Here is a 45,858-nt window from a genome sequence, read left to right on the forward strand (position 1 = left end):
AGCGACCGGGCCAGCGGATGGCCAACTACTGGCACGGGGAGTTTCCGTATCTACCCGACACCGGCTACGGCACGACCGCCGCCGTCGGAAGTTTCGCGGCCAACGGCTACGGGCTGTTCGACATGGCCGGCAATGTCTGGGAGTGGACAACCGATTGGTACGGCGGCGAGACCCGCTCGACCCAGCCATGCTGTGCGGCAGACAGCTACGACCCGCGACAGCCCCAGTTTCGAGTTCCGCGCAAGGTCATCAAGGGCGGATCGTTTCTGTGCGCCGACAGCTACTGCCTGCGCTACCGGCCCGCCGCCCGTCGGCCGCAGATGGTCGATACGGGCATGAGCCATATCGGATTTCGCTGCGTATCGCCGACGGCACCTGTGAGAATGTCAGGGTGAAAGACGGAGGCACGCACTACGCCCGCAACGGCTCTGTCCGGTTGGCGTATCGCGTGCTCGGCGACGGCGACACCACGCTGGTGTGGAATCCCGGCTGGTTCAGCAATGTCGATCTGTGGACCGATCCGGGCCTTCCCTTCGTTTCGTTCGTCGAGGCACTCGCGCGAGGAACGAGGCTCGTGCTGTGGGACAAACGCGGCACCGGGCTGTCAGATCCGGTGACACATGTGCCGCCGCTCGACGAGCGGATGGATGACCTGCATGCCGTGCTGGACGCGGTCGGTGTCGAAACCGCTGCCTTCTACGGAGTGTCCGAAGGCGGCCCGATGAGCATCCTGTTCGCCGCAACGTATCCGGAGCGGGTCCAGTCGTTGGCGCTGTACGGCACGATGACGCGCTTCAGCCCCGAGATGCCGAATCACCCGTGGGGATGGAATGCAGAGCAGACCCGGGCGATGAGCGAGGCGATCGAATCCGACTGGGGCGAAGGCGCACTGGCGGATATGTTCTTCGGACCGATCGCACAGGTGCCCGGCTTCAAGGAGATATACGGGCGCGCACAGCGGGCGAGCGCCAGCCCCACGATGACCCTGATGCTGCTTCAGGCACTCGTCGAAAGCGACGTCGGTGGCGTAGTCGGTTCGGTTCACGCGCCGACGCTGGTCATGGGCAGGACGGGCGACGGGATCGCGCCCATTGACGGGCAACGGGCCCTGGCCGCGGCACTGCCCAACGCGCAGTTCCTCGAGATATCGCCCGGCCCACACGCACTCCTGGACGACGAACTCGCCGCGGCGGTCGTCAACTTCGCGTGCGGCAAGCCCGTCGAAGACGCCGGAGAGCGCTTTCTGTCGACGGTGTTGTTCACCGACATCGTCAGTTCGACCGAACAGCTCGTCGCCCAGGGAGACGCCAACTGGCGCCATCAGCTCGACGCGCACGACAAGCTTGTCGACTGGATGCTGGAGAAGTACGGCGGCCGCTGCGTCAAGCACACGGGCGACGGCATCTTCGCGCTTTTCGACGGCCCCACCAAGGCGGCACGGTGCGGCCTCGACATGGTTCCGGCGTTGGCCGCCAGGGGTATTCGGATCCGGGTCGGCGTGCACACCGGGGAATGCGAGCGGCGCGGCGACGAGTGGAGCGGCCTGGCAGTGCACGTCGGCGCGCGCATCGGCGGCATGGCAGGCGTCGATGAAGTGCTCGCCAGCCGAACCGTCCGCGACCTGTCGGCCGGATCGGGCCTGCGTTTCGACACCATGGGGGCGCACCGGCTCAAGGGGCTCGCCGAGGACGTCGAGGTCTTCCGGGTGACCGCGCCCTCAGGCCGGTAGTCGCTACGACCCTTCGGCGGCCTTTTTGATCGCGGCGAGCGTGGCCCGGATGCCGGTTCTGGCGGCATCGTGGCGCTGCTCGATCTGCGCCTCGGCATCTGCGCCGTAGCGCTCGTGAAACCCGGCGACGCCTGCAGGCAGCAATTCCCACCTTTCGGTCAGCCGGGTGCCTACGCCCTCAGGCTCGAACGCATACTCCCAGTGCACCCAGCCGTTGTTGACCTGCCACGCGAACTTGCGGCCGGGCTCGGCGGCCACCACCTGGCTTCGCGTCTCCCACGTCCGTTCCGGGGTCTCGTTGCGGCCGGTGAACCACGCGCCCACTTGCGGGCCGCCACCGTCGTCCCACCAACAGGCCTTACAAATCGGGCTCCACTCGCCCATCCTGGTCACGTCGGACACCAGCGCGTACAGGTGATCCGGCGGCACCGCCACAGAAATCGAATCCGACAACGTCAACTCGGTCACGAGTCGAGTGTGCCACCACGCGGCTATTGCACTTTCGACGCCCGAGTGTGAAGTTAGAACACGTTCCACTGCCGTCGAAAGGCCAACGGGATGAGCAACAGTAGTGACCGGATCGCCGTCGTCATCGGCGCGGCGTCCGGAATCGGGTTGGCTGCCGCGCACGCCCTCGCCGCCGACGGCTGCCGAGTGACTCTCGCGGACCGAAACGTCGACGGTGCACGCGCGCAAGCTGGCGAACTCGGGGATCCGCACACCGCCGCCGAGGTCGACGTCACCGACGAGGCATCGGTGCAGCGGCTCTTCGACGAGATCGGGCCGCTCGACGTCGTCGTCAACTGCGCGGGCTTCGGCAGCCTCGGGCTGATCACCGACCTGGCGGTCGAGGAGTTCCGCGCCGTCATCGACGTCTGCCTCAGCGGCGCCTTCATCGTCGCCAAGCACGCGGGGCAGAAGCTCCGCGAAGGCGGCTCTCTGGTGTCCATCAGCTCGCTCAACGGACGGCAGGCGGCCGTGGGCATGAGCGCCTACTGCTCGGCCAAGGCCGGCCTGTCGATGCTCACCCAGGTCGCGGCGCTGGAGATGGGCCCGCGCGGCATCCGCGTCAACGCGATCTCCCCCGGTTTCGTCGACACCCCGCTCACAGAAGGGTCCTATCTGGTCCCGGGCCTCGTCGAGGACTACCTCGAGAACACCGCGCTCGGCCGTGCGGGTAAGCCCGAGGAGATCGCCGATGCGGTGGTCTTCCTCTGCTCGCCGAAATCATCGTGGCTGACCGGCGAGGTGCTCGACCTCAACGGCGGCGCCCACCTCAAGCGCTACCCCGACGTTCTCCGACATGTGATGAAACTGGCGGAGGCGTAGTGAGTTTCGCCGGTAAGCAAGCGATCGTCACCGGTGCCGGATCCGGCATCGGGGCGGCTCTGTGTCGAGCGCTGGCAGCGGCCGGCGCCGACGTGGTGTGCACCGACATCGACGGCGAAGCCGCCGGGCGCACGGCCTCGGGGCTCGGCGACCGGGCCCTGGCGGCCCGCCTCGACGTCACCGACGCCGCAGCGGTACAGGCGACCGTCGACGACGTCGTCGCCCGCACCGGCCGCCTCGACCTGATGTTCAACAACGCGGGCATCGTCTGGGGCGGCGACACCGAACTGCTGACCCTCGACCAGTGGAACGCGATCATCGACGTCAACGTGCGAGGCGTCGTGCACGGCGTCGCCGCCGCCTACCCGCAGATGATCAAGCAGGGCCACGGTCACATCGTCAACACGGCGTCGATGGCCGGGCTCACCGCGGCAGGCCAGATCACCAGCTATGTGACGACCAAGCACGCGATCGTCGGACTGTCGCTGGCCCTGCGCTCGGAGGCCGCCGCCCACGGCGTCGGCGTGATGGTCGTCTGCCCGTCCGCGATCGAGACCCCGCTTCTGGAGAAGGGCGCCATCGGCGGATTCGACGGCCGCAACTACTTCCTGCAGGGCCGCGCCGGGAAGGCCGCCTATCCCGCTGACCGCCTGGCGGACGACACGTTGAAGGCGATCGAACGCAACAAAGCGGTACTGGTGAAACCGCGCAGCGCGCACGGCCAATGGTTGTTCGCGCGCCTCGCGCCGGGGTTGATGCAGCGTGCGTCGATTCACTTCATCGCAAGCCAGCGCGCCCACCAGGCGGGGGTGCGCTCCGGCTTTCGCTGATCAAAGAAGGTTTCACGCGGCCCGGACTGGTTACGGTATGCCGGTGGCCGCCATGAAGACCGAGTTCACGCTGACACAGCGGCGTGCCCTGGCGGTCGCGACGGTGATCGCCATCCTGTTCGGCGCCTACTTCCTGCGCAAGTACTTCATCCTCATAGTGGTCGCCGCGGTGGTCGTCTACTTGTTCAACCCGCTGTACGACCGCCTCACCAAGCGGATGGGTACCGGGCTATCGGCGACGCTCACCCTGCTGGCGGTGTTCGCAAGCGTCATCGTGCCGGTCGGCCTCATCGGGTTGCTCGCCGTCGCCCAGATCACCGAGATGGTCCGCAGCGTCGCGGCGTGGGTCGAACGGACCGACCTGTCGACCCTCGGCAACAGGACGTTGAACGGCGTCAACGAAATGCTGAAACGGGTGCCGTTCGCCGACGTCACGGTGACACCGGAGATGATCAGGAAGGCGATGACGACCGTCGCCCAGAACGTCGGAGAATATCTGCTGCACCTGCTGCAGGGTGCTGCGGGCGGTCTTGTCGGCGGCATCACCGCGGCGATCCTGTTCATCTACGTGTTCATCTCACTGCTGACGAACAAGGATGCGGTGCAACGGTTGATCCGCCAACTCAACCCACTCGGCGAGGAAGTCACCGACCTGTACCTCGCGAAAATGGGCGCGATGGTGGGTGGCACGGTCAGGGGACAGTTCATCATCGCCGTCTGCCAGGGCGTCGCGGGTGCGATCTCGATCTACATCGCAGGCTTCCACGACGGCTTCTTCATCTTCGCCGTCGTCTTGAGTGCGCTGTCGGTGATACCGCTGGGCAGCGGCATCATCACGATTCCCTTCGGCGTTGGAATGATGTTGTTCGGCAATGTATTCGGCGGCCTCTTCGTCGTGCTGTTCCACATCATCGTGGTGACGAACATCGACAACGTCCTGCGACCGATACTCGTGCCGCGGGAGGCCCGCCTCGACTCGGCGCTCATGCTGCTGTCGGTGTTCGCCGGAATCGCGATGTTCGGTGCGTTCGGCATCGTCATCGGCCCGGTGCTGATGATCGTGATCGTGACGACCATCAGCGTCTACCTCGCCGTGTACAAGGGCGTACCGCTGGAACAGCAGGAGGACGACGACACCGAACGGTCCAAGAAAAAGAAGAGCGTGCTGCAACGCTTGACGCGCAGGGCCAGGAAGTCCGCACCGGAGGCGCCCGAACCCGAAGCAGAGGCGCCCGAAAAGGACTCGGCCTCTAAGTCAGCCTCTGCCTGAGGAATTCGACGACGCGCTTGCGCGCCTCGTAGGCGGGATGCCCCTCCACCTCGCGCAGCTCGAGCGTCAGCACCGAATGCGCCGTCTTGCCGAACCCGTGCTTGTTGCCCTTCTTCGAGTCCAGCTCGATGACCTCGAAGCCATCGCCAAGCCGCTGCTTGAGCGTCTTGAAGCGCGCGCCGGGCGACAAGGCGTCCTCACTGAACCGCAATCCGAGTGCGCACAGCCCCTCATCGGCGACTCGCCGTTCGACGATCTTCAACTCGGCTTCCGACAACCCCGGATCGCGTTTCTGCCTTGATGTCACCGCTATCGGCAGCGACGGCTGGCTGAGCACCGGGGCCAGCACACTGTCGTCCACCGCGGCCGCAAGCGCGAAGCCCCCGCTCCAGCACTCGCCGATCACCCCGACGCCCTTCCCCGGTGTCTTTTCGTTGAGGTCGCGGGCCAGCGCCCGCAGATAGTGGGCCACGGGCCGGTCGGCATTGGTGGCGAACGCCGCGAATTCCTTTGCCACACAACCCCGTAGCATCACCGGGACCATGCCTGGCCGCATCCCCGGTGCACCCGGTGTGCCGTACAGCGAGGGGCATGCGACGGTGAACCCGTTGTCCACCAAATGATTACCGAGCGCAAGCACGCCAGGATGGATGCCGGGCATCTCCGGTATCAGCACCACGCCGGGGCCCTCGCCCTTGCGGTACACGTCGTGGGTGTAGCCGGCGGCGCTGAAGGGGGCCGCTGTCCACCCGGTCAGATCGGCCTCCGGCGCAGTCCCGCCGGCGACATTGGGCTCCGGTGCCGTCATCGTGTCTCCTAGTTCGCGGCCAGTGGCGGCTGTTTCTGCACCGCCGCCGACAGCGTACGGTACTCATCGGTACCGCCGGCGCCTCTGATCGCAACCTGCGCCGGTCCGGTCGGCCCCGTCAGCCGGGTCGTCCACACCGGTTCGGCACCGTCCCCGCCGTCGTAGACCACCCACCGCACGCCGTCGACATCCTGGGTTTCGGTCGGCGCCATGTCGGGATCGATGGAGCCGACCAGCTTCTCCTCGTCGGCATTGCTCTGTATCAGCGCCATGTACAGCCCGGTCGGCGTCAGGTACCCGACGGTCGACGACACCGCACGACCCGGCTGCCCGGACGGCTCCGTACGGCCGGCCTCGATCCCTGCGCGGCTACCGGAGTTGGCGCGCCAGCCGTCGGGGAGCGTTGGTACCCGGACCGGGATCCGCAACGCGTCGGCGTCGGCCCGCAGCGCCGCGGGCGCGTCGTAGTCGGGCACAGGTCCAGGCGCTGGACCGCCGGGTGCAAACGAGCACATCCCGACGATCCCCGCGAGGACAACGCACGCCACGACCAGCGGCACGAGGGACCAGAACATGTCCCGGCCGTCCTGCAGCAACCGCGGCTTCGCGGGCCTGGGCGCGGGTTGCGGCTCGGAGGTCACAAGGGCCAGTATCCCAGCTCCCACAGACCGACCCGCCAATGGGAGAATCGCAACCATGAGTCCAGCACGTGGCGAAGCCCCCGACCGCAACCTTGCCCTCGAGCTCGTTCGAGTCACTGAGGCAGGAGCGATGGCGGCAGGTCGCTGGGTCGGCCGCGGCGACAAGGAGGGCGGCGACGGCGCCGCCGTCGACGCCATGCGCGAGCTCGTCAACTCGGTTTCCATGCGGGGCGTGGTGGTGATCGGCGAAGGCGAGAAGGACAACGCGCCGATGCTCTACAACGGCGAAGAGGTCGGCAACGGCGACGGACCGCCGTGCGACTTCGCCGTCGACCCGATCGACGGGACGACGCTGATGGCCAAGGGCATCTCCAACGCAATCTCGGTGCTGGCGGTTTCCGAGCGCGGCACCATGTACGACCCGTCGGCTGTGTTCTACATGAACAAGATCGCCGTCGGCCCGGACGCCGTCGACGTCATCGACATCACCGTGCCGATCGGCGAGAACATTCGCCGTGTCGCCAAGGCCAAGAGCGTCTCGGTCTCCGACCTGACCGTGTGCATCCTGGACCGCCCCCGGCACAGGCAGCTGATCGCAGACGTTCGTGAGGCGGGCGCCCGATGCCGGTTGATCTCCGACGGCGACGTCGCAGGCGCGATCTCGGCGTGCAGGCCGAACACCAGCACCGATCTGCTCGTCGGGATCGGCGGCACGCCGGAGGGCATAATCGCCGCCGCCGCCATCCGGTGTATGGGCGGAGCGATCCAGGGCCAGCTCGCGCCAAAGGATGACGACGAACGGCAGAAGGCCATCGACCGCGGCTACGACCTGGATCAGATACTGCACACCGAGAATCTGGTGTCGGGAGAGAACGTATTCTTCTGCGCGACCGGCGTCACCGACGGTGACCTCCTCAAGGGCGTCCACTACTACGGCGGCGGCTGCACAACTCAGTCGATCGTCATGCGCAGCAAGTCGGGCACGGTGCGGATGATCGAGGCCTACCACCGGCTCTCGAAGCTCAACGAATACTCCGCCATCGATTTCACCGGCGACAGCAACGCCTACCAACCGCTGCCGTAACTCAGTCATACCGAAGCAAAGGACACATTTGTGAGCGTCGACTCAGCTCGTTCCGAAGACGTCGAGTACCGCATCGAGCACGACACCATGGGCGAGGTCCGGGTGCCCGTCAACGCGCTGTGGCGTGCGCAGACGCAACGCGCGGTGGAGAACTTCCCGATCTCGGGCCGAGGTCTGGAGCGCACGCAGATTCGCGCGCTCGGCCTGCTCAAGGGCGCCTGCGCACAGGTGAACAAGGACCTCGGGCTGCTCGACGCGGAGAAGGCCGACGCGATCATCGCCGCCGCCGCCGAAATCGCCGACGGTCAACACGACGATCAGTTCCCCATCGACGTGTTCCAAACCGGCTCTGGCACAAGCTCGAACATGAACACCAACGAGGTGATCGCCGGCATCGCAGCGCGCAACGGCGTGTCGGTGCACCCCAACGACGACGTGAACATGTCGCAGTCGTCCAATGACACCTTCCCAACGGCGACGCATATTGCCGCCACCGAAGCCGCTGTGCGCCATCTGATTCCGGCGCTCGAGGTGCTGCATGAGTCGCTTGCGGGCAAGGCCCGGCAGTGGCGTGTCGTGGTGAAGTCCGGTCGCACGCACCTGATGGACGCCGTGCCGGTCACGTTGGGCCAGGAGTTCAGCGGCTACGCGCGCCAGGTCGAGGCAGGCATCGAGCGGGTGAAGGCGACGTTGCCGCGCCTCGGCGAGCTCGCCATCGGCGGTACTGCCGTCGGCACCGGGCTGAACGCGCCCGAGGACTTCGACGAGCGGGTGGTCGCCGTGCTGAAAGAGGATACCGGGCTGGCCGAATTGCGGGTTGCGACAAATCATTTCGAGGCGCAGGCGGCGCGCGACGGGCTCGTCGAGGCGTCCGGTGCGCTGCGCACGATCGCCGTTTCGCTGACCAAGATCGCCAATGACATTCGGTGGATGGGCTCGGGTCCGCTGACCGGTCTCGGCGAGATTCACCTGCCGGATCTTCAGCCGGGCAGCTCGATCATGCCCGGCAAGGTCAACCCGGTCCTGCCCGAAGCCGTCACGCAGGTGGCCGCGCAGGTGATCGGCAACGACGCGGCGATCGCGTGGGGTGGCGGCAACGGTGCGTTCGAGCTCAACGTGTACATCCCGATGATGGCGCGCAACACGCTCGAATCGTTCAAGATCCTGACCAACGTGGCCACCCTGTTCGCCAAGCGTTGCATCGACGGCCTGGTCGCCAACGAGGAGCGGCTGCGCGAGCTGGCCGAGTCGTCGCCGTCGATCGTGACCCCGCTGAACTCCGCGATCGGCTACGAGGAGGCCGCAGCGGTGGCCAAGCAGGCGCTCAAGGAGAAGAAGACCATCCGGCAGACGGTGATCGATCGCGGGCTGATCGGCGACAAGCTGTCCGAGGAGGAACTCGACAAGCGGCTGGATGTGTTGGCGATGGCCAAGGTGAAAGACGGGGACTAACGTCCCGCAAGCCCGAGACCACCGCACAACACCAGAACGGCCAGGACGAACGCGGTCTGAGAGTGCATCGCGCGCGTCAGGCGCCGTTGTTGGGTCCGCCGGAGTTGGCGCCGGGGATGTCGGTGATCGGGACGTTCGGCATCGGCGGCGGCGACGGCGTGTTCGGCAGCGACGGGATCTCGTCGGCGGCGATGTCGCGAAGGTCGTTGGCGGGCGGCCCGTTATCCCGTGCGCCGTATGTGCTTCCCGGCTCACGCGGGCCGAGCAGCTGGCTGACCGTCACCAGGTGGTAGCCATTGGCCTTGAGCACGGGGATGAACTGGTACACGAGATCGACTGTGCTGGAGTACGTGTCATGGAACAGCACGACTGAGCCGGGCTTGATCTGCGTCATCAGCATGTAGCGCGTCGCCGCGATGTTGGAGTCGTTGATCCAGTCGAAAGGGATGACGTCCCAGTTGATGTCGGCCAAACCCTGCTTCTTCGCCTCCGCGAGAACCTGGTCGCTGATCACACCGCCTGCGGTGCGGACCAGTTTCGGTCGCCTGCCCGTCGCCGCCTCGATGGCGCCGCTGGCCTTGCTGAACTGTGCGGGCACGTCCTCGGGCGGAATGGTGGTCATGTTTGGGTGTTCCCAGGTATGGCTGCCGATTTCCATGCCCGCGTCCGCGATGCGCTTTGCGCCTTCGGGATTGGCGGCCACCTTGTTGCCGATCAGGAAGAACGTCGCCTTCGCGTCGTTGTCCTGCAATATCTGCAAGAGCCGGTCGGTGTAGGGCCCTGGCCCGTCGTCGAACGTCAGCGCGACGCACTTGACCTGCGCGCAGTCCACGTCGTCGGCGGTTTCGCGTTTGGCGTGGCCGGTCACCAGCGAGACCACGACGATGGCGACAGCGGCGACGACGCCGAGCACCACGAGGCCGTACTGCCAGGCCCGGCTGTCGCGTCTCTTCGGCACGGCCGCAGCTTACCGGCCGCTGCTGAGTGATTTCGGCGCGCTGCCGTGCGCTGAGCGTCGATTGGCGCGCCGAAATCGCTTGGTTAGGGCAGCGCGCCGGGGCTGATCTCCTCCAGCATCTCGGTCACCAGCGCGGCGATCGGCGAACGCTCGCTGCGCAACAGGGTGATGTGGGCGAACAGCGGGTGGCCCTTGAGCTTCTCGATCACCGCCGCGACACCGTCGTGTCGACCGACGCGCAGGTTGTCGCGCTGGGCCACGTCGTGGGTGAGCACCACCCGCGAGCCGGCGCCGAGCCGGGACAGCACCGTCAACAACACGTTGCGCTCCAGCGACTGCGCCTCGTCGACGATCACGAAGGAGTCGTGCAGTGAGCGGCCACGAATGTGCGTGAGCGGCAACACCTCGAGCATTCCGCGCGACAGCACTTCTTCGAGCACAGCGGGGCTGGCCAACCCCTCGAGGGTGTCGAAGACGGCCTGCGCCCACGGCCCCATCTTCTCGCTCTCGCTGCCCGGCAGGTAGCCGAGTTCCTGGCCGCCGACCGCGTACAGGGGCCGGAACACGACCACCTTGCGCTGGGTGCGCCGTTCCAGCACGGCTTCCAAACCCGCACACAGTGCCAGCGCTGACTTGCCGGTGCCCGCCTTGCCACCGAGGGACACGATGCCGACCGACTCGTCGAGCAGCAGGTCGAGTCCGACTCGCTGTTCGGCGGAGCGGCCGCGCAGCCCGAATACCTCACGGTCACCGCGGACCAGCTGCACCCGCTTGTCGGGGTTGACCCGGCCCAATGCGTGAGAGTTCGCGCCGAGCAACCGGATTCCCGTGTGGCACGGCAGATCTCGTGCCGCTTCCAGATCGATCTCGCCTTCGGCGAACAGCGCGTCGATCTCTTCGCCTGCCACGTCCAGCTCGGCCATCCCGGTCCAGCCCGACGTGACGACGTCCTGAGCGTGATACTCGTCGGCGGGCAGACCGACCGCACCGGCCTTGACGCGCAGCGGTATGTCCTTGCTCACCAACGTGACCCGCTTGCCTTCGGCCGCGAGATTGGCCGCACACGTCAGGATTCGCGAGTCATTGGTATCGGTCCGGAAGCCCGCGGGCAACACCGACGGATCGCTGTGGTTCAGCTCGACGTGCAGCGTCCCGCCCTGGGTACCGACGGGAATCGGCTGATCGAGCCGGCCGTGCTCGAGCCTGAGGTCGTCGAACAGACGCAGCGACTGGCGGGCGAACCAACCTAACTCGTGATGATGGCGTTTAGCCTCCAGCTCGCTGATGACGACCAGCGGGACGACCACTTCGTGCTCGGCGAACCGTGTACAGGCCCAGGGGTCGGACAGCAACACGGATGTGTCGAGAACGTAAGTCCGGACGGAGGAATCGGTCACGTAGCGCTCCTCGAGCCCGCGCGGTCCCGCACGAACATCTCGGCGGACACTGCGGCACCAGGGCCGGGACCGGCCCTTTCGAGTCGAGTCGATCGGTACCGCCCGGATAGCAGAGCATGTCGCTAGCCATCGCAAACGACGCTACTCCCGAGAATGCAAGCGTGGCGCGCAGGCGCGCCGGGTTAACCGCCCAGCAACTTAGGCGTTGATCAATGGACGCAATCGGGGCTCGTCGGCGAGGCCCCACGCGGTGACCCGGTCAGAGATCACCTGGCGCAGCGTGGCGTCGTCGAAGATGCCCGCGTCGGCGATGTTGCGCACCTTGTCCTGGTACGCGTCGATGTCTGCGCCGACGACTTCGAGCTCGGCTGCCCGGCGCGCGACGGCCTCGATCACCTCGTCGCGGTTGATGCCAAGGAGGTGCGCGACGAGGTTTCCGAAGAACTCCTCGTGCCGCTCTTCGTCCCGGGCGATCCGGCCGATGAGCCCGTTCAGCACCGGCTCGTTGATCTGCGATTCGAGGTTGCGGCAGAAGACCGCGTACGCACGTTCGTAGAACGCCATGAACACCAGCCGCTCGACCTGGCTGTAGGTGTCGGCGCGGTAGCCCTTCATGACGTGCTCGACCCGAACGTCTTCGTTTGCCGCCGGATCGATCTCCCGGGTGACGACGAGGTAGTTGCGCAACGCGATCGCGTGCAGGTGCTCCTCGGCCGTCCACCGGCCCAGCCAGCGGCCCCACTTCTCCTCGAGAATGAAGCTGAAGACGAACTCGCGGTGGTACGCGGCGAGGTTGTCCTTCTGGATGAGCAGGATCTCCAGCGCATCGGTGATGTGCTTGGGCAGCGTGACCTGAGACGGGTCCCAGTCATGTCCACCGAGAAACGCGAAATTCTGGCCCTGCTCGAACGGGACGTAGTCGTGCGCAAACCAGATGTCCTCGGACTCCAAATGCCGATTCAGGTTCTCGTCGACCACCGGCTCGAGCTCGAGGATCAGCGCATTAGGGACAGGTTTCTGTGCCATGAAAGTAACTGTAACCCACGTTTACACCTTTTCGAAATCGGGTGAACGCGTCACGTATTACAGCGTCAGACCTGGATACAGGGGGTTCGCGGCCAGCATTTCGGCGGCCGCGGAGTGCACCCGGTCGGCGGTGCCGTCGGCCAACTTGTACTTGGCCTTCGACGGCCCCGTCGACGCGGCCGCGGCCTCGGTGTTGGTCAGCACATCGACGATCAGCTCAGCCACCCGGTCGAACTCGGCGGCACCAAAGCCGCGCGTCGTCAGCGCAGGGGTGCCGAGCCGGATGCCGCTGGAGTACCAGGCACCGTTCGGGTCGTTGGGGATCGAGTTGCGGTTGGTGACGACGCCGGAGTCCAGCAGGGCGGACTCCGCCTGCCGACCCGTCACCCCGAACGACTGCACGTCGAGCAGCACGATGTGGTTGTCGGTGCCGCCGGTGACAAGCGTCGCGCCGCGCTTCAGGAAGCCCTCGGCGAGCGCCTTGGCGTTGTCGGCGACCCGCTGCGCATACGTCTGGAACGACGGCTGGCGCGCCTCGGCGAGCGCAACGGCCTTGGCCGCCATCACGTGCGAGAGCGGACCGCCAAGCACCATCGGGCAGCCCTTGTCGACGGCGGCGGCGTATTCCGGTGTGCACAGCACCAGCCCGCCACGCGGGCCGCGCAGCGACTTGTGCGTGGTGCTGGTGGTGACGTGGGCGTGCGGCACCGGGTCCTCGTCGCCGGTGAACACCTTGCCCGCGACCAGGCCCGCGAAATGGGCCATGTCCACCATCAGCGTGGCGCCCACCTCGCCGGCGATTTCGCGCAGCTTGGCGAAGTTGACCCGCCGCGGATATGCCGAATAGCCGCCGACCAGAACCAGGGGCTTGAATTCGCGAGCGGCCTGCGCAAGCGCGTCATAGTCCAGCAGACCGGTCGTCGGGTCGGTGCCGTAGCTGCGCTGGTGGAACATCTTGCCGCTGATGTTGGGCCGGAAGCCGTGCGTGAGGTGCCCGCCTGCGTCCAGCGACATACCCATCAGCCGCTGGTTCCCCAGCTTCATCCGCAGCTGCTCCCAGTCGGCCTCGGAGAGGTCGTTGACGTTCTTGACCCCCGCGTCGGCCAGGCCCGGGGCTTCGACCCGGGTGGCCAGAATCGCCCAGTACGCGACGAGGTTGGCGTCGATGCCGGAGTGCGGCTGAACGTAGGCGTGCGGCGAACCGAACAGCGCAGCGGCGTGCTCGGCGGCCACCGTCTCGACGGTGTCGACGTTCTGGCAGCCGGCGTAGAAGCGGTGCCCGATCGTGCCTTCGGCGTACTTGTCGGAAAGCCAGGTGCCCATGGTCAGCAACACCGCGGGTGACGCGTAGTTCTCGCTGGCGATCAGCTTGAGCGAATCCCGTTGGTCGGCAAGCTCTTTGCGCGTCGCGGCGGCGATGCGCGGTTCGACCGATTCGATGATCTGCAGGATGTCCCGGTAGGCGGCGCTTGCGGTGTCGGCGTACTCGGCGCCGGGCGCTGGGGCAGTGGTGGTGACGGGGTCGGCAACCATGCCTGTCAGCCTACGTCCCTCGGGATTCGCCTCGACCGTGCGGTTTCTTAGGCTGCACGGCGTGTCCTGCACGAATCCGCACCCTCGGCTCAGGCGGCCCGCAGGGCGGACGGGATCAGTGGCTCGTCGAGCAGCCTGCCGAACCGCTCGGTGAGGGTGACGTCGGCGGGCCGGTCGTCCAGCCAGGTCCGCAGAAGTCGGTAGCCCTCGACGTAGGTGCTGGTATAGGCCCGCCACAGCGGTGACGACAGAAACCGCAGCGTCTGCCTGGCCCGCTCGTCGCTGACCAGCAGCCAGCGCTTGAGGAATGCCGCCACCTCGTCGACGTCACGATGTTCGTCGTGCAACATCAGCGCGGCGTCCTGCCGGACATCGGCCAGCGCCGCGGTTGCCTCCGAGACGGTCGCCGCGCGTTCCCCGTCGAAGCGAAGACCCAGATCGGCGTAGATCTCGCCGGCCCAGTCGCCCCAATGTGAACCGATCGCGGCATGGAGCGCCAGGTCGGCGAGTCCCTCGGCCATCAGGCACTGCGGGGTGTTGACCAGAAACAGCGTCTGCTCTGCGTGGCCGCGCCTGGCCACCAGCCCGGCCTCCTTGCGGCAGTGCTCGGTGTGGTGGCCCGGATAGGACTCGTGGGCGACCAGCCGGGGAAGGTTCGACATCTGCTGGCGCAGATCGGCGTTCACCGCGACGGTCGAGCGGTAGTCGCCGAGGTAGTAGTTGAATCCCGACCACGGCTTGTCGGTCACGACTTCGTAGTTGATGGTTTCGCGCTCGGGCAGCGAGAACTCGGCCCGCACCCGGTCGCGCAGCGCGCTGGAGAACGCATGGATGCACTCCTCGAGGCGCTCCGGCGGAATCTCCTCCGCGCTGCGGTAGGCCGCCATCCGCTCGGCCAGTGGGCCCGTGCCGCCGATCGCCTCGTCGAGTCGGGCGTGCGCGTCGGCATAGCGGTCCGGATCGCCCTTGCTGATCTGCACGTCGAAGTAGGCCTCGACCTCGTCGACGAACCCGACGGGTTGCCCGGCGAACTTCCTGCCGGCACACGACAGCGCACGCAGATGGGCGCCGAGATAGTCGGCGCGGGCGTCGTCGAAGCCCGCCGCGCCGTCGGTGCGCGGCACGCCTGGAAGCTCCGCGAGCAGTCGGTCGGCCTGTTTGGCCAGGTCAGCTGGGTCGGGTGCCGGTTCGGACGCGACGGCCTCCCGCAGCGCGGGGTCGCCGGTGAAGGAGTCGACGTAGCCTTCCTCGATCCGGTCGAACCGCAGGCCGAGCAGCAGATATTCGCGGATGAGGGTGCCGGAATCCATAGCGACCACGCTAACTGCAAGACTTAACCCATGCCGCGGCTGAGCGAGCCGAGCCCCTACGTGGAGTTCGACCGGAGTCAATGGCAGGCGCTGCGCATGTCCACGCCGCTGAAGCTGGCCGAAAACGAGCTCGTCAAGCTGCGCGGTCTCGGCGAGAAAGTCGACCTGCTCGAGGTCGAAGAGGTCTACCTACCGCTGGCCCGACTGATCCACCTTCAGGTCGCGGCGCGCCAGCGACTGTTCGCCGCCACCGCAGAGTTCCTCGGCGAGCCGCAACAGAATCCCGACCGCCCGGTGCCGTTCATCATCGGCGTCGCGGGCAGCGTGGCGGTGGGAAAGTCGACGACCGCCCGTGTGCTGCAGGCACTGCTGGCCCGCTGGGAGCACCATCCCCGGGTCGACCTCGTCACCACCGACGGCTTCCTGTACTCGAATGAGGAACTGACTCGCCGAAACCTGATGCATCGCAAGGGTTTCCCCGAGAGCTACGACCGCAGGGCGCTGATGCGCTTCGTCACCGCGGTGAAGTCGGGCTCCGACTACGCCTGTGCTCCGGTGTATTCGCATCTGCTCTACGACATCGTGCCCCGCGAGAAGCAGATCATCCGGCATCCGGACATCCTGATTCTGGAAGGGCTCAACGTGCTGCAAACTGGTCCGGCGCTGATGGTTTCGGATCTGTTCGACTTCTCCGTCTACGTCGATGCCCGCATCGAGGACATCGAGCAGTGGTATATCTCCCGGTTCCTGTCGATGCGGGCGGGCGCGTTCGCCGACCCCGCTTCGCACTTTCACCACTACTCCACCCTGACCGACGAGCAGGCGGTCTTCGCAGCAAGCGATATCTGGAATTCGATCAACCAACCGAACCTGATCGACAACATTCTGCCGACCCGGCCGCGCGCCACCCTGGTGCTGCGCAAGGACGCCGACCACTCCATCAATCGGCTGCGACTGCGCAAGCTCTAGACGCGAGCAGACGCAAAAGTCCCCGAACACTCGGCGTGTCGGGGACTTTTACGTTCCCCTACCTGCGGTGTGGGCCCAGCTCGGCAGAAGAGTGTCAGGCCTTCATGCGTCGCACACCCTGGTACTGCAGTTCGGCGAACACCAACGTGTAGACGCCGGTCGCAAGCGTCAGCACCACGCCGAGCGTCGTCAGCGGCATCCAGTCCGCCAGCACAAGCGCGACGGCGGCGACTGTGTAGACCACATTGGCGATCGCCACGGCGATGCCAGGCTTGCGCACCGACGGCAGCTGGGCGAGCGCAAGCACCACAACGCCGTAGGCGATGAAGAAGGCACTCATCGAGTATTCGAAAGCCTTTGTGGTGCCCGAAATTTCAGCAAGCCAGCTGGCGAGCGGAATCCCGGCGATACCGGCGAGCCCGGTCAGCACCGCGTCGGCGCGCATTGCGAAGCGCAGCAGCGAGTCCGTCGACTCCCTGAATCGGGGGGTGGTGATGGCGGTCATCTTCGATCCTTTCTTCGTGGGTTTACCTTCAACCGGTGCCGGAGTCGACGCCGCAACCTCTGTCAGCGGCGACTCCGGACCGGGTTCGAAGGAAGTCACGCCAGACGGCGCACTCCGAGGTATTGGGCGTAGGCGAAGGCCAGCGTGGCGACGGTGAACGCGATCGTCGACGCCACGCCGAGGCCGGTCAGCGGCAGCCATCCCGCGATGAGCACGGCGGCCACGAGGACGGCGAAGGCGATGTTCCCGACGAGGACACCGACGCCGACGCGGCGGACGCCCCGCGCACCGGCGGCGACATACAGCGCGAGCCCGTATCCGACGAGCGCGGCACCCGCGATCCATTCCGATGTGGCGGACAGACCGGAGAGCCGCGACAGCGGATCGGCGGCCATCGCGATGAACAACCCGAGCGCCCCGCACAAGGTGGCGTCGGCGCGGAGGGCGAAACGCAACAGAAAGTCCGTGCTTTCCCGGACGGACCGGGTTGTGATGGCGGTCATGGCACTGATGTTGCGCAGAACGCACTGCCAGATCGACACCAGACGCTGCCAGCTACTGCCAACCGCAGGTCAGCGGTCTTGTGCCGTCACCAGATTGCCGCGCAGATCGGCGGCGATCAGCCGGGCGGCGGCGTTCTGCCAGTTGTGCAGCGACCGCTGCGGCACCTCGGTGACGAACCACTGCCAGGCCTGGCGGGCGACGGGATCCAGCCCGGCCGCGGTTGCGTTCTGCGCATATGCCCGCACACCGACGACGTACGGGAAGTACAGCGCGTTGTAGTGGCGCCACTGCTCGGTGGTGCCGAAGTCGCCGCCGTCGCGTGGCTTGAGCCGGGCAATCCGGTCGGCCAGCAGAGCCTTGAGCTCGTTGGCGCGTTCCAGCGGTTGGTCGGGCGCGCCGCGGGCGGCCAGCCGTTCGTCGATGTCCGGCAGTGCGGTCAGCGGGCTGGCGACGAGCTTGGACAGGTCGCCGTAGTGGCCGAGCGCGCGGCGGGTGAGCCGGACGAAGGTCTCGTCGTCGACATCGGAGAGCGGGTTCGCCGACCGCAACGGCAGCGCCGCCTCGGTGCGGCGCAACGTCGCGCGATCGGCGCGTAGACCCGGTGAGCGGGAGAACGCCAGCCGGTCGAGCAGGCCGGCCAGTGGATCGGCAAGCACATTGATCGATATCGCGATCGCGACGCTGGTGAACAACAGCACGGTCAGCGCCGTCTGCTCACCGGTCAACGTCATACCGACCAACGCCTGCCCGCCGAACAGGACCACCACCACACCCGTCGCGACGAACGAGCGCAGCATGTCGCCGCGCAACGCCTGACCCTCGTCGAACGCATCCCACATCGCGACCGCGACGCCGAGCAGCACGACGTCGCATCCCGTCGACGCGAGGGCCAGCCAGCTGGGCACCAGGCCGAGCGGGATGACGAGTATCGCGTTCCCGAGCGCGAAGAACAGCGTCGCGACCACGACATAGCCCACGACCGGCCGCGGCTGCCACGGTCCGAATACCGCCCGAAGCATCGCGCCCAGCGACGACAGCGAGATGACGGCGAACATCACCCAATGGCCCAGCCGCACGGGCCCGTCGACATTGCCTGCCATCGCCGCGCCGACGAACGCCGCCACGCCCACCGCGGCGATCAGGGCGATTTCACCTGCGCGGCCGCGCCACGTGTCCGACGGCCGCGACAACTCCAGGAGCACCGCGAACCAGGCGATGCCCGGGACCGCGACCAGATAGATCTCGATGCTGCTGAGCACGTGCAATCCGCTGACCACCCGCACGGCGTCGAGCGCCACCACCGCCGCGAAACTTGTGAGGCCGACCGCGGCAAGCACGAGCACCGGCTTACGGGGATCACGGGTCAGCAGGTACAGGCCCAGCCACCAGCTGAGCGAGAAGACCAACGCCGACAGCGCCGCCATAGCTCAAGTGTGGCAGACGGGCCGAGCTCAGCGGCCGTAGCGACGGTGCCGCGCGGTGTAGTCGCGCAGCGCGCGCAGGAAGTCCACCCGGCGGAACTCCGGCCAGTAGGCCTCCGTGAACCACATCTCCGAGTACGCGCTCTGCCACAGCAGAAAACCCGACAGCCGCTGCTCCCCCGACGTGCGAATCACCAGATCGGGGTCGGGCTGACCGGAGGTGTAGAGGTTCTCCGAGATGGCCTCGGCGGTGACGCCCTCGATCAGCTGGTCACCAGACGCGCCGTTGGCCAGTTCCTTGCCGAGCAGCGCCCGCACCGCGTCCACGATCTCCTGGCGTCCGCCGTAGCCGACGGCGACGTTCACATGGAAGTCGCCGTGCCCATTGGTCGACTCCACCGCGTCGCGAAGCCGCCGCGCCTGCTCCTCGCCAAGCAGTTCGAGATCACCGACCGTCCGCACGCTCCACTTGTTCGCCGGGGCGCAGATCTCCTCCACCACGTCGGTGATGATCTCGATCAGCGAGGACAGCTCATCCGGTTCGCGCTGCAAGTTCTCCGTCGAGAGCAGGTAGACGGTGGCCATCTCGATACCCGCCTCCTGACACCAGCGCAGCATCTCGGCAATCTTGTCGGCACCCACCCGATAGCCGTAACTGACGTCATCGTGACCAGCATCACGGGCCCATCGCCGGTTGCCGTCGCATAGAACCGCGATATGGCGGGGCAGTTCGGATTTCGAGGCCTCGAGACCTTGCCGCAGCCGCATCTCGTAGAGCCGGTACATCGGCTCCTTGAGACGAGCGGGAATGATCTCCACGAAAATTAACAGTACTGTGGCGATCGAGAATCACCGAGAGGCAATGGGGGTGACGTGACCGCCTCGATCGACACAGAAGAACCGGATCGCACCCGTCGTGCCGGTGACGGCGCCGAGGACTTTCCCGAGGCGGTCGTCGACAGGGTCGCGCACGCGATCGGCAGGCCGAGAGCGCGCGGCTGGATCCATGTGTACGCGGCCGTGGTCGCGCTCATCGCAGGCGCCACGCTGGTGTCGGTGTCCTGGGCGATGGTCGGCACCAGGGCCGGGCTTGCGACCCTGCTCTACACGTTCACCATCGTGGCGATGTTCGCCGTCAGCGGCACCTACCACCGGGTGACCTGGCGGTCGGCCACCGCGCGCAAGTGGATGAAACGGGCCGACCACTCGATGATCTTCGTCTTCATCGCGGGCAGCTACACGCCGTTCGCACTGTTGGCGCTGCCGTCGAACCAGGGCATGGTGTTGTTCTGGATCGTCTGGGCGGGCGCCATCGCGGGCGTGCTGCTCAAGATGTTCTGGCCGTCGGCGCCGCGCTGGCTCGGCGTGCCGCTCTACATCCTGCTGGGCTGGGTGGCGGCCTGGTTTGTGGGGCCGATCATGCACGGCGCGGGCGTCGCGGCCCTTGTCCTGCTTATCGTCGGCGGCGCGCTCTACAGCATCGGCGGTGTGCTGTACGCCCTGAAGTGGCCCAATCCATGGCCCACGACGTTCGGGCACCACGAGTTCTTCCACGCATGCACGGCCGTGGCCGCGCTCCTGCACTACATCGCGATGTGGTTCGCCGTCTTCAGCAGCTAATCACTCGCTAAGCGGACTTCAGGTTTTCCGGGCCCCAGTAGGCCTTCATCGACGCGATCTTGCCGTCGTCGTTGAACGTCATCGTGCTGATGATCTCGATCTTCATTCGATTGTCGCCGACCTCGATGGTGAGCGCCCAGTAGAACGCCGCCTCCTGCCCGAGCGCCCGAAGCGTGAACATCTCGGTCTCGTTGTTCCCCGCCGGGATCTTCGAATAGAAGCCGCGAATCGCCTCGCGGCCGATGTGCACCTCGCCGCCGACCGGATCCTCGACGGTGCCGTCCACCGCATACAGCTCGACGATGTCGTCGACCTTGCCCTTGGCGGTGAGCTCGAGGTAGCGGTTGACGGTCTTGGCGTTGTCTTCGGGGCTCGACATGCGCCGAAGGCTACACGGGCACCCCCAACGCGGACGCGAGATCCCCGGCGGTAGTGACCGGCAGATCGCACACCCGGCCGCGGCACACGTAGGCGGCGTCGGCGCCACCAACGAGGTCCCGGTCGATCAGCAGCTCCGAGGAGTTCACCGGGCCACCGACCACGACCGCACCACCAGGCGCCAGACCGCGGGCCGCGCGCAGCAGCGCCGAGCCGGAACCCTGTGTCGCGACGGCGATTTGGATCGGGCCACGCACGGCTGCTTCGGCCACGGCCAACCAGTGTCCGGCCGAGCGCGGTAACCGTGCCAGCACCGGTGTCGCTGTCGACAACGCCTCCGCGGCGGCCGACGCGTACCGATCGGCGTGCGATGCGGGCACGAGATGCGCAGCGGTGAGTAGGGCTTCGGTGATCGACGACGCACCCGATGGCGTCGCCCCGTCCAGCGGATCGGCGGGCCGCACCAACAGCTGCTCGGCGTCGTCGGCGGTGTCGAACCACCGGCCGGGGTGCTCGAAATCGGCGAAGTGCTGCAGCGCGGTGTCGAGCAACCCGGTTGCAGCGGCCAACCACTCAGCCCCGCCGGTGATTTGGTACAGCGTGAGCAGCCCGGTCGCCAGAGTCGCGTAGTCCTCGAGGATTGCGGCGCTGTCGCCGACGCGTCCGCCGAGGCTGGCGCGGCGCAGCCTGCCGTCTACTATGTGCAGGTCGAGCACCGACCGCGCGCATCGCGTTGCGGCAGCGAGGAATTCGACCTCGTCGAGCGCGACGCTCGCCTCGGCGAGTGCGGTGATCGCCCACCCGTTCCATGCCGTGACGACCTTGTCGTCGCGACCAGGCTGAGGACGAGTCGACCGCGCGGCCAGCAGAACGGTCCTGACCCGGTCGAACCGCTCGGCGTCGTCGGGGTCAGACCGCAATTGCAGCACCGAGCTGCCATGCTCGAACGTACCTGTATCGGTGACACCGAAAATTGTTTCCGCCCAACGCCCATCGTCGCCGCCGAGCGCCTCTTGGAGCTGGGTGGGCGTCCACGCGTAGGTGAGGCCTTCGATGCCGTCGGCATCAGCGTCCAGCGAGGAGATGAACATGGCGTCGGCGCTGAGCTCGTCGATCATGAACCGCGCCGTCTCGCGGGTGACCCTGCGCCCCAAAGCATTATCGGTACGCCGCGCCCAGTGCGCGTATACCCGCAGCAGCAACGCGTTGTCGTAGAGCATCTTCTCGAAGTGCGGTACCACCCACGAGTCGTCGACGCTGTACCGGGCGAACCCACCAGCAAGCTGGTCATAGATACCGCCGCGGGCCATCGCGACGGCGGTGCGCTCGACGGTCGCCAGCGGCGCAGGCTCACCGGTGCGTTCATGGCTGCGCAGCAGTGCCTCCAGCAGCGCCGACGGCGGGAACTTGGGCGCTGCGCCGAACCCGCCCTTGACCGTGTCCTCGTCGTCCAGCACGGCGGCGACGGCGTGGTCGCACAGGGCGGGCTGCACCGCGGGGCCGCCGCCGGGTAGCGCGGACGCCATCGACCGCAGCTCGGTGATGATCTGGTCAGACGCCCGCTCGACCTCGTCGCGCCGGCTCTGCCACGTATCGCTGACGGCGGCGAGCAACTGCAGGAAGGTCGGCTTCGGGTAGTAGGTGCCGCAGAAGAACGGCCTGCCGTCAGGGGTCAGGAAACAGGTCATCGGCCAACCGCCCTGCCCGGTGAGCGCGACGGTCGCGTTCATGTAGACCGCGTCGATGTCGGGACGCTCTTCGCGGTCCACCTTGATGCACATGAACCCCGCGTTCATCGCCGCCGCGACGTCGTCGTCCTCGAACGACTCGTGCGCCATCACATGGCACCAGTGGCACGCGGCGTAGCCGATCGACAGCAGGATCGGCTGATCCCGCTCGGCCGCCTCGGCCAGCGCCTCGGGAGTCCACTGACGCCAGTGCACCGGGTTGTCGGCGTGCTGGCGCAGGTACGGGCTGGTGGCCTCGCCGAGGGTGTTGCCCGGGCTCATTCTCGACTCACTAGGGAGCCTTGGTGCCCGCATCCGGCCCGACGGTTCCTTCGTCGGCGGCCTGATCCGATTCCGGATTCTCGCGGTCGAACGACTCCGGTAGCCGCTTGAGGTGCCGATTCATCGACCGCACCAGAAAGAAGGTTCCGATCAGCAGCAGAACCACGATCAGCAGGCCGAACGGGCTGGCCTTGCCGAAGTCGGGTCCGGCGTCCTTGGGCGCCTGGTCGGCGAGCAGGCCGACGACTATCACCAGGGTGTCAGTCATCCGAGGCCTCGATGCCCGCGAAGAGGTCGGTCTCGGGCAGGCTGACCGGCACTCGCGACCGGGCCAGCTCGAACTCCTCTGTCGGCCACAGCCGCTGCTGCCATTCCATCGGTGTGGTGAAGAAGAAGCTCTTCGGGTCGATCTGGGTAGCGTGCGCCAGCAGGGCCTCGTCCCGCTGAGCGAAGTACTTCGCGCACTCGATCCGGGTGGTCACCCGCTTACTCAACAGGTCGTCGTCGGGATCCCACTTCTCGAGCCACTTCGCGAACGGCCCCTCCTGGCCGTGCTTGGCGAACTCGTCCTGCAGCACCTGCATGCGCTGGCGCAGGAAGCCGTGGTTGTAGTACAGCTTCGCGACGTTCCACGGGGTGCCTGCGTCGGGGAACAACCGGTAGTCGCCGGCCGCCTCGTAGGCCGCGACGGACACCTCGTGGCAGCGGATGTGGTCGGGGTGCGGGTAGCCACCGTTCTCGTCATACGTGGTCATGACGTGCGGCTTGAACTCGCGGACGACGCGGACCAGCGCCTCGGTGGGTACCTCCAGCGGCTCCAGCGCGAAGCACCCTTCCGGCAGTGGGGGCGGCGGATCGCCTTCGGGCAGCCCGGAGTCGACGAATCCGAGCCAGAGTTGCTCGACCCCGAGGACCTCAGCGGCTTTCGCCATCTCGTCGATCCGAATCTCGTGTATCCGGCCGTGTACCTCAGGCAGGTCCATGGCCGGGTTGAGGATGTCGCCCCGTTCTCCCCCGGTCAGTGTGACCACCAGAACGCGCGCACCCTCATCCGCGTAGCGGGCCATGGTCGCCGCACCCTTGCTGGACTCGTCGTCCGGGTGGGCGTGTACCGCCATCAACCGCAGTTGCTTCAACTGGTTCCTCATCGTCGAGACGTTTCAACCATTTCGGTAGCCCTATAGTTCCAGTCCTAGTACATGTATCCGATCGACGGGGCACCGAAAACACTCAGATGATTGATCGTCCCCCGGCCCGCTACGGGCGGCAGCGCATGTCACGCCGATCGCGTCGATGGTGGGCGATCGGCCTGACCGCGTTGGTTCTGGTGGCCGGCGTGGTGATCGCGATCGTGGCGTCGCAGCGGCTCGGCAGCGGCGACGTGCAGGGTGAGCTGGGCGGATATCAGCTTGTCGACGACGAGACCCTGTCGGTCACGATCAAGGTCACCCGCTCCGACCCGTCGCGCCCGGTGGTGTGCATCGTGCGCGCCCGCGCGATCGACGGCAGCGAGACCGGGCGCCGCGAGGTGCTGGTGCCGCCGTCGTCGCAGGACACGGTGAATATCACCACGACGGTGAAGTCCACGCGGCCGCCGGTGGTCGGCGATGTGTACGGGTGCGGGACCGACGTGCCCGGCTATCTGGTGGCGCCCTGATACCGGGGTCAACCGGACCAGGCAACAAACCACGGGAAGCGATTGCGTAAAAACCTGCCGACGTGACGGTGGTAACGTGGGCCGATACACGGTTCCCGCTGGGACCGTGTATTGCTGCTTTTGCGCGCGGGTTGAGCGCTGGCCAGAGTGGCAATACATGCGGCAGCGCCCAGCAGACGAGACACGGACTTCACACGCTAAAAGCGCGAGACGATGACAGGAGCGCGACGACATGACTGACACCCAGGTCACTTGGCTGACCCAGGAGGCACACGACCGGCTGAAGGCTGAGCTGGACCAGCTCATCGCCCATCGGCCGATCATCGCTGCGGAGATCAACGACCGCCGCGAGGAGGGCGACCTGCGGGAAAACGGCGGCTACCACGCCGCCCGCGACGAGCAGGGCCAGGAAGAGGCCCGGATCCGCCAGTTGCAGGAGCTGCTGAACATCGCCAAGGTCGGCGAGGCGCCCAAGCAGTCCGGTGTCGCCCTCCCAGGCTCGGTCGTGACGGTCTACTACAACGACGACAAGTCCGACAAAGAGACCTTCCTGATCGCCACCCGCCAGGAAGGCGTCAGCGACGGCAAGCTCGAGGTGTACTCGCCTGCCTCGCCGCTCGGCAGTGCGCTGATCGACGCCAAGGAAGGCGAGACCCGTACCTACACGGTGCCCAACGGCAACACCGTCAAGGTCACGCTCGTCAAAGCCGAGCCCTATCACTCCTGACGTAATCCGACCCGAACCAGCCAGCTAAAGTCCGTCCGTGGCGCAGATCGCCGAGGACATGTTCTTGCTGCTGTTGGACAACGCCGACGGGCAGCCCGGTCTCGACCGGACCCGACGCAGTCGAGTGCTGGCGGGGGCAGTGCTGCTGGATTTGGCACTGCTGTGCCGGGTCCGTCCCTCGATGAACGGGGAGGCCGTCGCCCCGGGGCGACTGGTGGCCCTGGCCGGCCCGTTGCCGCTGGATCCCATCATGGACCCGGCGTTCGACTTGCTGGCACGACGGCCGCTGACTCCGGCCGCCGCGGTGTCCAAGCTGCGCCGGGGAGTGCAGGACAACATCGCCGGCTTCCTCGAGCACACCGGGCAAATCCGGCGTGTTCAGTTGAACGGCAAGCGGTTTCACCATCCGCCCTCATGGCCGGTGGTCAACCGCGAGCGGGTGACACAAGCCCGCTCGGGGCTGCTGTCGGCCCTGTTCGACAACGAGCCACCGACACCGCCGACTGCGGCGATCATTTCGCTGTTGCACGCCGTCGACGGCCTCGGCGCGCTGCTGAGCCTGAATGAACGCGGCTGGCGGTGGGTTCACATGCGCGCCAGCGAAATCGCAGGCGGCGGTTGGGTGGACGAGTACGAAACGGCGCTGCCCGAGATGAACCTCGCGGTCACCGCGTCGGCGGTGCGGCCCGCACTAACCTAGCGCCTGCTCCAGATCTGCGAGCAAATCCGTCGCGTCTTCGATACCCACCGAAAGCCGGACCAGATCGGCGGGCACCTCGAGTTGGGATCCTGCAGTGGACGCGTGCGTCATCGCGCCCGGGTACTCGATCAGCGATTCCACGCCGCCGAGTGACTCCGCCAGGATGAACACCTCTGTCCGCGAACAGAACTCACGTGCGGCTTCGATGCCTCCACGCAGCCGAACCGACACCATGCCGCCGAATGCACTCATCTGCCTTGCGGCGACCTCGTGTCCAGGATGGTTCGGCAGGCCGGGGTACAGCACGGTATCGACCGCGGGATGGTTCGCCAGGAACTCGGCGACCAGCGCGGCGTTGTCGCTGTGCCGCTGCATACGCAACACCAACGTCTTCAGCCCGCGCATGGTCAGGTAGGCGTCGAACGGACCCGGCACCGCACCCGCCCCGTTCTGAAGGAACGCGAACGCCTCGTCGAGTTGTTGGTCGCTGGTCAACAGCGCGCCGCCGACGACATCGGAGTGCCCGCCGATGTACTTGGTCGTCGAGTGCAGCACGATGTCGGCGCCCAGCAATAGCGGCTGCTGCAGCGCAGGCGAGGCAAAAGTGTTGTCCACCAACACCTTGATGTTCGAAGGCGCGGCGATGCGAGCGATGGCGCTGATGTCGGCGATGGACAGCAGCGGGTTCGTCGGTGTCTCGACGATGACCAGTTTGGTCTTCGACGTGATGGCGTTTCGCACAGCGTCGAGATCCGACAAAGCCACCGCCGTGTAGTCGATACCCCACTGGGTGAAAACCTTGTCGATGATCCGGAAGGTGCCGCCGTAGGCGTCGTCGGGCATCACCACGTGGTCACCTGGGCGCAGTATCGCGCGCAACGCGCAGTCCGTGGCGGCCATCCCCGAACTGAATGCGCGCCCGAACGTCGCCTCCTCCACTGCGGCCAGCGAAGCCTCGAGCGCCGCGCGGGTCGGGTTGCCGGTGCGGGCGTACTCGAACCCGCCCCGCAGCCCACCGACGCCGTCCTGGGCAAACGTCGAACTGGCGTAGATCGGCGCGTTGACGGCGCCGGTCTGCGGGTCGGGACGGAATCCTGCGTGGATCGCCTTGGTGGACAGACCTCGCCACCTGCTGTATTCGCTCATCGCAGCCCAGCCTAACGAGAGGCCGTGCGCCGGATATCGTCAGCCGATGGAACAGTTCCGCCGCGGCGACCTCGTCTTCGACGTTATCGACTCCGGCCCTGCCGACGGGCCGGCCGTCGTGCTCCTACACGGCTTCCCTGAGAGCAACGCGATGTACCAGCCGGTCATCGAACGGCTGACGGCGCAGGGCTACCGCTGCCTGGCGCCTCTGCAACGCGGCTACTCCCCCGGCGCCCGGCCGAAGCGCAGGCGCGACTACCGCGATTCCGAACTGGTCGGCGATATCGTCACGCTGATCGACAGCGTCGGGGCGCAGCGGGTGCACCTGGTCGGTCACGACTGGGGCGCGGCCGCCGCCTGGTATGTCGCCCAACGGTTTCCCGAACGCGTGCACACGTTGTCTGCGCTGTCTGTGCCACACCCCGCGGCGTTCCTGAAGGCCGTAGCGACCAGCCGCCAGGCGGCGTTCTCCTGGTACATGCTCTTCTTCCAGCTGCCGTGGCTGCCGGAGCGGTTGCTGTTGAGCAGACGCGCGAAGTCGGAATTCATCGCGTCGCGGTCAGCGCCCGAGTTGGCCGAAGCCGAGGTGGCGGCGTTTGCGCAGCCCGGCATGCTCAAGTCCGCGCTTAACTGGTATCGCGGAATTCCGTTCAGCAGCCCACGAGAGACCGCAAAGGTGGTCACCGTGCCGACGCTGTACGTCTGGAGTGACAACGACGTCGCGCTGAAGGGAAAGTGCGCCCGGCTGCGCCGACTACGTCGTCGCCGACTACCGCTTCGAGGTTCTTGAAGGCACATCGCACTGGCTGCTCGACGAGCGGCCTGAGACGGTCGCCGATCTGATTCTGGACTGGATCGGCACCCACTGCGGCGTACAGAGTCAGCGGTCGCAACCCGGCGTGGAAGGTTGACCTGTTCGCGTCGCGGGACCCATCCGGGTCACGGTTTTAGGGGGTGTAGACATGGATCATGAGCGCTACGGCCCCCATCGATGACCTGCTCGACCTCGACGCCCTGCTGACTCCCGAGGACAAGGAGTTGCGGGAGACCATCCGCCGGTTCGGCGAACAGCGGCTGCGGCCGCACATCGCAGAATGGTTCGAAGCCGGCGAAGTCCCCGTTCGGGAGTTGGCCGCTGACCTGGGCAAGCTGGGCATCCTCGGCATGCATCTGGAGGGTTACGGCTGCGGCGGCTCGACCGCCACCGCGTACGGGCTGGTTTGCCAGGAGCTCGAGGCGGTCGACAGCGGCCTGCGCAGCCTGGTATCGGTGCAGGGCTCGCTGGCGATGTTCGCCATTCACCGGCACGGCAGCGAGGAACAGCGCGAGCAGTGGCTGCCCGCGATGGCCACCGGCGACGCCATCGGCTGTTTCGGACTGACCGAGCCCGATTTCGGCTCCAACCCCGGCGGCATGCGCACCACGGCACGGCGCGACGGCTCGGACTGGATTCTCAACGGTTCCAAGATGTGGATCACCAACGGCTCGGTCGCCGACGTCGCGGTGGTGTGGGCCCGCGCCGAGGAAGGTGTCCTCGGCTTCCTGGTACCCGGCGGAACAAAGGGATTCAACGCCACCGACATGAAGCGCAAGCTGTCGCTGCGGGCGTCGGTGACCTCGGAGCTGCACCTCGACGACGTCCGCTTGCCTGCCGAGGCGCAGCTGCCGCAGGCGCGGGGTTTGTCCGGTCCCCTGGCATGTTTATCGGAGGCCAGGTTCGGCATCGTGTTCGGCAGCGTAGGCGCCGCACGGGACTGCCTGGAGACGGCAATCGAATACGTGGGCAGCCGGGAGGTGTTCGACAAGCCGCTGGCGGGATATCAACTGACACAAGCCAAAATCGCCGACATGGCGGTTGAATTGGGCAAAGCGCAGCTGCTGGCACTGCACCTCGGCAGGCTGAAGGACGAGGGACGAATCCGCCCGGAACAGGTCAGCTTCGGCAAACTGAACAACTGCCGGGAAGCGATCAAGATAGCGCGGCAATGCCGAACCCTGTTGGGCGCCAGCGGAATCACGCTGGAATACCCGGTGCTTCGGCACGCCAACAACCTCGAGTCGGTGCTGACCTACGAAGGTACGTCCGAGGTACACCAGCTGGTCATCGGAGAGGCGCTGACAGGAGTCAGCGCCTTCCGATGAACGTCAGCTACGGGGTGAGCGGTGCGACCTGGCCGCCGCTGAGCCGCCGCCAGGCATAGACCAGGATCAACGCCGCGACAGGAACGGCGACGATAAGGCCGACACCGCACAGCAGCGCACCGACGAACGCGGTCGCGACCATGGCCAGCCACGTCACGAACACATTGCCGAAGTTGGCTTTGCTGAGGTCGAAACTGGTCTTCACCGCGTCGACCGGTGACAGGTTGCGGTCGAGCAGGGCGACGATGGTGAAGACCAGCATGATGCTGGCGATCACGCCAGGGATGATGCACAGGAAGAACCCGATCGTCGTGATGACGCCGACGATCAATCCCGCAATGATGACCTGGCCGATGTTGCGAGGCCGGAAGAACGACCCAACCGACACCTGTTGGCCGTTGGCGATGTCGAGCACACCACCGATGTAGCCGGATTGTATTGCCGCACCGACGATCAGCAACACGAACCAGCCGACGATCGAGATGAGAATCCCGCCGAGACCCATGGACGTCGTGCTCCACGAGTACGAGAAACCGCTTCCGCTTGACGAGTAGTCACTCACTCCGGGGCTGACGGCGGCCTGCAGGAGGTTCACGATCACCTGCAGGACAACGATGATCAAACCGTAGACGAGCGTGGCGATGATCAGCGGGGCCGCGTTCTTGGTGAACTTGTTCCACGCCCAGGAGAACGCCTCACCAACGCTATATGGTTGTGCGCCACCGTATCCCGGCGGCCCCGTGGGCGGGTAACCCCCGGTCGCCTGCTGATATCCACCTTGCTGCGGTGGCGGCGGATACCCACCCTGCTGCGGTGGCGGCGGATAACCACCCTGCTGCGGTTGATAACCACCCTGTCCCGGCGGCGGATAGCCGCCCTGTCCCGGCGGTGGATAGCCGCCCTGTCCCGGCGGCGGATAACCGCCCTGTCCCGGCGGCGGGTAGCCGCCAGGAGGAGGTGGTGGTGGTGGATTGTTCATTCGGACCTTCCGAAGTTGAGAGTTGAGCCCTTACAGGGGTACGGCGATTGTGGAGATGATTTTGTCGACGAGAGTTTGCCGCTTTACGTCCCACAGCGGGAACAGGACGGCGACCAGCCAGATGATTCCGCAGAGACCCGCGGCTACCAGGTAGATGAGCTCACGGACGATCGACATGCCGAAACCGATTGGCTGTCCGGTCTTCTCGCTGACGATTTTGAACTTCATGATGCCCTTGCCGATGCTCGAGCCCGTCGTGCCCTGCCGATAGCCCAGGTTCCAGATCACGTAGGCGAGTGCGATCAAACCGGTGAGAGCGATCGACAGCTGCCCGATCGTCGATGCGCCGGTTGCGCAGAATTCACCGAGGTCGTATTCCGATGTGTCTGTGACGCAAGCGGTTTCGCGCGTTCCGACGAGCAACAGCCAGCCAATGCCCTCGAGGATCAACACCGGGATGTAGTCGATGATGTACGCCAACACGCGGGTGCCCCACGGCGTGTACGCCTCCTTGGGCAATGCTCCACCCGGTCCGGCCTGCGACGGAAATCCGCCACCCTGCTCCGGCGGGTAGCCTCCGCCCTGCTGCGGCGGGTAGCCTCCGCCCTGCTGGGGCGGGAAGCCTCCACTTTGCGGAGGGGGCGGCGGGTATCCACCTGGCGGTGGTGGCGGCGGCGGGGGGTAATTACCAGGCGGAGGTGGCGGTTGATCGGTCATGGACGCCTTCCAGTCTTTCGTTAGCTGGGAACGAGCGTGCTTAATCTACCTGAGAATTGGCCCAGCGCAGCGCCTTCGGCAAGGTTCGCCAAAGGTGTCGTGTGCAGGCGTTTTGGCCGTAATTCGGCTTACCGCAACCGCTAGCGGCGGGTGGTGCCGTCGGACAGGAACCCCAGCAGGTCATGGCGAGTCAGCACACCGACCGGCTTGCCTTCCTCCACCACCATCACGGCATCGCAGTCGCGCAGTGCCTTCGCCGCGTGGCTCACCATCTCGCCGGCGCCGATCAACGGCAGCGGCGGCAACATGTGCTGGGAGACTGCGTCGGCCAGCTTCGCGCGGCCCTCGAAAACGGCGGAGAGCAGTTCCCGCTCGGAGACGCTGCCCGCCACCTCACCGGCCATCACCGGCGGCTCGGCTCCGACGACCGGCATCTGCGAGACCCCGTACTCACGGAGGATGCCGATAGCGTCACGCACAGTCTCCGACGGGTGGGTGTGCACCAGATCAGGCAGCGCACCGGACTTGCCCCGCAACACGTCGCCAACCGTCGCCTGCTCGAGCGATCCGTCGAGCCTGCTGCGCAGAAAGCCGTACGAGGACATCCACGCATCGTTGAAAACCTTTGACATGTAACCACGTCCGCCGTCGGGCAGAAGCACGACGACAAGCGAATCCGGTCCAGCCTTCTGTGCGACCTCGATCGCGGCGACCACGGCCATTCCGCAGGATCCGCCGACCAGCAAGGCCTCTTCGCGGGCGAGCCGCCGTGTCATGTCGAACGAGTCGGCGTCGGAGACGGCGATGATCTCGTCGGGCACGGTCGGGTCGTACGCCGACGGCCAAAAGTCTTCGCCGACACCTTCAACGAGGTAGGGCCGGCCCGTGCCACCCGAGTACACCGAGCCCTCCGGATCGGCGCCGACGACCTTCACCGCGCCTTCTGGACGCTGCGCGGACGCCTCTTTCAGATACCGGCCTGCGCCGGTGATGGTGCCCCCGGTGCCGACGCCGGCGACGAAATGGGTGACCGTGCCGTCGGTGTCATTCCAGATCTCGGGACCCGTTGTCTCGTAGTGGCTGACAGGTCCCATCGGGTTGGAGTACTGGTCGGGTTTCCACGCGCCGTCGATCTCCTCGACGAGCCGGTTGGAGACGCTGTAATAGCTCGCCGGGTCGTCGGGCGCCACCGCGGTCGGGCAGACCACGACGTCAGCGCCGTACGCGCGCAACACATTTCGCTTGTCCTCACTGACCTTGTCCGGGCAGACGAAGACGCACTTGTACCCGCGCTGCTGCGCAACGAGCGCGAGGCCGACACCGGTGTTGCCCGACGTCGGTTCGACGATGGTGCCGCCCGGCCTGAGTTCGCCGCTGGCCTCCGCCGCGTCGATCATCTTCACCGCGATGCGGTCCTTGGAGCTGCCGCCCGGGTTGAGGTACTCGATCTTGGCGACCACCCTGCCGGCGCCCTCGGGGACGACCGAGTTCAGCTCAACAAGAGGGGTGTTGCCGATGAGCTCACTGAGGTGCCGGGCGATGCGCATGCGTCCATCGTGTCAGGCGGCGGAAACGCTTACCAGGTGGCCTCTCGGATGTAGGCGCCGATCTGGCGCAGCGACCGGGTGCCTTCCTTCACCGCAGGTGCGGCGATCTGAAATACATGCATCTGCCCTGGCCACACTCGGACCTCGACCGGTACGCCTGCAGCCGCAAGCATGTGCGCCGCCTTGCGGGCGTCGTTGAGCAGAACCTCGGACCCCGAAACATGGATCAGGGTGCGCGGAAGCCCCGGCTCGATGTGGTCGAGAGGTTCGAAGACGTCTTCGACCTTGCCGTCGACGGCGTTGCGCGCCGCGGCCGCCTCCACCAGCTCTACCAGGGCCTTGAAAGCCTTCGGCGGAAACATCGCGTCGGACCGGATGTTCGGATGGTTGGCGCGCGCCTCGTTGTCGATCTCGAACAGCGGCGACAGGGTGACGATGGCGGCGGGCGATTCACCGGCCAGCCCCTCCTGCTGCAGCCGCTCGGCGAGGGAGAGCGAGAGATATCCGCCCGCGGAGTCGCCGGCGAGCACGATCTGTTCGGGGTCGTAACCCCGCAGACGCAGCCACTTGTAGGCGTCGTAGCAGTCGTCGAGCGCTTGGCCGACGGAATGCTTCGGGATCATCCGGTAGTTGACGACGAGCACGGGGCTGTCGGCGAATTTGGACAGCGTCTCGACCAACCGGCCATGGCTGTTCACGCCGCAAGTCAGAAACGCGCCGCCGTGCATATAGAGCACGATGCGGCGTTTGCCGTCGGCAGGCAGCACGCCCGCGGCGCGGACCAGCTGGGCGTTGCAGTTGGGCAGCGATATCGTGGCCCGGACGGTGCCGGGTGCGGGCTTCAGCACGCGACACGCCATGTCCACAAGGCCGAACGGCCAGGGTACGCGGGGTGCGTAGCTACCGATTGCCAGAGTTGGCTTGATCGTGAGCATTGCGGCCAGTGCGAGCAGCCGTCCCTGCAGGCTCGGGCCGTCCTCGACTACCTCTACCGGCGCCCCGTCGCTGACCGGAAATTTACGAGGTTTATGCCCTCTAGCTGCGCTGATTGCAGCGCGCGGGGTACTCGGAACTTTGCTTGGTGCCGTCATCGCCACCACTTCCTACGACGCTGTAGTGCCCGGGGGTGGCTCGTTGCTCGGCCAGTCCGGATAACTTAGCTTGACATCGATAACCAGTTCAACAATCAAAGAAACTGATTCGATACCGGACTTGATACCGCACCGTGACCGTCGAACTGGACTCGCCACGCGGATATCCCGAGATTTGCCCAATAAACTGGGTTTGTGAGGAATCGCGCATCGCGTCGGTCCACAGTCGCCATGGCGGCCGCGGCCACACTCGCGTCGACGGGCACTTATGTCGGAGCCCGCAGTTACCTGGGCGGACAGGCTGAGGCGGCCCGACGCGTCATTCCGAAGTCGTGGGACATCCCGCCGCGGGCCGATGGCGTGTATTCGCTCGGCGGTGGTCCGGTCGAGCGTTGGCACCGCGGAATGCCGGTCGACCTGCACCTGATGGTTTTCGGCGACTCGACGGCCTGCGGTTACGGAGCCCGCGACGCCGAAGAAGTGCCAGGTGTGATGATCGCCCGCACTCTCGCCGAGATCTCCGGCCAACGGATCCGGCTGAGCACCAAGGCGATCGTCGGCGCCACCTCAAAGGGACTCTCAGGCCAGATCGACGCGATGTTCGTCGCGGGCCCGGCGCCGGATGCGGCCGTGATCATGATCGGCGCCAACGACATCACCAAACTCCACGGCATCGGCCCGTCAGCCCGACGGGTGGGTAAGGCGGTGCGTCGACTGCGGGCCAGCGGTGCCGTCGTCGTCGTCGGCACATGCCCGGATTTCGGCGTCATCACCGCGATTCCGCAGCCGCTGCGGACCGTCGCGCGCACCCGCGGGCTGCGACTGGCCCGTGCGCAGGCAGCGGCGGTGCGTACATCAGGCGGCGTGCCGGTCCCGCTGGCCGACCTGATGACCACCGACTTCAGGCTGGCGCCGGAACGGTACTTCTCGGACGACATGTTCCATCCGTCGGGCGCCGGATACGAACTCGCCGCACAGCAGCTAGTGCCCGCGCTGTGTAATGCGTTGGGCGACTTCACTACAACGGTCGAACCCGAGTCCCCGTTGGAGGCCAGGGCCGCCGACGTCAACACGCTGCTGTCGCGGCTCGGCGGAGTCAGCCGACTGTGGAAGCGATCGACTGGGGTCCCTGCACCGATCGTGGTGCCCGCCAGCTAAGTTCTCTTCCAGTAAGCCACTACTGAGGAGCCGTCATGTCAGAAGCCGTCATCGTCGCGACAACACGCTCTCCGATCGGCCGTGCGGGCAAGGGGTCGCTGGTCGACATGCGGCCGGACGACCTGGCCGCACAGATGGTGCGGGCTGCGCTGGACAAGGTGCCGTCGCTCGACCCCAAGGACATCGACGACCTGATCATGGGCTGCGGGCAGCCGGGCGGCGAGGCGGGCTTCAACATCGGCAGGGCCGTCGCCGTCGAACTCGGATACGACTTTCTGCCCGGCACGACGGTGAACCGGTACTGCTCGTCGTCGTTGCAGACCACGCGGATGGCGTTTCACGCGATCAAGGCCGGCGAGGGCAGCGCGTTCATCTCCGCAGGCGTCGAGACGGTTTCGCGCTTCCCGAAGGGCACCTCCGACGGTTGGCCCGACTCGCACAACCCGTTGTTCGCCGACGCCGAAGAACGTTCGGTGGCAGCATCGGCAGGCGCCGACGAGTGGCATGACCCCCGTGCCGACGGCGTGCTTCCCGACGTCTACATCGCCATGGGGCAGACCGCCGAGAACGTCGCGCTGCACACCGGCATCAGCCGCGAAGAGCAGGACCACTGGGGCGTGCGCAGCCAGAACCGTGCCGAAGAGGCGATCAACAGCGGCTTCTTCGCCCGCGAGATCTCACCCGTGACGCTGCCCGACGGATCGCAGGTCAACACCGACGACGGGCCGCGGGCAGGCACGACATACGAGAAGATCAGCCAGCTCAAGCCGGTGTTCCGGCCGAACGGAACAGTCACCGCCGGCAACGCATGCCCGCTGAACGACGGTGCGGCAGCCGTCATCGTGACGAGCGACGAGAAGGCCAAGGAGCTCGGCCTGACGCCGCTGGCCCGCATCGTGGCGACCGGCGTCAGCGGTCTGTCGCCCGAGATCATGGGGCTGGGGCCGATCGAGGCGACGCGCAAGGCACTCGCCAACGCGGGCATGACGATTGACGACATCGACCTCTACGAGATCAACGAGGCGTTCGCGGTTCAGGTGCTCGGGTCGGCCCGCGAATTGGGCATGGACCTCGACCGGCTCAACATCTCCGGCGGCGCGATCGCGTTGGGGCACCCGTTCGGCATGACGGGTGCGCGCATCACGGCCACGCTGCTGAACAACCTGACGACGCAGGACAAGACGTTCGGCCTGGAGACGATGTGTGTCGGCGGCGGCCAGGGTATGGCGATGATCATCGAGCGCCTCAGCTGACACACCGAGCCTGCTGACAGATCGCGTTTTCACGAGATTTCGCGATGCCCGCAGTTTCGAGCGCCATGCGCGGTCGAGACGACGGAGGACGTCCGCTTCGGTGTTCGTCTTGACGACCCTCAGCCGCGTCCACCCGAGTTCGTCTAGATCCTCTGAGCGCCGAATGTCATACGCGTACTGAATTGGGTCGACGCGATGTTGTTCGCCGTCGTATTCGAGCGCCAACATCAGATCTGGCCACCCCATGTCGAGGAAATACCGTCGACAGCCGTCGGCGCTCACCACCGGAATCTGGGTCTGCGGTCGTGGGTAGTCTGCGCCAATCGCCAAGAGCCGCAACCATGTTTCCTTCGGCGATGCCGACCCAGGGTCATGCAGGTCGAGGACTTTCGCTAGCTGGCGCAGTCCGCGAGATCCGCGATGCCTTCTCGCGATCCGGAAAACGTCCTGGGCTGTCAACCCGGTGGCATTTCCGAGTGCGTCGAGGTTGGCGACGGCCGCGTTGAGCGGTCTCCGTCGGGCGATATCGAACGCCGTGTGCGCCGGAGTCGTAATTCGCATGCCGTCGAAAGCACTGGATTCTTCTGTGTGAAGACGCACATCAGACGTTCGAATGCCGGGTGCGGGTCTGGCGTTCGGCCATATCAACTCGATTGGCGCCAGGTCGTCGACCCATCTGGCACCGTGCAATGCAGACGCAGTCAGCCCGGCGATGATGCCTTGCCGATGAGACCAGAGCCAAGCCGCGCGAGCGCGCAGCGGCAACGTCAACCGAACGTCGTTCGGCAGGTAGACATCCGGGAAGATATGGCGATAGCGGGTCCGCAACTCGTGCCTACGAACGAGCCCGCACTCCAGTGCTTCACTACCGACAAACGGCCTGTCGAGCATGGACATGGCTCGACTCTCGCGCGTTGACCCCGCCGAGTCTGCTGGCAGATCGCAAACTGTGGATCAATTGCGATCTGTGCGCAGTTTCGGCGGCAAAGCAGAAAAGCCCCCGGCGTACCGGGGGCTTTTCTAGTGGTAGGTCGTCAATCGCTTTGCAAGATGCTGAGCAGACGCAGGATCTCGATGTAAAGCCAGACCAGCGTCACGGTCAGGCCGAGAGCGACACCCCAAGCGGCCTTCTCAGGCGCGCCTGCGCGGATCATCTGGTCGGCGGCGTCGAAGTCGAGCAGGAAGCTGAACGCTGCCAAGCCGATGCACACCAGCGAGAAGATGATCGCGATCGGGCCGTTGCCGCGAAGGCCGAGGCCCTCACCGCCGCCGACACCGAACATCGCCAGCACGAAGTTTCCAAGCGCCAGGACGAGCACGCCGAAGATGCCTGCGACGATCATCCGGGTGAATTTCGGGGTCACGCGGATCGCGCCGGTCTTGTAGACGACGAGCATGCCGACGAACACGCCGATGGTGGCGAGGATCGCCTGCCCGATGAGGGCGCCGGCGCTGGCGCCGGAGACGTAGAAGTTGGCGAGCACGAACGAGATCGCACCGAGGAACAGCCCCTCGAGTGCGGCGTAGCTGAGCACGATCGCCGGGTTGTCCTGCTTACGGCCGAACGTGGCGATGAGCACCAGGGCCAAGCCACCGAGTCCGCCGACCAGAACGAAGGGCGTCGCCAGCGCGGTGTTGCCCGCGACCAGGAAGTACGAGACGACCGCAACGGCCGACAGCACCGCGAGCGTGACACCCGTCTTGGTGACGACGTCGTCGATGGTCATCGGACGCGACACCCCGGTCTGCTGCCGGTCGGGGTACTGCGTCACATAGGGATCTGCCTGTACTGCGGCCGCACCGGCGCCGGTGGCTCCGGTACCGAACTGCGCATATCCACCTTGCCCCTTGGGCAGTGAACGAAATACCGGGTTGCTGCTCTCGCGCACCGTCGGTTCCTCTCCTGTGCTGTCGTTCGCCTACTGACGAACACTTACTCAACGATCGGTCACCAAGGGAGGTTCCCGAAAAAACCTCCCAGGTCTTTCACAGGAAACCTTACCCGCGGTGCAGCACGGACGGGTCACGATCTAGATTGCATTCCGTGGGCGAAAACGAGGATGTCCTAGTAACAGTCGACCGTGGATTCGGCCTGATCAGGCTGAATCGGCCCAGGGCCATCAACTCGCTGACCCCCGCAATGGTCTCGGCGATTTCTCAGGCACTGACCAAATGGGAGCACGACGACGACGTCTCGGCCGTCGTGCTGTCCGGCGAAGGCGAGCGGGGCCTGTGCGCGGGCGGCGACATCGTCGATGTCGTCTACAAGAGCGCCCTCGGCGACCACAGCGTTGCGACGTCGTTCTGGTGGGACGAGTACCTGATGAACGCTCAGATCGCGGGCTATCCGAAGCCGTTCGTCTCGCTGATGGACGGCATCGTGATGGGCGGCGGCGTCGGCGTCAGCGCGCATGGCAGCGTCCGCGTCGTCACCGACACCACGAAAATGGCGATGCCCGAGGTCGGTATCGGCTTCATCCCCGACGCCGGCGGCACGTACATCCTGTCGCGGGCACCCGGCCTGCTCGGCCTGCACGCAGCGCTGACGGGCGCGCCGTTCGCCGCAGGTGACGCGATCGCCATGGGCTTCGCCGACCGCTACGTCCCCCACGACCAGCTCGGCGACTTCTCCGACGCCATCGTCGCCGACGGCATCGACGCTGCGCTCGACTCGTACGCGACCGAACCGCCGCCGAGTGAGCTACTGGCGCAGCAGCAATGGATCGACGACTGCTACGCGGGTGACACGGTCGAGGACATCGTCGCCGCGTTGCGCGGACACGATTCGGGCCCGGCCCCCGGTGGAACTGGCGGCACCGCCGCCGTCGACGCGGCCAACCTGATCATGACTCGCTCACCCGTTTCGCTGTCGGTGGCACTTGAAGCCGTGCGCCGCGCCGCCAAGCTCGACACCCTCAAAGACGTGCTCCGCCAGGAGTATCGGACAACGTGCCAGTCGCTGAATTCACACGATCTCGTCGAAGGAATCCGGGCGCAGGTCATCGACAAGGACCGCAACCCGAAATGGTCGCCACCGTCGCTGGCCGAGGTCACCAGAGCCGATATCGACGCGTACTTCGCCCCCCGAAACCCCGACCTGACCTTCCCCGAGGAGACGCAATGACCGAGACGGACTACCAGACCATTCTCGTCGACCGCGAGGGGCGCGTCGGCACCATCACGCTGAACCGACCGAAGGCGCTGAACGCACTCAACAGCCAGGTGATGGACGAAGTCACCACTGCTGCAGCCGAACTCGACAGCGACCCGGGGATCGGCGCGATCGTCATCACCGGCAACGACAAGGCGTTCGCCGCCGGCGCCGACATCAAGGAGATGTCGGAGCTGTCCTTCGGCGACGTGTTCGGCCAGGACTTCTTCGCGCCGTGGGCCAAGCTGGCCGCGGTGCGCACGCCACTGATCGCCGCGGTCGCCGGTTACGCACTCGGCGGCGGCTGCGAACTGGCGATGATGTGCGACATCCTGATCGCCGCCGACACGGCCAAATTCGGCCAGCCGGAGATCAAGCTCGGGGTGCTGCCGGGCATGGGTGGGTCACAACGGCTGACCCGCGCCATCGGCAAGGCGAAGGCGATGGATCTCATCCTGACCGGCCGCACCATCGACGCCGAGGAAGCCGACCGCAGTGGCCTGGTATCGCGCGTGGTGCCCGCCGACGAGCTGATCCGTGAGGCAAGGGCAGTGGCCACCACCATCTCTCAGATGTCGCTGTCGGCATCGCGGATGGCCAAGGAGGCCGTCAACCGGGCCTTCGAATCGTCGTTGTCTGAGGGCCTGCTGTACGAACGCAGGCTGTTCCACTCGGCTTTCGCCACCGCTGACCAAACGGAGGGCATGAACGCCTTCAGTGAGAAACGCCCCCCGAACTTCACGCACAGCTAATCTGCCCTGGTGACAGACACCGCGGAGGCGACGGAAGAAGCACCACCGCAACAGGAACCACCGGATAAAAAGCTGACCTGGTGGCAGCGGCACTACACGTTCACCGGAACCGTTCTCGCTCTGGTGTTCCTGTGGTTGTCGCTGACGCCCTCCCTGCTCCCCCGAGGCCCGCTGTTTCAAGGGCTGGTAAGCGGCGCGGCCGGCGCGATCGGCTACTGCATCGGCGTCCTCGCCGTGTGGCTGGTGCGATATATGCGCTCAAAGGACTCCAGCCCCCACGCGCCGGGCTGGGCGTGGCTTGCGGTGGTGGTCGTCGGCATCATCGGCCAGATCCTGATGATCATCTATTTCCACATCTGGCAGGACGAGGTACGCGACCTCAACGACGTGCCCCGGATGGGATTCTGGGAGCACCCGCTGACAGCGGTGCTCGCGATTGTGGTGTTGTTCATCTTCGTCGAGATCGGCCAGCTCATCGGCAAGCTCGTGCGATTCCTGGTACGACAGCTCAATCGCGTTGCGCCGCCGAGGGTCTCGCAGATAGTGGTCGTCATGTTACTCCTTGCGCTGAGTATCGCGCTGCTGAACGGCGTCGTCGTCCGCGTCGGGATGGACTACCTCAACAGGACGTTTGCCACGGTCAACGACGAGACCGACCCCGACTTCCCCGCGCCGGACTCGAAGTTGCGGTCGGGCGGACCGGACTCGTTGACCGACTGGGAGTCGCTCGGCCACCAGGGCAGGGTGTTCGTGTCGGCGGGCCCGACTGTCGACGAACTCTCGAAGTTCAACGGCAAGCCCGCGATCGAACCGATCCGCGCATACGCCGGCCTGCATTCGGCCGACGGCATCAAGGCCACCGCAGCACTGGCCGCCGAGGAACTCCTGCGCACCGGCGGGCTGACTCGCGACGTGGTCGCGGTGGCGACGACGACAGGCACCGGCTGGATCAACGAGGCCGAGGCGTCGGCACTGGAGTACATGTACAACGGCAACACCGCGATCGTCAGCATGCAGTACTCGTTCCTGCCGAGCTGGCTGTCATTCCTCGTCGACAAGGAGAACGCCCGCCAGGCGGGGCAGGCGCTGTTCGAAGCCGTCGACGCGGAGATCAAGGCGATGCCGGAGGGGCAACGGCCCAAGCTGGTTGTATTCGGTGAAAGCCTTGGCTCGTTCGGCGGTGAGGCGCCGTTCCTGTCGTTGAACAATGTCGTCGCCCGCACCGACGGTGCCCTCTACTCCGGTCCAACATTCAACAACACCATCTGGTCTGATCTCACTCAGAACCGCGACGCGGATTCGCCGGAGTGGCTGCCGATCTTCGACAAGGGCGAATACGTCCGCTTCGTCGCGCGGCCGGACAACCTGGCCCGTCCCGAAGACCCGTGGGGTCTGCCGCGGGTGGTGTACCTCCAGCACGCGTCGGACCCGATCGCCTGGTGGAATCCGGACCTGCTGTTCCAAGAACCGGACTGGCTCCGCGAGCCCCGCGGCTACGACCTGTCCGGCCGCATGCAGTGGATCCCGGTCGTCACGTTCCTTCAGGTGTCGGCGGATATGGCTGTCGCGGTGGACGTTCCGGACGGACACGGCCACGTCTACATCAAGGACGTCGCCAACGCCTGGGCACAGATACTGCAACCGCCGGGCTGGACGCCGGAGAAGACCGCGCGACTGCGCCCGCTGTTGTCCAACGACGAGAACGCTTAAACGAGAACGCCTTCGGCCACCAGCGCGTGGTATCCACCGACGACGTCTGTGGCCTTGTGCAGCCCGAGGTCGATCAGCGACGCCGCGGCCAGGCTGGAGGTGTAGCCCTCCGAACACAGCACCACCCATTCGACGTCGTCGTCGACGGCTTCCGGAAGCTTCGCGTCGCTGGTGGGATCGCAACGCCACTCCAGCACGTTGCGTTCGATCACCAGAGCCGCGGCGACGTTCCCCTCACGGTCGCGCTGCGCCTGCGGGCGGATGTCGACGAGTATCGCGCCGCGCGCCAACGCGCCGGGCACAGCGCTGGCAGGCAACCGCTGCAACCGGTCGCGGGCGGCGTCGAGCACCTTGTCGATGCGGCTGGCCATCAGATCGCTATCCCTCCGGGCCTTCGGTGAGTTCGGTTCGGTTGCGACGCAGGGTGTTCCGCGTGGTCACCTCGTAGTATGACATCGCCGTAAGCGGGGGCGAGTAGGCGTGCACGCTCAGCGTGGGCGCGGCGACGGTGAGGCTGTGCGTCGGCGCCCAGACGACGTCGTGTACCCAGCCGAGCGGAAACGCCGCCTGGTCGCCCGCGTTCAGCCGACGACGGCGCAACGCGTCACCGTCCCAGCGGAACTCGTCGAGTGCGCCGGACACGAGGGTCAGCGCGCCCAGCGAGCCGCCGTGGTCGTGCAACTCGGTGGCGTGGTCCTTGACCCAGCTGATGAGCCAGACGTCGAGTTCGTCGTCGCCGTGGATGCGGGTGTACCAACGGTCGTCGGTGGGCACGCCGTCAGCCGGCAGAAGGTGGTCGTAGTGGCCGCTGAGTAAGCCGTCGGCGGCCTGATCGACAGCATTAAGCAGATCGGGGACGCGCAGGCGGGTAGGGGCGGAGACGGCGGAAACCATGGAAGCTCCAGGAAGTGACGGACGGGTGGGGGTCGGCGGCTAGGCCTGACAACAACCCCGGATCCCGGTCATTTCCATCACGTCGGCGAGTGTTGCATAGATTGGCAGAATGCGCTCCTACCCCCTCTGTGCCGCGACGGTGGCGGCAATCGTGGCGATGACAGGCTGTTCGTCGGAAGGAGAGGGCGGTCCGTCGTCGGCGGCGCCCACCACGACGAGCACGTCAAGCCCGGAAACCCACACCCCAGCGCCAGGCGCCACCGAGGTCGCACCTGGCGGCGTCACCACGGCGATCGGGGCCGACGCCGAGTCGACCGAAGAGGAGTACTCGCAGGCCTGCCAGGCCGCGAAGGTCTGGATTGACGAGCAGGGCGGCGACCGTCAATCGCAGATCGAGCCCTTTTTGAAGACGATCCAGGACCCCAACACACCGCCGGGGCCCGCAACATTCAACACGCCGTGGGCGCAGCTCTCCCCCGCCAGGCAGGCGGCCGTCATCGTCGCCGTTCGGGCGGGCGCGGACTCGCTCTGCTGAATTCGAATCACGGCTGAGAGAAAGTCGGCTAGGACCGCCACGCGATCCATGCCCGGCCTCGGGCGACGGCTTCGTCCAAGGCTCCGAAGACCCGATCGGTGGCGGGCACGATGCCGTCGTCGCCGAGCACGTCGGCCAGGCCGCCTCGCACGAGGATGCGCTCCGCGGCGGGCGTCACCCCCGCGACGATGAGGCGGCCGCCGTGCGCCTGCAGCGCGCCCGCCCACCGCCGCATCGCCTTGATCGCGACCGAGGACGGCACGTCGGGCATCATCCGCATGCTGAGCACGACGACGGCGTTCGTGGAGCCCGCCACCTTCGGCCACTCCTCGTCGATGCGGGCCACCTCGGCGAACAGCCCTACCCCGGCGTAGTGCAGGACCGTGACGTCGTTGCTGGCGCATTGTTCGGGTACGGGAACGATTTCGAAGTGGCCGTCGTCGGTCTGCCGAAGGCCGACCAGTTGGGCGGACTTCGCGACTTTGACGCAATAGAGGACGAGCGACGTGACGACCCCGATCAGGATCGCCGTGTGCAGGGGCAGCTGCGTGGTGGCCGCGAACGTGATCAGCATCGCCACCGCCGAGATCGGTGCGACGCGCAACACGAGCTTGATGTCGGGCAGTCGGCCTGCCACGAGTTCGAGGCCGATGACGAAGATGAGGCCGCCGATGACCGGCATCGGAATGATCTCGGCAACGGAACCGGCAATCAGGACGAGCAGCGCAAGCCAGATGCCTGCGAAGATGCCCGCCCAACGTGTTTGCGCCCCAGCCGAAGTCGCGACGCCGGTTCTCGACAGTGAACCACCGGCGGGAAGCGCGCCGAAGAAGCCACCCGCGAGGTTGGCGGCGCCCTGGGCGGTGAAGTCGCCGGACATGTTGCTGCGGCTGCCATCCGGGTTGGGCACCGCCGCGGAGATACCTGCCGCCTGCGCCAGCGCGACGAGGGAAACGGCGACGCCGCCGACCAGCAGCTGGGGCATCACGGCGAAATTCGGAACGGTCAGCGGTGGTAGGGAATTGGAGATCGATGCGATGTCTCCGACGGTCTCGACGTCTACGCGGGCAATGGCGACCACTGCGGTAACCACGACGAGCGCAAGCAGAATCGCGAAGGACTTCAACGGCTTGACGAAATGGAACACCGCCCACACCGCGACGGTGCCGACTGCCACCGCAACTGCCGTCGGTTGCCACAGTCCGACGTGTCTCAGCGAGTCGATGAACTTCCCAATGGTGTTGCCGCTCTGCGGTTTATAGCCGGTCGCGTCATTGAGCACACCGGCGATGATCTGCAGCGCGATACCGGTGCTGAAGCCCGTCATGACGGCGTTGGAGACGAAGTTCATGATCGCGCCGAAACGAAGCAGGCCGAAGACCAACATGACAACGCCGACGACGACGGCCAGCGTGGCGACATTGGCGGGATCCGCGGGGTCGAGACCTTCCTCGGCCAGCACACTTCGCGAGGAGAGCGCGATGGCGCTGGTGAGCGTGGTGACCATGAGCACCGAGCGGGCCAAGACCGATGCCACGATGCCCGGCACTACGCCCGAATAGAGCCCGACAACGGGATTGAACCCGCCGATGCTGGCGTAGGCCATCCCCTCGGGTATGGAGAACAAACCGGTGACGAGGCCAGCCAACGCGTCGCGCGGTGTGGGCCTGCCGAGGCCGCGCACGGCCGATAGCACCTTGGATTCCTGCGCGGACACATCCGATTGTGGCGCCCGAGACTGCGCAGAGATCGCGAATTCTCGTTAATTCGCGATCCCTCAGCAGGCTCGGCGCCGGGGCGTGTGGGCTGCAGCGCAGAATGATGCCATGGCTGGCAACCGGGTCGCGCTGGCTCTCGGCAGCGGGGGCGCACGGGGATACGCGCACATCGGGGTGATCATCGAGCTGCAGAAGCGGGGGTACGAAATCGTCGGGATCGCCGGGTCGTCGATGGGTGCGCTCGTCGGCGGCCTTCAGGCGGCGGGCAAGCTCGAGGAATTCGCCGAATGGGCGAAGTCGCTGACACAGCGGGCGGTGCTTCGCCTGTTGGACCCGAAGATCACCGCCGCGGGTGTGTTGCGGGCTGCGAAGATTCTCGACGCCGTCCGAGACATCCTCGGCGAAGTCACCATCGAGGAACTGCCGATCCCGTACACGGCGGTGACGACCGACCTGATAGCCGGTAAGTCGGTGTGGCTGCAGCGCGGTCCGGTGGACGAAGCGATTCGGGCATCCATCGCGATTCCCGGCGTCATCACACCGCACGTACTCGACGGCCGCCTGCTTGCCGACGGCGGCATTCTCGACCCGTTGCCGATGGCGCCGATCGCGGCCGTCAACGCCGACCTGACCATCGCCGTCAGCTTGAGCGGCAGCGAGGCGGGCGGCCGCTACGAGCCGACGGATGCCGAACCGAGGGCGACGACGGAATGGCTGAACAGGATGTGGCGCAGCACCTCGTCGCTGCTCGACACCAACGCCGCCCGTTCGGTGCTCGACACGCAGACCGGACGAGCCATGTTGAGCCGGTTCAGCAGCATGGCCGACGAGGACGACCCAGACGACGTAACCGACGGCGGACCGGTGCCCACGATGGGCAGCTTCGAGGTGATGAACCGCACCATCGATATCGCCCAGGCCGCGTTGGCGCGTCACACGTTGGCCGCCTACCCGCCGGACCTGTTGATCGAGGTGCCCCGAACCGCTTGCCGCAGCCTGGAATTCCATCGCGCCGCCGAGGTGATCGACATCGGCCACGAGTTGGGGGCGCAGGCCCTCAAGGCGCTGGAAAGCTGACATGACTCAGCCCAGGCCGGGTGGCCTGGGCTGAGTTTGGTTGTGTCTCAGAAGGGGAGGTTGCCGAGGACCTGGCCGGCCTGCTTTTGCTGCTCCTGGAGTTGCTTGTTGATGTCGTCGATCTGCTTCTG

General features: G+C 66.3%; 45 protein-coding genes and 2 pseudogenes. 21 read left to right on the forward strand and 26 right to left on the reverse strand.

Features of this window, described 5'->3' with window-relative positions; all coding sequences use genetic code 11:
• Positions 1 to 395: formylglycine-generating enzyme family protein (locus tag QOJ24_RS14905; protein WP_526262462.1), on the forward strand; the 395-nt coding region annotated here is incomplete at its 5' end.
• Positions 392 to 1,729, forward strand: a complete 1,338-nt coding sequence (locus QOJ24_RS14910) for an adenylate/guanylate cyclase domain-containing protein (protein WP_526262464.1) — start codon at positions 392 to 394, stop codon at positions 1,727 to 1,729. The genes QOJ24_RS14905 and QOJ24_RS14910, both read left to right, overlap by 4 nt.
• A 3-nt stretch (positions 1,730 to 1,732) precedes the next feature.
• On the opposite strand, the gene QOJ24_RS14915 is transcribed toward QOJ24_RS14910, so the two are convergent.
• Positions 1,733 to 2,197 (reverse strand): SRPBCC family protein, encoded by a 465-nt coding sequence (locus QOJ24_RS14915; protein WP_526262466.1) that lies wholly within the window; start codon positions 2,195 to 2,197, stop codon positions 1,733 to 1,735.
• Between the two features lie 90 nt (positions 2,198 to 2,287).
• On the opposite strand from QOJ24_RS14915, the gene QOJ24_RS14920 reads away from it, so the two are divergent.
• Genes QOJ24_RS14920 through QOJ24_RS14930 form a run of 3 tightly spaced genes read left to right on the forward strand, consistent with a single transcriptional unit; the run spans position 2,288 to position 5,158 of the window.
• Positions 2,288 to 3,058, forward strand: coding sequence for an SDR family NAD(P)-dependent oxidoreductase (locus tag QOJ24_RS14920; RefSeq protein WP_526262468.1), 771 nt, complete (start codon positions 2,288 to 2,290; stop codon positions 3,056 to 3,058).
• Positions 3,058 to 3,888 carry an SDR family oxidoreductase gene (locus QOJ24_RS14925; protein ID WP_526262470.1) on the forward strand — a complete coding sequence of 277 codons (831 nt, stop codon included), beginning with the start codon at positions 3,058 to 3,060 and terminating at the stop codon, positions 3,886 to 3,888. Before QOJ24_RS14920 ends, QOJ24_RS14925 begins: the two co-directional genes overlap by 1 nt.
• 52 nt (positions 3,889 to 3,940) lie before the next feature.
• A complete protein-coding gene (locus QOJ24_RS14930; protein WP_526262544.1) occupies positions 3,941 to 5,158 on the forward strand; it encodes an AI-2E family transporter in 1,218 nt (405 codons plus the stop codon).
• On the opposite strand, the gene QOJ24_RS14935 is transcribed toward QOJ24_RS14930, so the two are convergent.
• Both QOJ24_RS14935 and QOJ24_RS14940 read right to left on the reverse strand, forming a co-directional pair.
• Positions 5,139 to 5,966, reverse strand: coding sequence for a dienelactone hydrolase family protein (locus QOJ24_RS14935; protein WP_526262472.1), 828 nt, complete (start codon positions 5,964 to 5,966; stop codon positions 5,139 to 5,141). The genes QOJ24_RS14930 and QOJ24_RS14935 overlap by 20 nt on opposite strands.
• Positions 5,967 to 5,974: 8 nt before the next feature.
• Positions 5,975 to 6,607, reverse strand: a complete 633-nt coding sequence (locus tag QOJ24_RS14940) for a DUF4245 family protein (RefSeq protein ID WP_526262474.1) — start codon at positions 6,605 to 6,607, stop codon at positions 5,975 to 5,977.
• 55 nt (positions 6,608 to 6,662) lie between these two features.
• Here QOJ24_RS14940 and glpX point away from each other — a divergent pair, with 55 nt between their 5' ends.
• Both glpX and QOJ24_RS14950 read left to right on the forward strand, forming a co-directional pair.
• Entirely contained in the window at positions 6,663 to 7,691 is a 1,029-nt protein-coding gene (gene glpX / locus QOJ24_RS14945; RefSeq protein WP_526262476.1) for a class II fructose-bisphosphatase, read from the forward strand.
• 30 nt (positions 7,692 to 7,721) lie between these two features.
• Entirely contained in the window at positions 7,722 to 9,143 is a 1,422-nt protein-coding gene (locus QOJ24_RS14950) for a class II fumarate hydratase (protein WP_526262478.1), read from the forward strand.
• A gap of 76 nt (positions 9,144 to 9,219) precedes the next feature.
• On the opposite strand, the gene QOJ24_RS14955 is transcribed toward QOJ24_RS14950, so the two are convergent.
• From QOJ24_RS14955 to QOJ24_RS14975, 5 genes are all read right to left on the reverse strand, one after another.
• Positions 9,220 to 10,101 (reverse strand): polysaccharide deacetylase family protein, encoded by an 882-nt coding sequence (locus tag QOJ24_RS14955; RefSeq protein ID WP_526262480.1) that lies wholly within the window; start codon positions 10,099 to 10,101, stop codon positions 9,220 to 9,222.
• 83 nt (positions 10,102 to 10,184) lie between these two features.
• Positions 10,185 to 11,498 carry an RNA 5'-3' helicase PhoH2 gene (gene phoH2 / locus QOJ24_RS14960; protein ID WP_526262482.1) on the reverse strand — a complete coding sequence of 438 codons (1,314 nt, stop codon included), beginning with the start codon at positions 11,496 to 11,498 and terminating at the stop codon, positions 10,185 to 10,187.
• Positions 11,499 to 11,696: 198 nt separating this feature from the next.
• Entirely contained in the window at positions 11,697 to 12,524 is an 828-nt protein-coding gene (locus tag QOJ24_RS14965) for an acyl-ACP desaturase (RefSeq protein ID WP_526262484.1), read from the reverse strand.
• Positions 12,525 to 12,581: 57 nt separating this feature from the next.
• Positions 12,582 to 14,057 carry a glycine hydroxymethyltransferase gene (locus tag QOJ24_RS14970; protein WP_526262486.1) on the reverse strand — a complete coding sequence of 492 codons (1,476 nt, stop codon included), beginning with the start codon at positions 14,055 to 14,057 and terminating at the stop codon, positions 12,582 to 12,584.
• Between the two features lie 89 nt (positions 14,058 to 14,146).
• The gene (locus tag QOJ24_RS14975; protein WP_526262488.1) at positions 14,147 to 15,367 is read right to left on the reverse strand and encodes a DUF885 domain-containing protein; all 1,221 of its coding nucleotides are present in this window, start codon (positions 15,365 to 15,367) and stop codon (positions 14,147 to 14,149) included.
• Positions 15,368 to 15,397: 30 nt separating this feature from the next.
• Between QOJ24_RS14975 and coaA the strand changes: the two genes are divergently transcribed.
• Positions 15,398 to 16,336 (forward strand): type I pantothenate kinase, encoded by a 939-nt coding sequence (gene coaA, locus QOJ24_RS14980; RefSeq protein ID WP_526262490.1) that lies wholly within the window; start codon positions 15,398 to 15,400, stop codon positions 16,334 to 16,336.
• Positions 16,337 to 16,430: 94 nt separating this feature from the next.
• Here the strand turns inward: coaA and QOJ24_RS14985 are convergent, their stop codons facing one another.
• The 4 genes from QOJ24_RS14985 to QOJ24_RS15000 all read right to left on the reverse strand — a co-directional run bounded on the left by QOJ24_RS14985 (position 16,431) and on the right by QOJ24_RS15000 (position 19,585).
• On the reverse strand, positions 16,431 to 16,841 hold the full coding sequence (locus tag QOJ24_RS14985; RefSeq protein WP_526262492.1) for a hypothetical protein: 411 nt from the start codon (positions 16,839 to 16,841) through the stop codon (positions 16,431 to 16,433).
• 95 nt (positions 16,842 to 16,936) lie between these two features.
• Complete coding sequence (locus QOJ24_RS14990; RefSeq protein WP_526262494.1) at positions 16,937 to 17,344, reverse strand: hypothetical protein; 408 nt, start codon at positions 17,342 to 17,344, stop codon at positions 16,937 to 16,939.
• Between the two features lie 69 nt (positions 17,345 to 17,413).
• Complete coding sequence (locus QOJ24_RS14995) at positions 17,414 to 18,769, reverse strand: hypothetical protein (protein WP_526262495.1); 1,356 nt, start codon at positions 18,767 to 18,769, stop codon at positions 17,414 to 17,416.
• 27 nt (positions 18,770 to 18,796) lie between these two features.
• Positions 18,797 to 19,585: a (2Z,6E)-farnesyl diphosphate synthase gene (locus QOJ24_RS15000; protein WP_526262497.1), complete on the reverse strand. Its 789-nt coding sequence runs from the start codon at positions 19,583 to 19,585 to the stop codon at positions 18,797 to 18,799.
• Between the two features lie 54 nt (positions 19,586 to 19,639).
• Between QOJ24_RS15000 and trhA the strand changes: the two genes are divergently transcribed.
• The gene (trhA, locus tag QOJ24_RS15005; protein ID WP_526262499.1) at positions 19,640 to 20,386 is read left to right on the forward strand and encodes a PAQR family membrane homeostasis protein TrhA; all 747 of its coding nucleotides are present in this window, start codon (positions 19,640 to 19,642) and stop codon (positions 20,384 to 20,386) included.
• A 7-nt stretch (positions 20,387 to 20,393) separates the two neighbouring features.
• Here trhA and QOJ24_RS15010 read toward each other — a convergent pair whose 3' ends face one another.
• The 4 genes from QOJ24_RS15010 to mca are packed head-to-tail and all read right to left on the reverse strand — an operon-like array spanning position 20,394 to position 23,909.
• On the reverse strand, positions 20,394 to 20,765 hold the full coding sequence (locus QOJ24_RS15010) for a nuclear transport factor 2 family protein (RefSeq protein ID WP_526262501.1): 372 nt from the start codon (positions 20,763 to 20,765) through the stop codon (positions 20,394 to 20,396).
• A 10-nt stretch (positions 20,766 to 20,775) separates the two neighbouring features.
• On the reverse strand, positions 20,776 to 22,773 hold the full coding sequence (locus tag QOJ24_RS15015; RefSeq protein WP_526262503.1) for a thioredoxin domain-containing protein: 1,998 nt from the start codon (positions 22,771 to 22,773) through the stop codon (positions 20,776 to 20,778).
• Between the two features lie 10 nt (positions 22,774 to 22,783).
• A complete protein-coding gene (locus tag QOJ24_RS15020) occupies positions 22,784 to 23,041 on the reverse strand; it encodes a hypothetical protein (protein ID WP_526262505.1) in 258 nt (85 codons plus the stop codon).
• Positions 23,034 to 23,909: a mycothiol conjugate amidase Mca gene (gene mca, locus QOJ24_RS15025; protein ID WP_526262546.1), complete on the reverse strand. Its 876-nt coding sequence runs from the start codon at positions 23,907 to 23,909 to the stop codon at positions 23,034 to 23,036. The genes QOJ24_RS15020 and mca overlap by 8 nt, the downstream gene beginning before the upstream one ends.
• A 98-nt stretch (positions 23,910 to 24,007) precedes the next feature.
• On the opposite strand from mca, the gene QOJ24_RS15030 reads away from it, so the two are divergent.
• From QOJ24_RS15030 to QOJ24_RS15040, 3 genes are all read left to right on the forward strand, one after another.
• Positions 24,008 to 24,430 carry a DUF4307 domain-containing protein gene (locus QOJ24_RS15030; RefSeq protein WP_526262507.1) on the forward strand — a complete coding sequence of 141 codons (423 nt, stop codon included), beginning with the start codon at positions 24,008 to 24,010 and terminating at the stop codon, positions 24,428 to 24,430.
• Between the two features lie 232 nt (positions 24,431 to 24,662).
• Positions 24,663 to 25,157, forward strand: coding sequence for a transcription elongation factor GreA (greA, locus tag QOJ24_RS15035; RefSeq protein ID WP_526262509.1), 495 nt, complete (start codon positions 24,663 to 24,665; stop codon positions 25,155 to 25,157).
• A 37-nt stretch (positions 25,158 to 25,194) separates the two neighbouring features.
• Positions 25,195 to 25,857 (forward strand): GPP34 family phosphoprotein, encoded by a 663-nt coding sequence (locus QOJ24_RS15040; protein WP_526262511.1) that lies wholly within the window; start codon positions 25,195 to 25,197, stop codon positions 25,855 to 25,857.
• Here the strand turns inward: QOJ24_RS15040 and QOJ24_RS15045 are convergent.
• Positions 25,849 to 27,003, reverse strand: coding sequence for a cystathionine gamma-synthase (locus QOJ24_RS15045; protein WP_526262513.1), 1,155 nt, complete (start codon positions 27,001 to 27,003; stop codon positions 25,849 to 25,851). The two genes, QOJ24_RS15040 and QOJ24_RS15045, sit on opposite strands and share 9 nt — an antisense overlap.
• A gap of 46 nt (positions 27,004 to 27,049) precedes the next feature.
• Here QOJ24_RS15045 and QOJ24_RS15050 point away from each other — a divergent pair.
• Together QOJ24_RS15050 and QOJ24_RS15055 are read left to right on the forward strand one after the other, a co-directional pair.
• Positions 27,050 to 27,914, forward strand: a pseudogene (locus QOJ24_RS15050) (alpha/beta fold hydrolase).
• A 58-nt stretch (positions 27,915 to 27,972) separates the two neighbouring features.
• Entirely contained in the window at positions 27,973 to 29,145 is a 1,173-nt protein-coding gene (locus QOJ24_RS15055; RefSeq protein WP_526262515.1) for an acyl-CoA dehydrogenase family protein, read from the forward strand.
• 7 nt (positions 29,146 to 29,152) lie between these two features.
• Here the strand turns inward: QOJ24_RS15055 and QOJ24_RS15060 are convergent, their stop codons facing one another.
• The 4 genes from QOJ24_RS15060 to QOJ24_RS15075 all read right to left on the reverse strand — a co-directional run bounded on the left by QOJ24_RS15060 (position 29,153) and on the right by QOJ24_RS15075 (position 33,479).
• Positions 29,153 to 30,124, reverse strand: a complete 972-nt coding sequence (locus QOJ24_RS15060) for a hypothetical protein (protein WP_526262517.1) — start codon at positions 30,122 to 30,124, stop codon at positions 29,153 to 29,155.
• 30 nt (positions 30,125 to 30,154) lie between these two features.
• Positions 30,155 to 30,841 carry an Rv1078 family RDD domain-containing protein gene (locus QOJ24_RS15065; protein WP_526262519.1) on the reverse strand — a complete coding sequence of 229 codons (687 nt, stop codon included), beginning with the start codon at positions 30,839 to 30,841 and terminating at the stop codon, positions 30,155 to 30,157.
• A gap of 140 nt (positions 30,842 to 30,981) precedes the next feature.
• Positions 30,982 to 32,388 carry a cystathionine beta-synthase gene (locus tag QOJ24_RS15070; RefSeq protein ID WP_526262521.1) on the reverse strand — a complete coding sequence of 469 codons (1,407 nt, stop codon included), beginning with the start codon at positions 32,386 to 32,388 and terminating at the stop codon, positions 30,982 to 30,984.
• Positions 32,389 to 32,417: 29 nt separating this feature from the next.
• A complete protein-coding gene (locus tag QOJ24_RS15075) occupies positions 32,418 to 33,479 on the reverse strand; it encodes an alpha/beta hydrolase (protein ID WP_526262523.1) in 1,062 nt (353 codons plus the stop codon).
• Between the two features lie 231 nt (positions 33,480 to 33,710).
• Here QOJ24_RS15075 and QOJ24_RS15080 point away from each other — a divergent pair, with 231 nt between their 5' ends.
• Together QOJ24_RS15080 and QOJ24_RS15085 are read left to right on the forward strand one after the other, a co-directional pair.
• On the forward strand, positions 33,711 to 34,637 hold the full coding sequence (locus tag QOJ24_RS15080) for an SGNH/GDSL hydrolase family protein (RefSeq protein ID WP_526262548.1): 927 nt from the start codon (positions 33,711 to 33,713) through the stop codon (positions 34,635 to 34,637).
• 35 nt (positions 34,638 to 34,672) lie between these two features.
• Complete coding sequence (locus tag QOJ24_RS15085; RefSeq protein ID WP_526262525.1) at positions 34,673 to 35,890, forward strand: acetyl-CoA C-acetyltransferase; 1,218 nt, start codon at positions 34,673 to 34,675, stop codon at positions 35,888 to 35,890.
• Between the two features lie 390 nt (positions 35,891 to 36,280).
• Here the strand turns inward: QOJ24_RS15085 and QOJ24_RS15090 are convergent.
• Positions 36,281 to 36,787: pseudogene (locus QOJ24_RS15090) on the reverse strand (type IV toxin-antitoxin system AbiEi family antitoxin); the annotation flags it as partial.
• A 137-nt stretch (positions 36,788 to 36,924) separates the two neighbouring features.
• Entirely contained in the window at positions 36,925 to 37,779 is an 855-nt protein-coding gene (locus QOJ24_RS15095) for a Bax inhibitor-1/YccA family protein (protein WP_526262527.1), read from the reverse strand.
• A gap of 155 nt (positions 37,780 to 37,934) precedes the next feature.
• On the opposite strand from QOJ24_RS15095, the gene QOJ24_RS15100 reads away from it, so the two are divergent.
• From QOJ24_RS15100 to QOJ24_RS15110, 3 genes are read left to right on the forward strand one after another with little or no spacing between them, the layout of a single operon-like run.
• The gene (locus tag QOJ24_RS15100) at positions 37,935 to 39,014 is read left to right on the forward strand and encodes a 3-hydroxyisobutyryl-CoA hydrolase (protein WP_526262529.1); all 1,080 of its coding nucleotides are present in this window, start codon (positions 37,935 to 37,937) and stop codon (positions 39,012 to 39,014) included.
• A complete protein-coding gene (locus QOJ24_RS15105) occupies positions 39,011 to 39,793 on the forward strand; it encodes an enoyl-CoA hydratase (RefSeq protein WP_526262531.1) in 783 nt (260 codons plus the stop codon). The genes QOJ24_RS15100 and QOJ24_RS15105 overlap by 4 nt, the downstream gene beginning before the upstream one ends.
• Before the next feature lie 9 nt (positions 39,794 to 39,802).
• Complete coding sequence (locus tag QOJ24_RS15110) at positions 39,803 to 41,503, forward strand: alpha/beta hydrolase (RefSeq protein WP_526262533.1); 1,701 nt, start codon at positions 39,803 to 39,805, stop codon at positions 41,501 to 41,503.
• Here the strand turns inward: QOJ24_RS15110 and QOJ24_RS15115 are convergent.
• Both QOJ24_RS15115 and QOJ24_RS15120 read right to left on the reverse strand, forming a co-directional pair.
• Positions 41,500 to 41,874, reverse strand: a complete 375-nt coding sequence (locus QOJ24_RS15115) for a rhodanese-like domain-containing protein (protein ID WP_526262535.1) — start codon at positions 41,872 to 41,874, stop codon at positions 41,500 to 41,502. The two genes, QOJ24_RS15110 and QOJ24_RS15115, sit on opposite strands and share 4 nt — an antisense overlap.
• Positions 41,875 to 41,881: 7 nt before the next feature.
• Positions 41,882 to 42,397, reverse strand: a complete 516-nt coding sequence (locus tag QOJ24_RS15120; RefSeq protein ID WP_526262537.1) for a cysteine dioxygenase — start codon at positions 42,395 to 42,397, stop codon at positions 41,882 to 41,884.
• A 109-nt stretch (positions 42,398 to 42,506) separates the two neighbouring features.
• Between QOJ24_RS15120 and lpqV the strand changes: the two genes are divergently transcribed.
• The gene (lpqV, locus tag QOJ24_RS15125) at positions 42,507 to 42,932 is read left to right on the forward strand and encodes a lipoprotein LpqV (RefSeq protein WP_526262539.1); all 426 of its coding nucleotides are present in this window, start codon (positions 42,507 to 42,509) and stop codon (positions 42,930 to 42,932) included.
• Between the two features lie 28 nt (positions 42,933 to 42,960).
• Here the strand turns inward: lpqV and QOJ24_RS15130 are convergent, their stop codons facing one another.
• Entirely contained in the window at positions 42,961 to 44,628 is a 1,668-nt protein-coding gene (locus QOJ24_RS15130) for a SulP family inorganic anion transporter (RefSeq protein ID WP_526262541.1), read from the reverse strand.
• Between the two features lie 130 nt (positions 44,629 to 44,758).
• On the opposite strand from QOJ24_RS15130, the gene QOJ24_RS15135 reads away from it, so the two are divergent.
• The gene (locus QOJ24_RS15135; protein WP_526262543.1) at positions 44,759 to 45,727 is read left to right on the forward strand and encodes a patatin-like phospholipase family protein; all 969 of its coding nucleotides are present in this window, start codon (positions 44,759 to 44,761) and stop codon (positions 45,725 to 45,727) included.
• Positions 45,728 to 45,858 lie beyond the last annotated feature (131 nt).

The sequence above is a fragment of the Mycobacterium sp. genome (assembly GCF_032159775.1).
In the GTDB taxonomy this organism is placed as follows: Bacteria; Actinomycetota; Actinomycetes; order Mycobacteriales; family Mycobacteriaceae; genus Mycobacterium.

Bases quoted from the DNA above. Each gene is read 5' to 3' on its own strand.
- QOJ24_RS14920 (WP_526262468.1), top strand. From the start codon at position 2,288: ATGAGCAACAGTAGTGACCGGATCGCCGTCGTCATCGGCGCGGCGTCC.
- QOJ24_RS14930 (WP_526262544.1), top strand. From the start codon at position 3,941: ATGAAGACCGAGTTCACGCTGACACAGCGGCGTGCCCTGGCGGTCGCG.
- QOJ24_RS14935 (WP_526262472.1), bottom strand. From the start codon at position 5,966: ATGACGGCACCGGAGCCCAATGTCGCCGGCGGGACTGCGCCGGAGGCC.
- glpX (WP_526262476.1), top strand. From the start codon at position 6,663: ATGAGTCCAGCACGTGGCGAAGCCCCCGACCGCAACCTTGCCCTCGAG.
- QOJ24_RS14965 (WP_526262484.1), bottom strand. From the start codon at position 12,524: ATGGCACAGAAACCTGTCCCTAATGCGCTGATCCTCGAGCTCGAGCCG.
- QOJ24_RS14970 (WP_526262486.1), bottom strand. From the start codon at position 14,057: ATGGTTGCCGACCCCGTCACCACCACTGCCCCAGCGCCCGGCGCCGAG.
- QOJ24_RS14975 (WP_526262488.1), bottom strand. From the start codon at position 15,367: ATGGATTCCGGCACCCTCATCCGCGAATATCTGCTGCTCGGCCTGCGG.
- coaA (WP_526262490.1), top strand. From the start codon at position 15,398: ATGCCGCGGCTGAGCGAGCCGAGCCCCTACGTGGAGTTCGACCGGAGT.
- QOJ24_RS14985 (WP_526262492.1), bottom strand. From the start codon at position 16,841: ATGACCGCCATCACCACCCCCCGATTCAGGGAGTCGACGGACTCGCTG.
- QOJ24_RS14990 (WP_526262494.1), bottom strand. From the start codon at position 17,344: ATGACCGCCATCACAACCCGGTCCGTCCGGGAAAGCACGGACTTTCTG.
- QOJ24_RS14995 (WP_526262495.1), bottom strand. From the start codon at position 18,769: ATGGCGGCGCTGTCGGCGTTGGTCTTCTCGCTCAGCTGGTGGCTGGGC.
- QOJ24_RS15010 (WP_526262501.1), bottom strand. From the start codon at position 20,765: ATGTCGAGCCCCGAAGACAACGCCAAGACCGTCAACCGCTACCTCGAG.
- QOJ24_RS15015 (WP_526262503.1), bottom strand. From the start codon at position 22,773: ATGAGCCCGGGCAACACCCTCGGCGAGGCCACCAGCCCGTACCTGCGC.
- QOJ24_RS15020 (WP_526262505.1), bottom strand. From the start codon at position 23,041: ATGACTGACACCCTGGTGATAGTCGTCGGCCTGCTCGCCGACCAGGCG.
- QOJ24_RS15030 (WP_526262507.1), top strand. From the start codon at position 24,008: ATGATTGATCGTCCCCCGGCCCGCTACGGGCGGCAGCGCATGTCACGC.
- greA (WP_526262509.1), top strand. From the start codon at position 24,663: ATGACTGACACCCAGGTCACTTGGCTGACCCAGGAGGCACACGACCGG.
- QOJ24_RS15045 (WP_526262513.1), bottom strand. From the start codon at position 27,003: ATGAGCGAATACAGCAGGTGGCGAGGTCTGTCCACCAAGGCGATCCAC.
- QOJ24_RS15055 (WP_526262515.1), top strand. From the start codon at position 27,973: ATGAGCGCTACGGCCCCCATCGATGACCTGCTCGACCTCGACGCCCTG.
- QOJ24_RS15060 (WP_526262517.1), bottom strand. From the start codon at position 30,124: ATGAACAATCCACCACCACCACCTCCTCCTGGCGGCTACCCGCCGCCG.
- QOJ24_RS15065 (WP_526262519.1), bottom strand. From the start codon at position 30,841: ATGACCGATCAACCGCCACCTCCGCCTGGTAATTACCCCCCGCCGCCG.
- QOJ24_RS15070 (WP_526262521.1), bottom strand. From the start codon at position 32,388: ATGCGCATCGCCCGGCACCTCAGTGAGCTCATCGGCAACACCCCTCTT.
- QOJ24_RS15075 (WP_526262523.1), bottom strand. From the start codon at position 33,479: ATGACGGCACCAAGCAAAGTTCCGAGTACCCCGCGCGCTGCAATCAGC.
- QOJ24_RS15080 (WP_526262548.1), top strand. From the start codon at position 33,711: ATGGCGGCCGCGGCCACACTCGCGTCGACGGGCACTTATGTCGGAGCC.
- QOJ24_RS15085 (WP_526262525.1), top strand. From the start codon at position 34,673: ATGTCAGAAGCCGTCATCGTCGCGACAACACGCTCTCCGATCGGCCGT.
- QOJ24_RS15105 (WP_526262531.1), top strand. From the start codon at position 39,011: ATGACCGAGACGGACTACCAGACCATTCTCGTCGACCGCGAGGGGCGC.
- QOJ24_RS15115 (WP_526262535.1), bottom strand. From the start codon at position 41,874: ATGGCCAGCCGCATCGACAAGGTGCTCGACGCCGCCCGCGACCGGTTG.
- QOJ24_RS15120 (WP_526262537.1), bottom strand. From the start codon at position 42,397: ATGGTTTCCGCCGTCTCCGCCCCTACCCGCCTGCGCGTCCCCGATCTG.
- lpqV (WP_526262539.1), top strand. From the start codon at position 42,507: ATGCGCTCCTACCCCCTCTGTGCCGCGACGGTGGCGGCAATCGTGGCG.
- QOJ24_RS15135 (WP_526262543.1), top strand. From the start codon at position 44,759: ATGGCTGGCAACCGGGTCGCGCTGGCTCTCGGCAGCGGGGGCGCACGG.